Origin of the sequence: Streptomyces sp. NPDC001549, from assembly GCF_042894025.1 — a bacterium.
GTDB classification, from domain to species: domain Bacteria; phylum Actinomycetota; class Actinomycetes; order Streptomycetales; family Streptomycetaceae; genus Streptomyces; species Streptomyces kutzneri.
The window spans coordinates 106,174-163,844 of sequence record NZ_JBIAVJ010000008.1 but is presented as its reverse complement, the minus strand read 5'-3'; the positions used below and the strand labels follow the sequence as shown (position 1 = coordinate 163,844).

Genomic DNA, 57,671 nt, shown 5'->3' with positions numbered 1-57,671 from the left:
CGGGCTGCCATCGCGCCTGCCGTGTACGGCCATGATGCCGGTGGCGGCCTGCACCGTGGCCTCGTCGACGAGCCCGCTCAGGGGATCCGCCCAGGTGGCCGTCGCGTGCGCCGGGTCGAAACCGCCGCCCACGAGGGTGGTGCCGCCGGTGGTGGTGGCGGTGCCGCCGGTGGTGGTGCCGGTGGACGCGTCCCCCTGTGCGGGGCGGTCCGTCCGTGCGCCGAGCAGCCGCAGGTGGTCGGCGATGACGCTCGTGATCTGCGGGGGCCCCGAGGTGTCGAAGCGCAGTGTGTCGAGCGGCCGGACCGTCTGCGTGGTTGCTGGTGACGCCATGCCTCTCCTCTCCTGGCGCGGCGGTGGCCGGCGCCCGGGTCTTACCGAATCTGGGGAACCCGGGAGCGTCCGCACCCGACCAGTTCCACGGACAGGGAGTCGGTCGGCCGTTCCCGCGAGTTCCCGGGAATGAGGAGGAAAAGAAGTGACGGATCCAGGCACGGACCACACCTCGGACGCGCAACAGGCGGCGGGGGCGGATGAGTTGATGGGGCGGATCGACCGGTTCGTCCGCACCCGGGTGATCCCCCGGGAGCCGGTGCTGGAGGGGGGCGGGCCCGCGGCGGCCGGAGAACTGGCCGAACTGCGCGCCCAGGCACAGGAGGAGGGCCTGTGGGCGCTGCCGCTCCCGGTGGAACTGGGCGGCGGCGGGCTGGGGTTCGGGGCGTACGCCGCCGTGGCCGAGGCGGAGGGGGCCAGCGACCACGGTCCGGCCGCGCTGGGATCCGCCCCGCTGCTCGACGTGACGATGCTGGCGCGGCACGGGGGGACCGCGGTCCGCGAGGCGTACCTGAAGCCGCTGGTCGCCGGGGAGATGCGGGCCTGTTACGCCATGACCGAGCCGGACGTCCCCGGCACCGACCCCTCGCGGACCGGCACCCGGGCCGAGCGCGGGCCGGACGGCAGCTGGCTGGTCACCGGCCGCAAGTGGTTCACCTCCGGCGCCGCCGGCGCCGACCTGGTGACGGTCATGGCCCGCACCGGCGGGAGCGCCGGTGACCGCGAGGGGCTGTCGTTGCTGCTCGTGCCCACCGGGTCGGCCGGCTTCCGCGTCGTACGCGAACTCCCCGTCCTCGGTGCGGGCGGCCAGTACGAGATCGAGCTCGACCGGGTCCGGGTCCCGGCCGACCACCTCCTCGGCGAGCCCGGGGACGCGCTCGCCATCGCCGGTGAGCGGCTGCAGCTCGGCCGTACGCTGCGCTGCCTGCGCTGGCTCGGCCAGGCCCGGCGCGCCTTCGACCTCATGTGTGAGCGGGCCGCCACCCGCAGCGGGTCCCGTGGGCCCCTCGCCGACCAGCAGCTGATCCAGAGTCATGTCTTCGACGCCCTGCTCGCCCTGCGCACCACCCGCCCCCTGGTGCACGAGGCGGTGGCGCTGATCGCCGCCGGGCGGGACGCGCGTACGGAGGTGGGGCTCGCCAAGGTCGCCGCCGCGCGCATGCTGCAGCAGGTCGCGGACTCCGCCATCCAGGTCCACGGCGCCGCCGGGCTCGGTCCGGACACCCCTCTGCCCGGACTCCTGCGCACCGGCCGGGCCGCCCGCATCCTCGACGGACCGGACGAGCTCCACATCACCTCCGTGGCCCGCCGGGTCCTGCGCGGCTACGCACGGGACGGCGGCCCGGAGCCTGGGCCGTCTCTTTCGGATCCTGTCGGATGAGCCCGGGTCGTCCGGTGCGGTGCCTCGCAAGGCGGAGGGGCGCTCGTGTACGGGACGTACGTGCGCGGTCCGGCAACGCGGCGAGGTGCCGTGCCGGGCGTCGTGACCCGGTGAACCCTGCCGGTCACAGCACTAGACGCGGGTGATGTCGACGAGCCCGTGCAGGGCGGCGAGGCCGAGTGCCAGGAAGAAGTCGCCCCAGACGAGCTCGTGCCGGACGGCCAGCTCCTTCCCGGCGTCGTAGCAGCCGTCCAGCAGCATCCCGGGCGGGCGCCCGGAGTCCGGCCCGGTGAGGTGGCTCTCCGCGAGGCGGTGGAGGATCGCCTCGGCCCGGTACGCGTACGCGTCCGCCCGGGGGCCGGGCACCCGGGCGAGTTTCAGCAGGGCGACCGCGGTGATCGCGGCGGCCGAGGTGTCGAGCGGGCCGTCCGGCCGGGCGGCGTCGGCCGCCGGGACGAGCCCTCCGGCCGGGGATTCGCCCTCTGCCGAGAGGAGTTCGGCCGCCTCGGCGAGCCGGGCGGCCGGGCCGGGCGCCGCCGGGTCCGGGCGCAGCAGGGCGTCGGCCACCGCCAGCAGCAGCCAGGCCCGGCCCCGGCTCCAGCCCGGCGGCGGGTTCGCGCAGGGCTGCCAGCCCGCAGCCGCGTCGAAGCGCAGGGCGGGCCGCAGCGAGAGGCCCCGGCCCGCGCCGAGGCAGAGATCGAGGTGGCGGTGGAGGTGGGCCGCCGCCGCGGCGGCGCCCTGCGGTCCGGCTCCGGCCAGCAGGGGTACGGTCCCCGGCACCCCGTCCACGCGGGCGAGCAGGCGGGGCCCGCCGAGCGCGTCCCCCCAGGGCACGAGCCCGAGTTCGCGGTCGTAGGCCGACAGCACGGCGTGCGCGGCGCGGCCCCGGAGCTCGGCGGCCCCGGCGTCGTCCCCGGCCGGAGCGGTCCCGTACCAGAGGATCAGGCCGCGGGTGGCGGTGTCGGCCCGTACCCACGGTTCGAGCCGGGCCGTGCACGCGGCGGCGGCACGCCGGTCGGCCGCGTCGCCGGTGTACCGTGCCCACAGCCAGAGCAGCCCGGCCCAGAACCCGCCGGTCCACGAGCCGCGGCCGGTGGTCGTCCACCGCCCGTCGTCCGGCTCGGCGTAGAGCGGGAAGCGGGAGCCGACCGCCTCGGCGGTCACCGCCACCCGCGCCATGACGGCCGCGAGGACCGGGGCCGGCCAGGCTTCGCCGCCCGCGCTCATGCCGCGCCCTCCCGCCGGTCGCGTACGGCCCACAGGAACGCGACGGCCGCCGCCACCGCGAACTCCGCAGCGACCAGCAGCCAGCCCGGCCCGTACCGTCCGCTCTGCGCGAGCAGCCCGAACAGGGGCGGGCCCACGGCGAATCCGCCGAAGAACCCGGCCGCGACCAGCGCCGAGTCCTGCCCGGCCCGGCCGGGGGCGGCCCGCTGCATCACCAGCACCATCGAGACGGCGTTGCCGGAGACGGCGAAGACGCCGACGGCGATCGCCCCGACCCACACCAGCGGGCCCGCCACCAGGGCGGCCGCCAGCAGGGCCGCCGCGCTCAGCGCCCCGCAGGCCAGCCACCCCGGGAGCCACTCGGCCCGTCCGGGCCGGGCCGCCTTCGACCATCCGACCCGGCCCGCGATCCCCGCCACGCCCAGTACGGCGACCAGGGCGGCCGCCGCCGTCGGGCCCATGTCCAGGCGCTGCGCGCCGAAGAGCGCGAGGTAGGTGTTGACCGAGGCGATCCCGGCGCCGAGGAACAGCGAGAAGACCGCCAGCCAGGCCACCATCCCCCGCGGCACGAGAGCCGTACGGGGCCCCGCGGGCGGCGCGGCGGGGTCGGCGGGCAGGACGCGCAGGGCCCACAGCCCGGCGAGCAGGGCGGCGCCGGCGCCGGTCCAGACCGCGCCCCGCCAGCCGATGCCGCCCGCGAGCAGGGCGAGCGGCAGTCCGGCCGCGAAGGCGCCGAGCTGGACCCCGGACTGCTTGAGCCCCGTCACGGCGCCCCGCCGGGCGGGCGGAACGGCGCGCAGCACGGCCTTGTTGGTGGCCGGGTTGGCCAGCGCCTGGGGTACGCCGCCCAGTGCGACGGCGCCGAGCAGCAGCCCGGCGCCGGGCGCGGCGCCGATCAGGGCGAGTGCCGCCGCGGAGACCAGCAGCAGGACCACCAGTGAGCGCCGCGGACCGATCCGGTCCACGATCCGGCCGCCCGCCGGGGACAGGACGGCGGCGGTCCCGAAGCCGATCGTGGTCGTGAGCCCCAGCACGGCCGGGGATACGCCGAGTTCGGTCACCAGGCGCGGGCCCAGCGCCCCGAGGAGGAACAGCTGCAGCATCGAGAACGCCATGGCGCAGGTGAGCAGCGCGGTCAACTGCCGCCCCGCCGCACCCTCCTTCTCCGCCGGCGATGCGGTCGCCGTCCCCTCCGCCGTCACGAAGTCTCCCTTCCCAGGACGTTGAACTCTTCGACCGAGCGGGTAGGCAGTCGGATGGAGTGGCGGGCAGGTTCCCTCCCTCCGCTGTGCCCTGCACCACACGAGGCGGGCGGCCCGGCCATGACAAGCCGGGGCGTGGGAACTTGTCCGGAAGTGCGCACCCTGATGTGCGGCTCGGGAGGCCGGTGCAAGGATGAGCCCTCGATGAACCCGGTCCGTTGTTTCCGCGCCCTCCGGGCTGCGATGTTCGCAGCCCTCTGTGTGCTGCTCGCGGCTACCGGGCACCTGCTCATGTCGGGTGCGGCAGTGCCCTGGTGGGCCCTGTCCGTCGCCTTCCCCGGCACGGCGGCGACGGCCTGGGCGCTCGCAGGACGTGAACGCGGGCTGCTCGCCGTGACGACGGCGGCCGTCGCCGTCCAGGCGGTGCTCCACGCCGGTTTCTCCCTCTCCCAGTCCCTCGTCGGGCCGGCCGCTGCCACCGGATCCGGGCAGATGTCGTCGATGTCGTCGATGTCGCAGCCGCCCGGCGCCGGAATGCCGCAAGCGCCTGCCCACTTGCACCACGCCATGCACGGAACGGCGGACGCCGCGTCCGCCATGACCGCCGTGACTGCTGCGTCCGGTGCGACCGGCGGGCCGCTGCCGGGCGGTGTGCATGAGGCGGCCGCCATGTCTCCGGCCGGCATGCTGGCCGCGCACCTGCTGGCCGCCGTGCTGTGCGGGCTGTGGCTCGCCCACGGCGAGCGTGCCGTCTTCCGCGTGGTGCGCGCCGTCGCCGGACGCCTCTGGACTCCGCTGCGCCTGCTGCTCCGTACGGCGGTGCCCGCGCACCGGCCGCCCGTCCGGATCCGCCGCCGGCGCCGCCACCGCGCGCCGCGCCGGCTCTTCCTCGTCCACGCCATCACCTCTCGGGGTCCGCCGGCGGGAACCGCTGTCCTCTGACAGCTGGTTCCCCGAGCCGCGTCCGCGACCGCTCTCGCACCCGCACACCGCGCCTCGGGCCTCGGCCATGCCTTCCGGCCTGCCGAACTCCTCACCGGCCCCGCCGCTCGCGGCGCCGGACTCCCCTTGCCCGTAAGGACCTTGTGGCGATGACTGCTGCCCTGACGACCCCCTCCTGTACCGCCGGCGACCGGCCGGCCCGGCGCACCCCCGACTCCGATGCGGCGGTGACCCGGCTGGCGCTGGACGCCCGTGACGGCGATCCCGTGAAGACCGACCGGTTCGTGCGTGCGCTCCACCGCGACGTCTGGCGCTACGTGGCCTACCTCAGTGCCGACACCCAGGCGGCCGACGACCTCACCCAGGACGTCTTCCTCCGTGCGCTGGCGAGCCTGCACCGGTTCGAGGGCCGTTCCTCCGCGCGGACGTGGCTGCTGTCCATAGCCCGCCGCACGGTCGTGGACAGCCTGCGCCACGCGGCCGCGCGGCCCAGACTCTCGGACCGCTGCGACTGGCAGACCGCCGCCGAACAGACCCAGCCGTACGACGTGCCGGGCTTCGAGGACGGCATCGCCCTGGCGGAACTGCTCGCCGTGATCCCGTCCGAGCGCCGGGAGGCCCTGGTCCTGACCCAGTTGCTGGGCCTGTCCTACGCCGAGGCGGCCACGGCCGTCGGCTGCCCGATCGGCACCGTGCGCTCCCGCGTCGCCCGCGCCCGTACCTCCCTGATCGCACTCCTGACGGACACCCGTACGGCCGAGCCGGCGCCGGAGTCCCCGGCGCCGCGGCACGACCGGGCCTCGGAGCGGATGCTGACGGCGGCCGCGGCGCTCGCCTGATCCTGCGGCCTGGCCGACCGGGCCGGGGTGGATCCCGGACGGCCGGGCCCGGGCACGCGGGGGCGTCACCCCGGCCGTCTCCGGTCGTGGGGTGCTGCTCGGCATGCTCGACTCCGGCATCGACATCCACCGCCCCTCCTTCTCATGAGGAGCGCCGGACCCTGGACGACTTCCGCAACGCCCGGACCCCGCCCTGGCGGTCCTCACGGCGCCCGAGTACCCGGGCGGTGAACTGGAGTGGCACGCCTTCTTCGTGGACCGTGGCGGGCCGCTGGGCGGGACTGTGTTCCCGGCGCCGGACCGCTCATCCGGGCTGCCGATGCCGTGCGGCCTGTCGGCCGGGACCCTGGCGTGGGCGCACGCGCTGAGCCCGACGGACGTGTTCGGCGAGCAGCGGTGGATCGAGCCGGCCGGCCCTGCTGCTGCCGCCGGGCGCGTCGGAGATCGCCGACGGTCCGGTGCCGGCTCCGCGCGCGGCGGTCGCGTACGAGGCGACGAACTCCGCGCCCGGGAACCGAATCCCCTTCAACGCGGTCTACACAGGAGAGCAGGGGCGGTCGGTGCGGTTGCGGCGCGCCGCCATGCCGCATCCTGTCGACGGCCGGGCGGTGGAGCCCCGGACGGAGCTGTTGCGGCCGGGCCCGGGCTCAGCGCGCGCCGTGGCGCGGGGCGCGAGGCGGTGCGCGGGGCGGCCTTCGACCGCCTCGTGGACACCTCTGACGCCTGGTCCGGTCCCGTACCCGGGCCGGTGGCACGCGGGCACGGCCGGACGGCACCCGGGCATGACAGGGCACGGCGGCGTCACCCGGGCGAACGTCCGGGCGCGCCGCAAGATATCAGCCTTCCGCGGAGTCGCCAGGATGTTTATCCGATGGTGATGTCCTCCGGCCTCAACGCCGCACCCGGCACTAGCGTCCCGTCACACCCCGGGAATGCGGGTGCGCTCCGCACTGCATGTGCGGCCCCTCCTGCCCCGCCACCCCCTCCCGGCCCTTGGAGCGAGGAGGCACAGTGCCGTCAATGCGGCGGAGATCCATCAGCAGCTTGTCGTTGGCCACGCGATACACGATCGGAAGCGGCCTGGTCATCACCGCCCTTGCGCTCACCCTGATCGCACTTCTCATACCCGTGGACAGTTTCGGTAGCCGACCCGCGGCCGCCGTGGCGGCGGGTCCGGCGGGCGCCGACGACGACGGCGGCGGAACAGTGAGCACGGCCTTCGGGCCACTGACCGCCGCGGACCGTGACTTCATCCGCAAGGTCCGGCTCGCCGGGCTCTGGGAGCTACCCGCGGGCCGCCAGGCCCAGCAGCGCGGCTCCCGGCCCGCGATCAAGACGGCCGGGCAGCACCTCATCGACGGCCACACCGAACTGGACCGGCAGGTCATCCAGGTCGGCCAGGCCCTCGGTGTCGATCTGCCCAACCAGCCCTCCGCACAGCAGCAGGACTGGCTGGGCCAGATGAACCGTGCACGCGGCGAGGAATACGAACGACTGTTCACTCAACTGCTGCGCGCAGCCCACGGAAAGGTGTTCGCCCTGGTGGCCCAGATCCGGGGACAGACCAAGAACACAATGGTCCGGGCCCTCGCCACATCCGCCAACACCACGGTTCTGGACCACATCACGGTCCTCGAAGACACCGGACTCGTCGACTTCGACGCCCTTTCCAACAATGTCCAACCGACGAAGTGAAGTGATCGCATGAGTAAAAAGGGCCACAAACGCGCACGCTTGTCGAACAAGGTCCTTGGCGTGATATCCGCGCTCGTACTCGGCGGTGGCGGAGTCGCCGTCGTCGCCGGGAACGCATCCGCCGGCCAGGACAAGGCGGGGGGGATGACGTCCACCATCGACTGCCCCGACGTGGGAGACAAACTCACCGCGGTCCCCGAAAAGGCCAAGCCCGAGGTCGACGCGAACCTCGCCAAGCTGGACGACCAGGTCGCCGAGGCCTACAAGCAGCTCGCCGCCGGAAAGGCGAAGGGCGATGCCGCCCTCCTCGGTGACCTGAAGCAGAAGCGGGACAAGACCATCGCGGGCGTGGCCGACGCGATCGGCCGAGCCGGCGAACGTCCCAAGGAGATCCAGTCCTTGGCCGCGTGCACGATGAAGCAGGCGGCCGCCGCGGATGACGGCGCGGCAGCAGCCGCGAGCAAGGGCGAACAGGGCGCGGCCGCCGTGGCCGCCGCGCAGAAGGGCGGTCCGGCGAAGAACGACTTCGTCAACATCACCAAGATCAAGCCGAACGTGAAGAATCCCGCACAGGCAGGAAACGCCTCGAAGGGTTCCTTCACCTCGCAGTGCGGCCGCAACGAGAACGGCCACTTCAACCCCGACAACGTCATCGTCGCCCCCGGCGTCTCCAACGGCGCCCACCACATGCACGACTACGTGGGCAACCTGACCACCGATGCCTTCTCCACGAACAACAGCCTCGCCGCGTCCGGCACCACCTGCGGCAACGGGGACCAGTCCGCGTACTACTGGCCCGTGCTGCGCTTGCGCGACGGCAAGGTGGAGAAGGACGCCAAGGCGCCCGGCGGAGGCCAGGACGGCAACGTCGGCACCATCCTCAAGCCGAAGCAGGTGACGATCACCTTCAAGGGCAGTCCGACCGACAAGGTCACGGCGATGCCCCGCTTCATGCGCATCATCACCGGTGACGCCAAGGCCCTCACCAACGGCAACGGCAACGCCAACGCCTCCTGGAGCTGCACCGGGTTCGAGAACCGTCAGCTGAAGGACAAGTACCCGGTCTGCCCGAAGGGCAGTGACGTGGTGCGCACCTTCAACTTCCAGAGCTGCTGGGACGGCAAGAACGTCGACAGCGCCAACCACCGGACGCACGTGGCCTTCGCGGACAAGAACGGCAAGTGCCAGAACGGCTTCAAGGCCATTCCGCAGCTGGTGATGCGCCTCACCTACGGGGTGGCGCCGGGTGCCCGGTTCGCCGTGGACAGCTTCCCCGAGCAGCTCCACAAGCCGGCGACCGACCACGACGACTTCATCAACGTGATGTCCACCGGCCTGATGAACAAGGCCGTGAACTGCATCAACAACGGGCAGAACTGCCGCTGACCCCCGCAGCGGGGGCTCCCCCCTCCGCTCCCGGGCCGGACACCCCTCCTCTCCCCCAACCCCGGTGTCCGGCCCGGGACAGGTGTTGGTCCGAAGCCGACTTCGGGCCAACACCGCTCGTATGTGTACGCCGCTGCCGGATCCCGGTGGCGGCGTACTGCGTGAGACTGGCGGGCCCGGTGGCCCGGCCGGCCCGGCGGCGCACCGCACGGCACGAGCCCGGCCCACGCGGTGGCGCACCGCAGGACACAAGCCCGACCCGACCCCGCCGCCCGGGCGCACCGCACGGCACACGCGCGGGCACACCGCACGGCACACGCCCGGCCCGCCCGGGCGGCGTACCGCGCGACACGGCCCGGCCCGGTGCTGCACCGCAGGACCCCGCCCCGCCGAACGGCGCCGCCCGACAGCCCCGCGCGACACCCCCGCCCGGCGGCGCACGCACGAAACAGCCCGGCCCGGCCCCGTACATACGGGGCCGGGCCGGGCTGTTTCCGGGGGGGCTCAGAGGCCGTTGACGCGGGCCATCCGTCCGACGACCAAGGGGGTGAAGTCGGCCTGGATCACGCGGGCGGCCCTGCGGCCGACCCGGGAGTGCTGGCGCCGGACCTGCGCCATCAGCCGGCGGCTGCGCAGGGCCATCTCGAGTTCGAAGCGGGTACGGGGGTCCCGCAGGCCGGTCCCGAAGAGCTTCTCCAGCTGACGCATGCGGTACCGCACGGTCTGCGGGTGCACACTCAGAGCCTTGGCGGCCTCGGGGGCGCCGCCACCCTCCAGCCAGGCAAGCAGCGTCACCTCCAGCCGCTCGCTCTGGCGGGGGGTCAGGTCGGCCAGCGGACGCAGCCACCGGGCGGCCAGCGCGTGGGCCAGGGGCTCGTCCTGAAGGAGCAACAAGGTCGAGAGGTGGTCGTCGACGAAGACGGGCCGGACCTCCGCGCCGGGGCGGGCGGGTGTCAGCGCGGCCAGGCGCAGCGCCCAGCGCAGTGAGGAGGCCGTGTCACGGAGCGGGACGGCGTGGCCCACGGCCGCGAACCGGCCGCGCAGCAGGTTCTCCAGCGGGGCGCGGGTGTCCGGGTCGGGGCTGGGAACGAGCAGGCACGGACGGCCCGCGAACATACCGACGAGGCAGTGGTCCAGTACGGCGGCAAGTTGCTGGGTCTCGCCGGGCGTGGCGGGCACGATGGCCCGTACGGCGAGCGGGAGGGGCCAGCCAGCCGCCTCCGCGAGCTCGCTGAGGGACATCTCGGATGCGTCCCTGTCATCGGTGAGGGTCCTGAACAGGTCGTGCCGCGCCCGGTCCATCTCACGGACGCCTTCGTGCCGGGACTCGTGCCGGCCCCCGTGCCGGGCCTCGCGCAGGCCTTCGTTGCGGACCTCGCGCAGGCCCTGGCGGCGCCCCTCGTTGCGTACTTCGTTGCGTACTTCGCTACGGACTTCGCGGAGGCCTTCGCGACGGCCTTCGTGCGTGACCTCGCACTCGGCCCTGGCCGCGATCCCGACCTCGATCTCGATCTCGTGCTCGACCTTGCTGTCGAACTGGCTCTGAACCTCGATCTGGTTCTCGATCTCGTCCTCACTCTCCGCCTGTTCATCGTGCTCCTCCGGTGCTTGTTCCCGGGGCTGTTCCCGGTAGCCGAGGACGGCGAGGAGAGCCTCTTCCACCCGCTGCCGGAACAACTCGTCATCAATGGCATCGTTGTCATCGATAAGTGCGGAAAATTCCGGAATTCCATGCAGAAGCTCCTCCACTATCTCGGCGGCCAGCGCGGGCAGTTCCTTGCGCAGGACGCGGGTCCACTCGCCACGGGGGCGGGACCAGATGCGGTTCAGAAGTTCACACATCGTTTTCCTCGTTCGTGCCGGGGTGAGGCTTGTCCAGGGAAGAGCGACAAGCCCGCCGAGGTTGCTCCCCACGTCAACATCATTGTCTGACGCGAGAGTTGCGGCCCTCGTACTCCCTCCTGGAGAGGTCCGACCACTTACGGTCCCGTTACTTTGCCTTGATTTTGCCGTCCGGGACGCGTAGGTGGCGGGCGGCGCGGTGGCCTGTCGCAACCCCCGCTGGAGGGGAATCTTCCGGTGTTGTTCGAAGCGCCGGAGGGGCGGTGCGAGAAATTATCACGTTTCGATAAAACCTGTGGAGCTGCTGTGTAGCTCCACGATGCTGCTGCACTCCGGCCCCAAGTTCCCTCGGCCGGCGCGGAGTTTCACAGCGCTGCCGGGTACGACGACAACGACCCCCGGGTACCGAGCGCCAGGTGGAGTGCTCGGATGCCTAGGCGCACAGGAGACCTGGATGCCCCTGCCCCAGCCTCAAATGCCCAGCTCACACAGGGCCCGCCGCAAGAGCCGCCATGCCTCGGCTGCGGCTGCGGCTGCCGGACGGAGGGCCGTCCGGCGGCCCTCCCTCCTTCCCAAGGACGGCAGGCTGAGCCCCGGCGTGCTCTGCGCCGTCGGCGCGGCCATCGTGCTCGTCACCGTGGCTGCCCGAGCGGGCGCCTTCACCCAACTATGGGCCTTCCTCGATTTCGGAGCGGGCGTGCTCTCGCTCGTCTCGCTCACCGCTACCGTCCTTTGGGGACTGGCCGCGACCGACCGGGTCATCCTCGGTTCGGGGCACCGGCTGCTCGCCCAGGGCGCGCACCGCGGCCTCGCCGTGTCAGGGCTCCTTTTCCTCGCCCTGCACATCTGGATCAAGGTCGCGGGACAGCGGACGACCGCGACTTCCGCGGCCGTGCCGTTCACGGACGCCACCCGGCCCGTCCTGGTCGGGCTCGGCAGCCTGGCCGGATACCTCTTCATTGCGGTGGCCATCTCCGGCGCGGTGCGCAGCGTGTTCAACACCAGGAGCGGCTCGGCGTGGTGGCGGGTCCTGCACTTCGGCGCCTATCCGGCCTGGGGCGCCTCACTGGTGCACGGCCTGAAGTCGGGCCGCGCGGCCGCCCCCTGGGTCACGTCCGCGTACGCGCTGGCCCTGCTCGGCATCGTGGGTGTGCTCGTGTTCCGGGTCAGGAGCCGGATGCGCGAAGCGGCCGTCTTCGTGCCGCCCGTCCCCCAGCCCGTGGCGCAGGAGCCCGTCAAGGGCGGCGTGCCCCGACAGAGGCGCGGCTCGCGTCCTGCAGCGGCAGCCGTGACCGCGAACCAGGCCCAGCCCCCCCGGCCCGACCGACCGCCCCTGAGCAACGAACCTCCGCGCACCGCCGTCTACGCGCCGAGCCGCGCCGGCACAGCAGCTGACGCCGAGACGCTCATCAGCCGGGATCAGTGGCTGTGAGCGGTGAGACGCGCCCCAGCCTCGGCTGCGTGGGCGCTCCCCGGCTGCTGGCCGGGCTCGACCAGGCCGCGCGGCTCGACCGCGTGGCCCATCTGACGACACACGGCCAAATGCCCCGCTACCGGCCGGAGGAACTCGTCGACCTCGCCGAGAACATCGACCTCCGCGGGCGCGGCGGCGCGGGTTTCCCGTTCGCCAAGAAACTGCGCTCCGTGATGCGGTCGGCCCGCGCCGGGGACGGACAGACCGCCGTCGTCGTCAACGGCAGTGAGGGCGAGCCGAGTTGCCTCAAGGACACCGCGCTGCTGCTGCACACCCCCCATCTGGTGCTCGACGGGGCCCTGCTGGCCGCCGCCGCGCTGAACTCCGAGGACGTCGTGGTGGGCGTCACCCGGAGGGACGTGGAGCAGTCACTGCGGGAGGCCGTCGCGGAACGCGGCCCGGCAGGGCGCCGGGTGCAGATCAAGCTGCTCCCCGAGCGCTTCGTGACCGGCGAGAGCACGGCGCACGTGAACGGTCTGAACGGCGGGCCGACGCTGCCCTCCGGCCAGAAGGTGCGCACCAGTGACCGGGGCCTGAACGGCGTGCCCACCCTGTTCTCCAACACCGAGACCTTCGCCCAGATGGCCGTCGCCGCCCGTCTCGGCGCGCTGGACTTCCGTGCGACCGGCCTGCCCAGCGAGCCGGGCACCATCATGCTGACGGTCGCGGGCAACACGGTCGTCGAGACGCCGAGCGGAGCCGCGCTCTCCTACATCCTGGAACTGTGCGGCACCGATCCGGGCCAGGGCGTCCTGGTCGGCGGGTATCACGGCAAATGGCTCACTCCGGCAAACGCACGTGCGGCCGAGATATCACGCGAGTCCCTCGACCGGCTCGGCGCACGGCTGGGGGCGGGGGCGGTGCTGCCGCTGCCCATGGACACCTGCCCGGCCGGCGAAGTGGCACGCGTGACCCGTTGGTTGGCCAAGGAGTCGGCCGGCCAGTGCGGCCCCTGCGTACGCGGGCTGCCCGCCATCGCCGACGTACTGGACGACGCCATCCGGGGCGGGGGCAAACCCGCCCTGGAGATGCTGGAGCTCCGGATGAAGGCGGTGCTGAAACGCGGCGCGTGCAGCCATCCGGACGGCACCTCGAACTTCGTCGCCTCGGCGCTCAGGACCTTCCCGGACGAGTTCCGCGACCACGCGCTCGGCAGCGGCTGCGGCAGACGGGTGCTGGGCGCCCTTCCGCTGCTCGAGGACGACGAGAGTCCGGAGCGGCTGCTGGTCGACTGGACCCTCTGCAGGGGCCACGGGCTGTGCGTGGACGTCCTGCCCGATGTGGTCCGCCTCGACCTGGACGGCTTCCCGGCGGAGGCGTCCATGGTCGTCCCCCGCGCGCAGCGGCAGAAGGCGCTGCGCGCGGTGCGGCGCTGCCCTGCCCTCGCGCTGCGCATCCAGGACTGAACCAATGCCCGGGGTTCAATGTTGGCGCGATCTGACAAATTCCCGGGGATATACGCTTCCGCCGCTCCCGGCCCCGTATCAATTACCGGGGGCAAGGAAACGCGGAAACCGAACCTGAAGGAGAGATCGTGAAGATTAAGCGTCGTGAGATATTCGCCGGGTCAGCGGTCGCGGTACTGATGATGACAACCGCCGCATGCGGAAGCTCCGACAATTACGGGGGAAAGGCGCCTGCAGTTCAGCCGGTGGGTGACAGCAAACAGGCCGGATCCGGCTACGGCGACCCCTACGGAAGCGGTTCGGGAGCCGCCCCGGCGGGCGCCGCCGGCAAGAGCGGCCCGGCCGGACAGCTGAAGGTGAGCGAGGTCCAGGGCCTGGGACCCGGGGTCACCGACAGCGAGGGCTTCACGCTCTACCGGTTCGACAAGGACACGCCGAAGCCGCCCAAGTCCAACTGCGAGGGGGACTGCGCCGCGGCCTGGCCCGCGGTGTCCGCGGACGACGCCTCGGTCAGCGAGGGAATCGACGCGGCGCTCCTCGGCTCCGTCGTACGGGCCGACGGCACCAAGCAGCTCACGCTCGCCGGGTGGCCCGTGTACCGCTACTCCAAGGACGCCAAGGCGGGCGACGCGCTCGGCGAGGGCGTCGGCGGCACCTGGCACGTACTGGGCCCGGGCGGGAAGCCGGCCGGGGCGAGCAAGGGCGCGGGAGCCGGGGCGGAGAAGGAAGAGAAGAAGGAAGAGAAGGCGGACGCGGCGGCGAAGGGCGGCGAACTCACCGCCGTGCAGAACCCCCAGCTCGGAACCCTCGTCGAGGACGGGGAGGGCAAGACGCTCTACCGGTTCGACAAGGACAGCGCCTGGCCGATGAAGATTGGCTGCGTGGACGCCTGCACGGACACCTGGAAGCCGGCCAAGCCGGTCGACAAGGATAAGGTAAACGGAATCGCCCCTGAATTGATTGGAAAGGTGAAGCGGCCCGACGGAAGCGAGCAACTGACGATCGACTGCTGGCCGGTTTACACCTTCACCGGTGACAAGGAACCCGGCGACACCACCGGGCACAACAACAAGGGCCTCTGGTTCGCCATCACCGACAAGGGCAAGAAAGCGAAGGTCGTCGGCTAGCACCTGTCCGCGGCCCGCCGATCCGCCCCTGAAGCGCGTGGTGCCCGGGTACCTCCCCGCCCGGGCGCCACGGCCCCTCCCCGATCAGCCAGAGAGGTCACCATGCCGTCCACCGACCGCAGCACCCGGCGGATCCGCCCGTCGATCCCGGCCGTCGCGGCGGTGTGCCTCACCGCGCTGCTGTGCGGGGGCTGTTCCTCGAAGGCGGCGGCACAGCACACCTCGGCCGCGGCCCCCTCGCCCTCGGCGACCGCGGCGGCGGTGCCCGGGACCTCCCTCGAACAGATCGCCACGGCTATCGGCTGTACCGCCGAAGTGAACGTGGAGGCCGAGGAGTTGCGCCAGGGCGGGTGCCAGGCCGGGCAGGTCGTCTACCGCATGGTCACCTTCACCGCCGAGCAGGGACTGCGCTCCTGGCTGACCGAGGCCCGGATGTACGGCGGCCTCTATCTGGTCGGCGACCGATGGGTCGTCACCGCGCCGACGGAGGAAGCCCTGACCACACTGCGAGGACGTCTCGGCGGCTCCCTGGAGACCGGCGACACGCACGGTGACGCACACGGCGGGACGCCCAGCGGGACGCCGGGAGCAACACCCGGCGATACGCCCGGCGCGACGCCCGGCGAGACACACGGTGGCAGCCACGAGGGCGGGCACGACGGCGGCCAGGGTGACGGCCACTGAGGCCGCTCCTGAAACCGCGCACACGTCGGCCCCCGGCGCACGACCGGGGGCCGACTGCGGCGTGTCGGCCATCTGTCCTGTTGTCGGCTCGTTCGTGAGGAGCACAGGGCACGGACCTTCGGGATGATTCGGCTGGCCGCCGGGTGCAACAAGGTGGACGCGTAAGCGACTTCTCCGAAAGGAACGGCTCAGTGCGCCTGAAACGCCTCGCACCGCTGCTCGCCGCCGCCGGACTCATCGCGACCACCGTGCCCCTGCTGTCCGCGACCCAGGCCTCCGCCGCCCCGGCCGCGGACCACCTTCGGCAGAAACCCGCCTGGCACCGCTGCAGCCCCGAGCTGCCGGCCTCGTACGAGTGCGCGACGCTCAAGGTCCCGCTCGACTACCGGCGCCCCGACGGGCGCACGATCGACCTCGCCATATCCCGGCTCAAGAGCGAGAACCCGGCCAAGCGGCACGGCGCCATGCTGCTGAACCCCGGCGGCCCGGGCGGTTCCGGTCTCGACCTGCCGCTGCTGATGAGCGAGGCGATGCCGAAGGACGTACGGGAGAGCTACGACCTCATCGGCTTCGACCCGCGCGGGGTGGGCGCCAGCAGCCCGATCACCTGCGGACTGACCGACACCGAGCAGAACTTCAACCGCGCCTACCGTCCGGAGACCTTCGGCTCCGACGTGACCTGGGCGCGCACCGTCGCCGACAAGTGCCGCGAGAAGGCCGGTTCGGTCCTTCCGTACATCACCACCCGCAACACGGCCCGGGACATGGACACGATCCGTGCGGTCCTCGGCGAGCGCAAGCTCTCCTACCTGGGCTACTCGTACGGGACCTACCTCGGCGCGGTCTACTCGCAGATGTTCCCGGACCGCACGGACCGCTTCGTGCTCGACAGCGGCGTGGACCCGCAGCGGATCTGGCGCGGCATGATCCAGGTCTGGGCCACCGAGGCCGAGCCCGCCTTCGCGCGGTGGACGCAGTGGGCGGCGCAGCGCTCGGCGGAGTACAAGCTGGGCGACACCCCGAAGGCCGTGTCGGAGACGTTCTGGGAACTGGTGGCGCGCGCCGACAAGGAGCCCTTCGAGTTCGAGGGCATGAAGGTCGACGGGGACATGATCCGCTCCACGCGCGGGGTGTTCTTCTACCCGGCGCAGGCCACCCCGATGGTCGTGGCCCTGAAGGCCGCGGCCGAGGGCAGGCCGCTGCCCGCGGGTACGACCGCGACGGAGCTCAAGGAACTGCTGACGGGCGGTGCGGCGGCCGAGCCCGCCTCGGACAACGGCACCGCCGTGTTCTGGGCCGTGGCGTGCGGGGACACCGGCAGCTGGCCGCGCTACAGCGAGCAGTACGAGCGGGACGCGGTGAAGGACAAGGCCGAGTACCCGCTGTACGGGGACTTCGCGTCCAACATCAAGCCGTGCGCCTTCTGGGACCGGCCGGTCGAGGCGGCCACGCCGATGCACAAGAAGGCGAACGTGCTGACGGTGCAGAACGAGTGGGACTCCCAGACCCCGCTGGTGAGCGGACAGGGCCTGCACAAGGCCCTCAAGGGCTCGCGGATGGTGCTGGCGGCGGGCGGTGAGGGCCACGGCGTGTACCTCTTCGACCCCACCTCCTGCGCCAACGCCCCGGTGAGCGCGTACCTGGCCACGGGCAAGCTGCCCGCCCAGGACGTGACCTGCCAGAACCCGCCGGCCGCTGCCGAGCGGCGCGAATCGGCGGCGCCCGCGAAGCCGCTGCCGTTCCCGTCCTCCCCCGGCCGGTTCTGACACCGCCCGGGCCCGTGCTGCGGGGCGTGTCCCGCACGTAGCACCGCGCGTTGACCTGCGGAACCTGCCCGAGCCCTCGGCCCGGGCAGGTTCCGCAGCCGGTTTCGCAGCCGGTTTCGCCGGCTCGGCGGCCTCGGGGCGGAGCCGGAGGAGACGAGGCAACTCGTCAGGGGGTTGGGGCTGGAGAGCCCTCAAGGAGCGATGGATGCCTCGGCGGCCGCCTTGATGCGGCGGCCGAAGTCGGGGGCGTCCTTGCGGGCCGCGCCGACCGCGAGACCGACGAGCAGCTTGCCGAGGCCGTGGCCTTCGAGGGTGTTGAAGATGCGGACGCGGGTACGGCCGCCGGGGAGGGATTCGAGGTCGTAGCCGCCCTCCGCCGTGACGAGGTTGCGGCTCTGCTCCGTCCAGCGGATCAGGTGCGGCGGTTCCAGTCCGACGATGCGGAACTCACGGCCGGTCTTCATCCCGGCGTCCTTGACCGTGCTCCGGAAGACCGTGCCGAGGGCCGTGGGGCCGTCCGGGGTCTTGGTGATCTCCTGGACGCGCGGGCTGAACTCCGGGTCGTGCCGCCCGTCCGCGAGGTAGGCGAACACCGCCTCCACCGGTCGGTCGATCTCGACACTGGCCTCGAACTGTCCGGACATATGGGCTCCTCGGTGCGGCTACCTGTGATCCACGATCCCAGACGGGCACCCTACGCGCGCGCCGACGGCCCCGCAGCCGGCTCCTGGTCCGGGGCGGCGGACCCGGCCGCCGCCGCGCCCGCGCGGCTGCCGCGCAGCGGGGTCAGCAGCCCGCCGCCGAGGATCAGCAGGCACAGCGCCCCGCCCGCCAGGCTGACCGCCGGGACCCCATGACGGGCGGCCAGCAGCGTGAGCACGGCCGCGCCCACCGGGCCCGAGGCGTTGTGCACGGTCCAGAAGGCGGACGTGACCCGGCCGAGCAGGTGGTCCGGGGTCACCTCCTGGCGCAGGGTCATGGTGCAGATCCCGCCCAGGGTGATCCCGAACATGAAGACGGCGGCCAGTACGGCGATCACCGGCACGCTGCGGCTGACGCCCGTCACCGTCACCCCGACGGCGATCATCGCGATCGACGCGAGCCAGCAGGTGCCGAAGCCGAGGATCCGGCGCAGCCGCCCCGCGCTCAGGGCCGCGGCGACGGATCCGGCCCCGCTGACGGCGATCACGTAGCCGAGGGTGGCCGCGTCCCGGCCGAGGTCGTGCTGGATCCGGTAGATCAGCAGGTCGGTGGCGCCCATGGTGACGAAGGTCAGCAGGGTGAGCTGGATGGTGAGCGGGCGCAGCAGCGGGTGGCTCCACAGGAAACGGAAGCCGACCACGAACATCTCCCGGAACACCCCGGCCCCCGCCTTGTCCGCCGCCTGGTCCGGGGCCTTGTCCCCCGCCATGTCCGCGCCTGCCCCGGCCGGGCGTGCGGTGAACCTCACCCATCCCAGGCTCGCGGCGGAGACCAGGAAGGTGGCCCCGTCCAGGGCCAGCGCCCAGTCCGCGCCCACTCCGGCCGTGAGGAAGCCGGCCACCACCGGCCCGAGCAGGCTCCCGAGGGCGAAGGTGCCCATCAGCCGTCCGTTGGCGGCCGTGAGGTCCTGCGTACGCACCAGATGGGGGATGGCCGTCACGTACGCGACGTCGAACAGCGTCTTCAGTACGGCGGCGAGCGCGGTCAGCACGTACAGGAGCCAGATCTGCGGCCCGGCGACCCACCACACGAGCGGGACCGCGCCGAACAGCACGGCCCGCACCAGATCGCAGACGATCATGAGCCTGCGGCGGTCCACCCGGTCCACCACGTACCCGGCGAAGACCCCCGTACCGATGGCGGTGGCGCCGGAGACGACCGTGACCAGGCCCATCTGGACGATGGATCCGGTGGCGTCGAGGACGAGCAGAGGTAGCGCGAGCATCGAGACGGACCCGCCGAGCACGGACAGCGCCTGGCCGAGCCAGAAGACGGTGAAGTCCCTGTTCCGCCGCAGCGGCCGTGCCGAATCGTAGGTCCTGGATTCCGCCGAGATGGTCCCGCTCCCCCGTGCCCGCCGGCCGCCTTCGTGGTCGGCCCGATGGCGCGAGCGTAGGCGAGCCGGTCCGCCGCCCGCCAACGCGTTTTCCCCCGGCTCCCCTGGTCCCGGAGGCGCACGGGCAGGACTGGGCGAAGCCCCACCGGCACGCGGCCGGCGGGGGCGGCTGACTAGCCGAGCAGGGCGTACACCGTGGAGGCCGTGGCCGCCGGGTCCTCGGCGCCCTCGGGGGTCAGGGTGATGTCGGCGAAGGCCATCCGCTTGCCGAGCTTGGTCACCCGTACGTGGATCAGTACGTCGGCCCCGACCACCGGCCGCTGGAAGCTGGTGGACTGCTGGACGGTGGTCATCGGCCCGTAGGTGCCGCGGGCGGCGGAGATCGCGATGACGGTGGCCGTGTCGGCGGCCGCCATCATGGCCTGGCCCGAGAGGCCGCCGCCGTCCCGGGCCAGTTCCTCGGACCAGGGCAGCCGCAGTACGGCGTGCCGCTCCCCGGTCTCCTGGACGGTCAGTCCGAGGGCGAGCACCCAGGGGGCGAAGTTGTCGGTAAGGATCTTGTCTGCGTCTGCCGGTGAGATCGTCACCGGGAGATTGTGGCGGTCCGGCCGGACCGCCACAATCCCCTTCCGGTCAGAGGCCGGCGGCCAGTTCCGTGCCCTGCCGGATGGCCCGCTTGGCGTCGAGCTCGGCCGCCACGTCGGCGCCGCCGATCAGGTGGGCCTCGACGCCCGCCGCGCGCAGGGCCTCGTACAGGTCGCGGCGCGGCTCCTGGCCCGTGCACAGGACCACCGTGTCGGCGGGCACGAGGTGCTGTTCGCCGCCGACGGTGATGTGCAGGCCCTGGTCGTCGATGCGGTCGTACGTGGCCCCCGCGACCGAGACGACGCCCCGGTGCTTGAGCTCCGCGCGGTGGATCCACCCGGTGGTGGTGCCGAGACCCGCGCCGACCTTGGTGGCCTTGCGCTGGAGGAGGTGGACCTGGCGCGGCGGCGCGGGGCGCTCGGGGGCGGTGAGCCCGCCGGGGCCGGCGTACGTGGTGTCCACGCCCCAGTGGCGGAAGTAGACGTCGGGGTCCTGGGAGGCGCCCTCGCCGCTGTCGGTGAGGAACTCGGCGACGTCGAAGCCGATGCCGCCGGCGCCGACGACGGCGACGCGCTCGCCGACGGGGGCTCCGTCGCGCAGCACGTCGAGGTAGCTGACGACGTTGGCGTGGTCGACGCCCTCGATGTCGGGGGTACGGGGGGTGACGCCGGTGGCGATGACGACCTCCTCGTAGCCCTGGAGGGTCTCCACGTCGGCGCGGGTGTTCAGCCGGACCTCTACGCCGGCCTCCACGAGCTGGGTGCCGAAGTAGCGGATGGTCTCCTCGAACTCCTCCTTGCCGGGGATGCGGCGGGCGACGTCGAGCTGGCCGCCGATGTGGCCGGAGGCCTCGAAGAGGGTGACGGCGTGGCCGCGGCCGGCGGCGGAGACCGAGCAGGCGAGACCGGCGGGACCGGCGCCGACCACGGCGACGCGCTTCCTGGTCCGCGTCGGCGACAGGACGAGCTCGGTCTCGTGGCAGGCGCGCGGGTTGACCAGGCAGCTGGTGATCTTGCCGCTGAAGGTGTGGTCGAGGCAGGCCTGGTTGCAGCCGATGCAGGTGTTGATGGTCTCGGAGCGGCCGGCCGCGGCCTTGGCGACGAAGTCGGCGTCGGCCAGGAAGGGGCGGGCCAGGGAGACCAGGTCGGCGCGGCCGTCGGCGAGCAGTTCCTCGGCGATCTCCGGGGTGTTGATGCGGTTGCTGGTGACGAGGGGAACGGACACCGCGCCCATCAGCCGCTTGGTGACCCAGGTGTAGGCGCCGCGGGGGACGGAGGTGGCGATGGTGGGGATGCGGGCCTCGTGCCAGCCGATGCCGGTGTTGATGATGGTGGCGCCGGCCGCCTCGATCTCCTTGGCGAGGTGGACGACCTCGTCGAGGGTGGAGCCGCCGGGGATGAGGTCGAGCATGGAGAGGCGGTAGATGAGGATGAAGTCCTCGCCGACGGCCGCGCGGGTGCGCCGGACGATCTCCTGCGGGAAGCGGACGCGGTTCTCGTACGCGCCGCCCCAGCGGTCGGTGCGCTTGTTCGTCGCGGCGGCGATGAACTCGTTGACCAGGTAGCCCTCGGAGCCCATGATCTCGACGCCGTCGTAGCCCGCGAGCTTGGCGAGGCGGGCGGCGCGGACGAAGTCCTCGACGGTGCGCTCGACCTCGGTGTCGGTGAGCTCGTTCGGGACGAAGGGGCTGATGGGGGCCTGGATGGCGCTGGGGGCCACCAGGTCCTTGTGGTAGGCGTAGCGGCCGAAGTGGAGGATCTGCATCGCGATCTTCCCGCCCTCGGCGTGCACGGCCTCGGTGATCACCCGGTGCTCGGCGGCCTCGTCCTCGGTGGTGAGGCGGGAGCCTCCCTCGAAGGGGCGGCCGGCGTCGTTCGGGGAGATGCCGCCGGTGACGATCAGGCCGGCGCCGCCACGGGCGCGCTCGGCGTAGAAGGCGGCGAGCCGCTCGAAGCCGCCCTGGTGCTCTTCGAGGCCGGTGTGCATCGAGCCCATGATCACGCGGTTCGGCAGGGTGGTGAAGCCGAGGTCCAGGGGGCTCAACAGGTGCGGGTACCGGCTCTGGGAACTCATGAGGGGCGCCTCCTCGCGCGGGGGTGATGACCCTGTTCTAGCGAGGCGAGGCAGGTTTTGCAACTAAGTGCATAACCAGTGAGGGGCCGCTCTCCCCCGCTTTCCCGGGGAGTGCGGCCCCGCCTGTGGCACAGTTCACTCCCATGACCGCGCCGAGGACGGACGTCTCAGGATCCGACTACCACTGGCCGGTGAGGGGCACGTCACCCGGGTTGCCGAAGCGGGCGCCGTAGATCACCGTGTCGGAGTCCTTGGCCGCGCCGAAGAAGTCGGACTCGGCGGGACGGTAGACACCCACCTTGTCGGTGCCGTCACCGTTCCAGTCACCCTTGACCGGCACGTCCCCCGGGTTCCCGAACTTCACCTGGTGATCGACGTCCGCCGACGTGTTGGAGTCACTCAGGTAGAACGTCGCGCCCGAAGCGCGGTAGACACCGACGGTGTCCCTGCCGTCACCGTTCCAGTCACCCACCACCGGCACGTCACCCGCGTTCCGTCTCCCGCGACCACGCGACCGCATGCGTGTCCGAATAGGTATGGCTGATTTAAGTTAACCGCGGGTAAGGTGATCACCGCGTCGATGCCAGCCCTGACCAGGCTGCACATGGCGCGCGTCATAGGCGGCCGGGGGAACGGTGCCGCTTCGGGGGATGAACGCTCGCTTCGCCGCGACACCGGCCGCACCAAATTGTCCGGTGCTGTCTGGTGTGCCTTCGGGTCCGCAAACTGACCGGAGTGCTGCGTCCTCGAGCTCGATCCGCTCCTCGGTTGCCTTCATCTGCCGTGAAGGACAGCATTCGTGCGCTCAAGACCAGGCATGCTCTACCGGAGATCGCTTAGATCCCGGCTTCTCACTCCCGCCGTCACATCCATAGGCACGCTGGCCGTTCTGGCCGGTCTGGCCGTCCATCCCGCAGTGCTCGACCGCGCCAACGCACTACGCGCTGCCGCGGCCGGCAGCTCCGAGGACTGGCTCGACGACACCGCCGCCGAGCAGTGGCGGCAGGACCAGTGCCTGATGGCCGACGTCCTGCGCCTGGGCGGGCCGGCCATGGCGCAGGTCGCCCAGGACGGCCTCAGCCAGCCGCAGGACAAGCTCCATGTCCTGGCCGACCGCAAGCACTGGGAGCAGACCCCGCTCGCGGCCGCGTACCAGAAGGACAAGGACGCGGCGAGCAGCGCCATGACGGCGATCAGTTCCCTCCGGGACGCGTGGAAGAAGCCCCTGGAGGGGCTGACCACTCCAGGCGGCATCAACAACGCCGACTTCCACTGGCCCCCGGGCTCGCCCGGTGACGGCAAGCAGGACTTCTACGCCCAGACCGGGCTGAGCAAGTGGACCGCCGACCGGTTCTGGACCTCCGAGAGCGACTTCTACAAGGACCCCACGCCCCAGGCCTCGCCAGCCGCCGTCACGGCCGTCAAGAACCTCGGCGCGCCCCTCTACGGCAAGGACCCCGACCCCCAGCAGGTCACGGGCGACGCCTGGATCCGCGCGATCGCGGAGCGCGACGCGTACAAACACCTCACCGACTGGTCGCTGGAGCCCACGGGCGCGGACAACGCCCGGATGTTCCTCACTTCCGGCGGGTTCGCGCGTACGGCGCCGAAGGCGGGGACGGCGGAGTACCGGATCGCGGTCGAGGACCTGAAGACCCGCTTCGCCTCCTGTGCCTGGCGTGACCCGATGGATCCGGGCAAGGTGTTGGGCGGGATCACCGAGACGGCCACCGCCGAGTGGCAGCAGGAGATCGCCTCCCAGCAGGCGCAGCGGAACCAGATCCTGGCAGCGAACAAGAACGCCACCCAGTCCCTGACCGCGGGTGCCAAGGCCCTGGGCGAGCTGCTGGGCCACTCGTGGGTGGCCGACCACGCCGCCCGCTTCCAGGACTACTGGTCTCCCGGCGGCGTCGGAGCCGTCGGCGAGAGCCCGGCGACGATCCAGGTGCACGCCGCGAGCGGCAAGTGCCTCGACGTGCAGGGCGGCGGTACGGCCGACGGCACGCCCGTGCAGGTGTACACGTGCACGGGCTCCGGGGCCCAGTCGTGGCAGCTCTTCGGCGACGATCACGGACTGCACCTGCGGAACACCAAGTCCTTCAAGTGCCTCGAAGTGGCGTCGAACAAGAACGCCAACGGCACCAAGATCCAGATCGCGACGTGCAACAGCTCGCCGGCACAGACCTGGGACTTCAACCTGCGCGCCACCACCGGCCTGAAGAGCGTCGGCACCGGCAAGTGCGTGGACCTGCCGGCGTACGACAACAGCGTCGACGCGCGGCTGTGGGACTGCAACACGTCGGGCTCGCAGCAGTTCGACGTGAAGCCGTCCGCCAACACCGGCTCCGTTCCGCCCAAGGCTGAGTTCGACAAGGCGAAGAAGGCCGTCACGGACGCCCAGACGGGCGCCAAGAAGCAGCTCGAAGTCCTGAAGGCCCAGGCCGCGGCCGCGAAGAAGGCCGCCGCCACCAGCGACACCGCCGAGCAGGCCGCCTACGCGGTCGCGGACTCCGCTGGTGCGCCGCGAGGGCGTGGTCTGCTGGTCGGTCAGCAGAAGGCCCAGGTCACCAAGGGCGCGGTGGCTGCGCTCGACGCGATGGTGAAGGCGGGGGAGACCGCCGAGGCCGCCACCCGTGCCTCCGGCGCGGACAGCGACACCATCGCGCAGCGCGCTCTGGCCCAGGCCGCACAGTCGAAGGCGGAGTTCCGCAGGGGGGCCGCGCAGACGGCCGAGCTGCAGGCGAAGGCCGCCGCGGAGTCGGCCAAGTCGCACCGGGACAACGCCAAGAAGGAAGCGGAGACCGCGAAGGCGAAGCTCGGCGAGGCGCTGAAGGCGGAGGCCGACGCGAAGGCGGCGGCCGCCAACGCCCACGCCAAGCGGCTCGCCGCCGAGGCGGAAGAGGCCACGGCGAAGAAGGAGAAGGAGACCGCGGCCGCCAAGCAGGCCGAGGCCGCGCAGCACAAGAAGAACGCCGAAGCGGAGGCGACCAAGGCCAAGAACGCCAAGGAGCAGGCCGAAGCCTCCGAGGCAACCGCGGTCGAGCGGAAGAACGGCGCCGTCAAGGCCCGTGACAACGCCAAGGCCAAGCGCGACGACGCCTGGCAAGCGGAACTGAAGGCCGACGCCGCGCGCGCCAAGGCCGACGCCCAGGCCGCCTACGCCGCTTCGCTCCACGCGGGCCCGGAGGCCACCGCCGCACGCGCAGCCTCCGACCAGGCGGACAAGCACGCCACCGAGGCGGAGACCGCAGCCGGCAAGGCCCGCGGCGAGGCCAACGCGGCGACACAGGCCGCCTCCGAGGCCGACGCGGCCGCGACCCGCGCCGAGGCCGCGGCCAAGCGCTCGCGCGCGGACGCCGACGCCGCCCAGGCCGCGAAGCTGAAGGCGGACGCCGCCGTGCGCACCGCGACGAGCGCGGCCGCCGAAGCGATCGACGCCTCCGAACGCGCCGCGTTCGACGCGCGGGCAGCCGTCTCCCAGGCCAACGAGGCGGACACGCAGGCCAAGACGGCCAAGACCAACGCGGACAAGGCGAACGTGGAGGCCGGCAAGGCCCGGGCCGCCGCGGCGAAGGCGGCGGGTTACGCCCACGTGACCGCCCAGGCCGCTGTGGACGCGGGCAAGGCGGCCGCACAGGTCGCCAAGCCCGCGAACGACGCGATCCAGCTCGGCTCGCCGTACGTCGCCACCGACTCGGCGGCCGGCCTGGTCGTGCTCACCGGGCAGGCGTCGAAGAGCATCGCGGAACAGCAGAAGGCCATCGCCGACGCGCACGCCAAGAACGCGCAGGAGGAGGCCGCCTCGGCCAAGGCCATCGCCGATCAGGCGCAGGGCGACGCGAAGGCCGCGTACGAGCACGCGGCGAACGCGGCCAAGTACGCCTCGGACGCCCGTACCTACGCCAAGGAGGCCCTCGGCTACTCGGCCGACGCCGCGAAGTCGGCGTCCCTGGCCTCCGCTTCACTGGTCCGCAGTACCGAATTCGCCGGGCAGGCTGCGGCGGACGCCGTGGCCGCGGACCAGGCCGCAGGACGCTCCGAGGGCCACGCCAAGGCGGCCCGCGACTCCGCCGACCAGGCGGCCCTCGACGCGGCCGCTGCCCGCGCGGCGGCGACCCGGGCCGAACAGGACGCGAAGATCGCCCGGGAGGCCGCCGACCGCGCCGCGATCGCCGCGACCGAGGCCGAACAGGCCGCGAAGGACGCCGACAAGTACGCCAAGGAAGCCCAGGAAGCCGCTGACAGGGCCGAGAAGGCCGCCAAGGCGAAGCAGATCAACGCCGGAACCGTCCCCGACGGGTCCGGCGGGTCGATCGGCAGCATGTTCTACGTCATCGACCACACCGAAAACATCGGCAAGCCCGAAACCCTGAAGAAGACGGACGGCTGCGACGGCATCCTCGACGCGCTCTTCTACAAGGGCGACTGCACGCTGACGGTGAAGATCCGGTACAGGGCGTTCCTCGACGTGTACCTGTGCAACGCGCTGGTCATGGACCCGTCGAAGTCCACGTGTCCTTCGGGCGAGACGAAGTACATGGGGCAGTACCCGACGGATGAGCTCTCGCAGGAAGTCACGCACACCATCACGATCGCCGAGTACCAGGCGGGGATCGATCCGGTAGACATCCTCTTCGGGCACTGGATCAAGTGCGGCGAGAAGTTCTCCTCCGGCTTCGAGCGCGGAAGCTGGGGCGGCTGCGCATGGGCGGCCCTGGACGTCGGGCTCCTCTTCGCGGGGAAGATCCTCAAGCCCATCGCGGACGCCGTCCGGGCGGCCGACGCCGCCGTCATGACTGGTATCGGATTCGCCGATGCCTACAAGGCCCTGCGGACTCTTGGCGTACCCGAAACGGCCATCGCAGGTATCACCAACAAGGCCTTCCAGAAGCTGCGCGAAGCCTGCACGAGGAGCAAGATCCCTGCTGGAAAGAGCGCGTCCCGGGCCACTGCGGCGTCCAGTCAGACCAACACATCCCCCTGCCTTGAATGGGGGGACGACTACGGCAGCGGAAGCCATGGGATAGCGGGCTCCATCGACAAGCAAGGAGTCCTGCATCTCGTCGTTCTCGCCGAGGAGGGAAAGACTCCAGTCGGCAGTGTAATGATCGACGACGTGATGGAACACATAGGCGGAAACGCGAAGGGAATGGCGGGAACCTGGCTGGGCGGCGGTGACATGAAAGACAACCTGGACAGCTTCAACGCCGGCATACAGAGCCTCATGTTGAGCGAGGAGGAGGCGGCGCGGCTGACATTCACCGGTAAGATGGCCACGAAGTACGGCTTTACCGGTCGGGTTGAATTCCTGAAGCGGGAAGGAACTCCGGGTAACTACACCAAGGTTGAGGTCATATTTTGGAAATGAAGAATCCAAAGCTGATCGGCTCCGGAATTCGCGAGCGCGCGATCCGCGGTGACGACGCGGTGGACATTGCGCTATGGGTGAAAGGAGAGCTGGGAAGCGAAGCGACCTTCTTCGCTTTCATTTACTGCTTCTACCATGGATTGGGAGTTCCGGTCCACGCGATCAGGCACTTGGAGGGGTGGAATGGCGTAGGAGGCAATCGAGAAGTTTCGGATTCGGACCTGAGGGCGAGCCTGGATCCCTATATCGCGCCGCTGAGGCACCAGACGTAACTTCAAGCAGCGGCAACTGACCATCTGACAGGCGGACGGCCGACCGGGGAACTCGCCCCGGCCGGACGTCCGCCTTTGGCAGTCTCGGGGGGAGGCGCTGTCCGACGGCATGCGAAGAGGAGCGGCCCCGCGAGAAGGGCGAGGCGGCGAGCGGGGAGCGGCGCCCCGCAGGGCGAGCAGGGTGACCTGCAGAAGGAACCACCGGGCGGTGTCTTCGACGAGCCCGATGATCACGGGCTGGGGCGTTCGCGAGGCGGGTTCACGACCAAGCTGCACTTGGCTGTCGAGCAGGGTCAGAAGCCCAGGTCGATCGTGGTGACGGCAGGGCAGCGGGGGGGACTCGCCGCAGTTCGAACCGGAGCTGGAGAAGGTCCGTGTGCCCGGCATAGGGCCGGGTCGGCCGCGCGTCCGCCCCGACCGCGTGCGGGCTGACAAGGCGTACGCCTCCCGGAAGAACCGCGCCTACCTGCACCGCCGGGGAATCCGCTGCACCATCCCGGACAAAGCCGACCAGGCCCGCAACCGCAAGAAGCTCGGCTCACGCGGCGGTCGTCCGCCGAAGTTCGACCCCGAAGACTACAAGGCAAGGCACGCGGTCGAATGCGGCATCAATCGCCTCAAGAGACACCGCGCTGTAGCCACCCGGTACGACAAACTCACGGTCCGCTACGAGGCTACCGTCCTCGTTGCCGCCATCAACGAGTGGTTGTGACGTACTGGTCCGACGACAACTCGAACACCCTTACTCGCCGACCGCAGGTGGGATTGACGGTCTCACGGACCGGATGCATCCCCAGTTTGGTCATGATCCGTTCGGAGGCGTCGTTGCCCACTTGCGTGATGCTGACGATCCGCCCCAGCCCTCGCTCTTCGAACCCGAACCGTACAGCGGCCGCAGCAGCCTCCGTGGCCAAGCCCTGCCCCCAGTGTGAGTGCCCCAGCCGCCAGCCGACCTCAACCGCCGGGAGTACCTCCGGCAAGAAGTCGGGCACCGAAAGGCCGGTGAACCCGGCCAGCTCGCCAGTGGACCGGATCTCCACGGCGAACAGGCCGAAGCCCTGTGACTCCCACTCGCTCTCCCATGCCTGGACCCGGTTGCGTGTCTGCTGTTCGTCAAGGACGCTGCCGTCGCGGATCCACCGCATGACCTCGGGGTCGGCGTTGACGGCAGCCATGGGCGCAACGTCTTCCTCGCGCCAACGACGCAGGATCAAACGGGGAGTCTCAAGCGTGACCATCCAATCATTCTGGATCACAAATGGGCTCTCCACCAGGCACTTTCGATACACGCCCTAGCTTGATCTTTAACCTGTGCGGCGTGGGCGAGGGGTCGTGGACTTCTTCGGTTTCGCCTTCGGGGTGTCTGTTTTGCGGACTGTGTGCACGTCGTGGCGGGGTGTGGGCCGGGTGTTCTTTCGGCCTGGTGGTCGTCCGGGGCCTGGGCGGGAGGGTTTCGGTGCTCGGGCGGGGCAGGCGGTAGTTGGGCGGATGTGCCGGAAGTCGCGGCGGACTCGGGCAGGGGTGAGACGGTCGGCTGGTGCGGGTTTCTCCCAGGGCCGGCGGAGGTCGGCTGCGAGTGGGCGGGCGAGACGGAGCTGGGTGTAGGCGGCGAGGATCAGCCACGTCCATCGGTCCGCTGCCTCGGGGGTGCGGATCTTCGGTCAGGTCCAGCCCAGGGTTTGCTTGAACAGGCGGAATGTGTGCTCGATGTCGAAGCGCCGCAGGTAGGCCTGCCACAGACAGTCGGCATCGGCAGGGCCGGCGTCCGTGCCGGACCACCAGAGCCAGACCGGCTTTGGAGTCGCTCCGCTGGGCAGGCGGTCGATCTCCAGACGGATGACGGTTCCCTCGATGATGGGAAGGGAACCGTCATCCGCAGCCCAGGACGAGCGGTGGGTGAGTTTGGGGTGGAGACGGTTCCAGGAGCGGGCGGTGGCGGTGCCGTAGAGACGCGTGGCGGTGACAGTCTCGGTGTCCGGGGTGCCCCAGGTGTCGGCCTGGCCGAAGACGAACTCGCCACCGTGCCGCGGCGGGCGGCCCATCGTGTGGGGCTGCCGAGGCGGGACAGCTCGACGTAGTACTCGGTCCGGACGCATCCGCGCCAGGACCTGGACCGGCAGATCCCGCAGCAGGTGGGCCAGGCGGGGCGCGTCGTATCCGGCGTCCGCGACGATCAGAATGTCCGGGTCGCCCGCCCGCCACTGCCCCATCGTGATCAATCGCCCGACCAGTTCGCGCAGCTGCCGGGCGGTGGTGGTCGCCGTGTCGTCCCCGGGTGCCAGGCGGAGCACGTCCAGGGTGCGGTCCACGAGCTGCGGCCGGGCTCGAGCTCGCAGATGATCGAGTAGGGCCAGCCGGGGACAGGAATGTGCTGGTCCTTGCCCCGTCCGTAGGTGTGGCACAGGATCCGCTCGGGTGAGGTGTGGGCGTCGGGCCGTAGCCAGCACGTGACGTCGACGGCCAGGACCAGCCGGCCGTCGGCAGCCCGGGGCAGCGGCACCGCCGCCAGTGCCTGCCGCAGCCGGGCGCTGTCGACCCGGCCGCGAGCCACCGCAGCATAGAGCCCGCCATGGCCGCGGCGGTGTTCGCCCACCAGCGACAGTTCGGCCAGCGACCTCACCGGCCCGTCGCCGCACAGAACGGCATCAGCCAGCTCGAACAACGCGTCCGAACGAGCGGTCAGGCAGGAGTAGAACTCGCCCCGGAAGCGTGACAGTTCCGCCAGCGGCTCTCGCCGGGCATCACGATGCAGCAGACTCATCCTCACGGCCTTCGCGCTGGACGTGTGTGTTCCCTGGTCGGAGCACATGATCCAGACGAAGGCCGCTTCCGTGTACGGCGGTTACCGAACCGAGTGATCAAGTTCGACGCACCATTCGACGCCGAACGTTAAAGATCAAGCTAGGGAACTCCGCCGTCCCGCTGGGCGCCGACCGCTCCAAGGACGCCCGGAGCGGTCTCACCGCCTCCGAGCAGGAACTGCTCAGGCTCCTCGCGTCCGGCCTCACCGGCGAGGTCGCAGGACGGCGGCTCGGCATCTCCGCCCGCAGCGTACGCCGACAGATGGCCGCCCTCATGGAACGCCTCGACGCATCGAGCCGCTTCGAGGCCGGATTGAAGGCGGCCCAACACGGCTGGCTGCGCTGAAGGGTGCTACGGAGGATCCGCCTCCCGGGGCGGCCGGCCCCCGGCCCTGACGGGCCGGCCGGGGCCCGCTCGGGCGCCGGTCAGGCGCGGTGCAGGCGGACCGTGACGATCTGGAACGGGCGCAGGGTGAGCGGGACCCGGCCCTCCGGGGTGACGACCCCCACGGCGGGGCCCGCCAGGGGCCGTTCGAGCAGATCGCTCTCCACCGCCGCCGCCACGGGGAAGTACGCGGTGAGGGTGGCCCGGGCGCGGCCGCCGCGGGACTCGTAGAGGCGGACGATCACATCGCCGCTGCGGTCCTCGGCCAGCTTGACCGCCTCGACCACCACCGCGTCCTCGTCGACGGCGACCAGCGGGACGACCGGGCCCGCGCCGCGGACCACCCGCTCGGGCAGGTTCAGCGCGTGGCCCTCGCGGACCGCGTCCCCGATCCCGGCGCCGGGCGCGAGCGAGAAGCGCAGGGTGTGGGAGCCCTGGTCGGTCTCCGGATCGGGGTAGCGCGGGGCGCGCAGCAGGGAGAGCCGGACCGTGGTGGTCTGGCCGCCGTCGGCCCGTACGTCCCGGGTCACGTCGTGCCCGTACGTGGAGTCGTTGAGCAGCGCCACCCCCCAGCCGGGCTCCTCCGCGTGGATCCAGCGGTGGGCGCAGATCTCGAACTTGGCCGCCTCCCACGAGGTGTTGGTGTGGGTGGCCCGGTAGACGTGCCCGAACTGGGTCTCGGAGGCCGTCCGTTCGGCCTTCACGTCCAGCGGGAAGGCGGCCTTGAGGAACTTCTCCGTCTCGTGCCAGTCCACCTCCGTCACGATGTCGACCGTCTTGGCCCCGGCCCGCAGGGTGATCTGCTGGACCGCCTCCGACCGGCCGAAGGAGCGGGTCACGCGTACGGTCGCCGACCGCGGGCCGCTCCCGGTGACCTCCAGCCGGTCCAGTTCCACGAGGTCGGTGACCCGGTTGCGGTAGAACGCGTCGATGTCCCAGGCGTCCCACATGTTCGGGAAGTCGGGGTGGATCTGGAGCAGGTTCGCCGCGGTGCCCGGGGCGACCGTCTCGCGGCGCGCCTCCAGGTCGTAGACGGAGACGATCAGGCCGCGGCGGTCGATCTCCACCAGCAGCCGGCCGTTGGCCAGGATGTGCCCGCCGCCGTGCCGCTCCTCCACCGTGACCGGCTCCCCCGCCGCGGCCGGGCGGCCGGCCCCGCCGGCCGGTACGCCGCGGCGGGCGTGCGGGGCGCAGTTGAAGACGAGCTCCTCCTCGCCCTGGCCCGCCAGCGCCTGCTGCGCGGCGAGGGTGATCCCCTGGAGCTCCTCACGGACCGCCGCGTACGTCTCGCGCGCCTCGCGGTGCACCCAGGCGATGGACGAGCCCGGCAGGATGTCGTGGAACTGGTGGAGCAGCACCGTCTTCCAGATCCGCTCCAGGTCCTCGTACGGGTACGCGTACCCCGCGACCCGCACCGCGGCCGTCGCCGCCCACAGCTCGGCCTCGCGCAGCAGGGACTCGCTGCGCCGGTTGCCCTGCTTGGTCTTGGCCTGGGAGGTGTAGGTGCCCCGGTGCAGCTCCAGGTAGAGCTCACCGGCCCAGACGGGCGCGTCCGCGTACTCGGCGTGGGCCTTCTCGAAGAAGGCGTCCGGACGCTCGATCCGGACCCTCGGGGAGCCTTCGAGATCCCTCTGGCGGCGGGCGCGGGCGAGGTGTTCGCGGGTGGGGCCACCGCCGCCGTCACCCCAGCCGAAGGGGACGAGCGAGCGCGAACCGTGGCCCTTCTCACGGTAGTTGCGGGCGGCGTGAGCCAGTTGGGCGCCGCCGAGGTCGGAGTTGTAGGTGTCGACGGGCGGGAAGTGGGTGAAGACACGGGTGCCGTCGATGCCCTCCCACCAGAAGGTGTGGTGCGGGAACCTGTTGATCTGGGACCAGGAGATCTTCTGGGTCAGGAACCACTTGGAGCCGGAGAGCTTGACGATCTGCGGCATCGCGGCGGTGTAGCCGAAGGAGTCGGGGAGCCAGACGTTCTGTGTCTCGATGCCGAACTCGTCGAGGAAGAACTTCTTGCCGTAGAGGAACTGGCGGGCCATGGCCTCGCCGCCGACCATGTTGGTGTCGGACTCCACCCACATGCCGCCGACCGGCACGAACTGCCCGTCCGCGATCTTCTTCTTGACCCGCTCGAAGAGCTCGGGCCGGTACGTCTTGATCCAGTCGAGCTGCTGCGCCTGCGACATCGCGAAGACGAACTCGGGGTGCTGGTCCATCAGGTTGACCATGTTGGAGGCCGTGCGCGAGACCTTGCGGACCGTCTCGCGCAGCGGCCACAGCCACGCGGAGTCGATGTGGGCGTGGCCGACCGCGCTGATCCGGTGCGCGGAGGCGTTGGCCGGGGCGGCGAGCACCCGGGCCAGACACCCGCGGGCGGCGGCCGCCGTGCCGGGCACGTCGGCGAGGTCGAGGGCGTCCAGCGCCGCGCCGAGGGCCCGCAGGATCCCGGGCCGGCGGGCGTCGGCGGTGTCGAGCTGGGTCATCAGGTCGTAGAGCACCTCCAGGTCCTGGACCAGCTCCCAGACCTCCGTCTCGAAGACGGTGAGCTCCATCCGGGCGAGCCGGTACAGGGGCTGGTCGCCACTGGTCGGCAGATCCCCCTCGTACGTGGCCGTGTGGTCGACCAGGACCGGATTGGAGGCGGCCTCGACGTACCACTCGACCTGCTCGCCGCCCTCGGCGCGGTCGGCCACGCGCACCCAGTCGTTGTACGGGTTGAGGGCCTTGACCTCGCCGCCGTCGGCCCGGTGGACCAGGCCCTCGCACTGGAACCCGGGCATCATCCGGTCGAAGCCGAGGTCGAGGACGGCTTCCACCGTACGGCCGGCCCAGTCCGCGGGGACCGTACCGGTGACCCTGAACCACGTGGTGCCCCAGGCCGGGCCCCACGGGTCGCCGATCGCGCAGGGCTCGTAGCCCGCCGCGAGTCCTTCGGCGACGGGGACGGGCTCGCCGGGAGCCTCCCAGCGCTCGACGGTCAGCGGGACCGCACGGGAGTGGACGGCTGGCTTGACGCGCTCCTTGAGGACCCGGCGGAGGCGGTGTTCGGTGATGCTGCGGTCGTCATGCATGACTGCTGCTCCAGGGAGGGTGGTCGGTACGGACGTATCGGTACGGACGTGTCTCGGTACGGATGGCGGGCGGGCCGGCTCAGGTCTTGACGGCTCCCTCGCCCACGCCCTTGAAGAAGAAACGCTGGAGGGCGAAGAAGAGCAGCATCATCGGGAGGAGCGCGGCCATCGCGCCGGCGGCGACGAGCCGCTGGTCGTTGACGGTGGTGGCGCCGGCCAGGGTCTTCAGGCCGAGCTGGAGGGTGTAGTGGTCGCTGTTCGTGAGGACCAGCAGGGGCCACAGGAAGTCGTCCCAGGCGCCCATGAAGCTGGTGATGCAGACGACGGCGAGGGCGCCCTTGGCGGCGGGGAGGAAGACCCGGGTGAAGCGGGTCCATTCGCCCGCCCCGTCCAGGACCGCGGCCTCCTCGACCTCCCGGGGCACGGCGAGGAAGGCCGCCCGCATGATCATGACGTTGAGCACGGAGACCGCGCCGGGCAGCCAGACGCCGATGAGGGTGTCGACCAGGCCCATCTCGCGGACGGTGAGGAACATCGAGATCATCACGGACTCGAAGGGGAACATCAGGGTCGCCACCAGCACGGTGAAGACGACCTGGCGGCCCTTCCAGGCGGCCCGGGAGAGCGCGTAGCCGCCCATCGCCGCGAAGAGCATGTTCGAGGTGATCGCGAGGGCGGCGACGGTGAGGGTGTTGCCGGCGTACTGCAGCAGCGGGAAGGACTCGGCGACCCGCACGTAGTTGTCGAGGGTGGGCTGCGCGGGCAGCACGCCGTCGTACACGTTCTCGGTACGGCCGCGCATCGAGGTCAGGAACTGCCAGACGATGGGGCCCAGCATGACCACGAGCATCAGCACCAGCGTGGCGTACCGCCCGGCCAGGCCGATCCGGTGGCGTCTGCGGGCGGCGGCGGTGCGCCGGGGCGGCCGTCCGCTCCCGGAGGAGGACGGTGCGCTCAACTCTCGTCTCCCTTCGACAGGCGGCGGCCCAGCAGGCTGAAGACCAGGGTCAGGAAGAACAGCAGGATGGAGATGGCGGAGGCGTAGCCGGTCTCGCCGGAGAAGCCGAGGCCGACCTGCCGGATCAGGAAGGGCAGGGTGCGGGCGCCGCCGCCGGGGCCGCCGCTCTCGCCGCCGAGTATGTAGATCTCGGTGAACACGCGCAGCGCCGAGATGGCGGAGAGGGTGCCGACCAGCAGCATCATCGGCTTCACCTGGGGCACGGTGATGCTGAAGAAGCGGCGGACGGGGCCGGCGCCGTCGATCGCGGCCGCCTCGTGGAGGGTGGCGGAGACGTTCCCGAGGGCCGCCAGGTAGAAGACCATGTAGTAGCCGAGGCCCTTCCACACGGTCACGATCATCGCGGAGACCAGCAGCATCGCCGAGTCCGTCAGGAACGGGACCGGCTCGGAGACCAGGTGCAGCCGCTGGAAGACGGTGTTGACGAGGCCGTCGCTGCGCAGCACCCACTGCCAGATCAGCCCGACGACCACGGCGGAGGCGATCACCGGGGTGTAGAAGGCGGAACGGAAGAAGCCGATACCGGGGATCTTCGCCTGCACGAGGACCGCGAGGGCCAGCGGCAGGAGGACCAGGCAGGGGACGACGACCACGAGGTACAGGACGCTGTTGCCGGTCGCGACCCAGAAGTCGGGGTCGGCGAAGGCGCGACGGTAGTTGTCGAGGCCGACGAAGCTGCCGCCGCGCAGGATCTGGGCGTCGGTGAGGGAGAGGATGACGGTGTTGACGAACGGCCAGAGGCTGAACAGGGTCACCATCGCCAGGCCGGGCGCGAGGAACAGGTAGGGGGTCCACCACCTGCGGTGGGGCAGCCCGGTCTCGGTCTCCATGGCCCGCAGGGCGCGCCGCCTGCGCGCCGCTCCGCGACGCCGTTCGTGTGCCGTACCGCCGCCCCGCGGCCCGTCGGCGGCGCCGCCGGTCACTTCTCGGCCGCGGCGGCGAGGAGCTTGTTCGCCGCTTCCTGCGCCTTCTGCACGGCTGTCCGCGGGTCCTGTTCGCCCTTGATGGCCTTCTGCATCTCTCGTACGACGGCGTCACCGACCTGGTTGGTCCACTGGACGGGGGTGTTGGCGTCGAGCGCGGCGGTCCTCAGCTGGTCGGCGCCGACCGCGCGGGCGAGGGTCTCCGCGTCCTTGCCGTCGCCCTTTTCGGAGAAGAACGGATCGGCGAGGCCCTGGGCGTTGGACGGGTAGATGGTCGCCTTCCTGGAGAACTCCACCTGGTTGGGGCCGTTGGTGACCCACTTGGCGAACTCGGCCGCCGCGTCCACGTGCTTGGTGTCCTTCCTGATGCCGAGCGACTGGGCGTAGATGCCGATGTGGCCGAGCTCGCCCGTGACGGCTCCGGCGACCTGGGTCCTGGCGTAGATCTGCGGGGCGTTCTGCTTGATGTCCTTGACGAAGCCCGGGGATCCCGGACCGAAGACGAGCTTGCCGCTGCCGTAGAGCTGGTTGATGTCGTCGGACTTGAGGAGGGACTCCTTGGGCATGGCGCCCTTGGCGTAGAGGTCCTTCATCCGCTCCACCCACCGGACGGCCTTGTCCGTGTCGAAGGTGAAGCGGTCGCGCTTCTCGCTGAGGATCGGGATGCCCATCTTCTGCCAGTCCCCGGGCAGCCGGCCCTTGGGGTCGGCCATGAAGGCGGAGTACTGGCCGCCGGACGAGGCGGCGATCCGCTCGGCGTAGTCGAAGAACTGCTCCACGCCGGTCGGCGGCGCGGCCGGGTCCAGACCGGCCTTCTCGAAGAGCTCTCTGTTGTAGGTGAGGATCTCCGGGGTCACGTACCAGGGGTACGCGTACACGCTGTCGCCCTTGCCGGGCAGTTTGAACTGCTCCCAGGCGCCCGGCACGTACTCCTTGGCCGACGCGCCGTCGAGGGCGGCCACATCGGCGAGCATGCCCCGGTCGCCGAGGAGCTGGAAGGAGTCGGTGGAGAGGTTGACCACGTCGGGGAGGGCTCCGGCCTGGGCGTCCGCGACGAGTTTCTCGTTGTAGCCGTCGCCGGGGACGTCCTCCCATGTGACCTTGACGTCGGGGTACCGCTGCTCGAAGGCGTCGATGACCCCCTGTACGTAGGCCGTGAAGGTGGGCTTCAGCTGGAGGGTCCGGAAGGTGATCTCGCCGGCCACCCTGCCCGTCCGCTGCGCCTCCTTCGCGTCGGCGGCTCCGCCGTCCAGACCGCACGCGGCGGTCGAGAGGAGGGTTCCCGTCGCCAGCAGGGCAACAGCGATACGGGTCGGGTTCGAACGGGTCATCGTCGCCGCCTTTGCAGGAGTCCGGCCTCATCGCCGGAGGCGGTGCCCACGGTCGTCCGAAAGCAAGACCTCGTCAATGAGGCAGGATGACGGCTGGCCGGTGACGCATTGGTGCCGAATGGCACGCCCGGCCCGAACATGTCGCACAATCCTCGATCACCACCACCCCGAGCTGGACTGATGCGCTTTAGTGCAAAGGCGGTTGGGGAGGGTGTCGATTCGATGACGAAGCCGCTTGCGCGTCAAAGTTTGACTTCTTATCGATGGTTCATGACAGGTCTCCACTAATGCGCTTTACCCGCACCTCGCGAAACCGCTTTAGCCGGTGCCCGCGGCGACGCGCACGGAGCCGGGTTGTGCGAGTGAGGGACGCCCGTCTAGATTCCCCTCGAACGGCGTGTAGCTCAGTAGCCAGAGCACCGACCTGCACAGTCGGAGGGCGCAGGGGCAGGACCTGCCACGCCGGCCATGGACAGGAACACCGGAAATCAGCTCCCGGCCTTCGGACTCCCCGCCTCGGGGCTCTCCACCGCCGGACTCTTCGACCACTGCCTCACCGACGAGGGCCTCGCCCGGCTCTGGTCGCTGCTCGACAGCGGGCGCTACGAGGTGCGCGCGCCGGAGGAGGCCGCGCTGCTCTGCGTGGCGTGGCTGGTGCGTGCCGGGGAGACCGGAGCGGCGGCCGCCCTCGTCGAGGAGATACGGCCCTTCGCCGGCGAGGTGCGGTTCGCGCCGCACCCCGCGGACCGGCCCGTACCCGGCGCGGACGCCGTGCACGTGCGCACCGTCGGCGAGGTCGCCGGGACGCTCGCGCGCCGCGCGCCCCGTCCCGGCATCGAGGCGCAGCACGAGGCGCTGACCGTCTGGCGGCCCTTCGAGGACGAGCTGCTCGACCACTGGCTGCGCGTCGGCGCGGACGCCGAGCAGCGCGCCGGGGCGGGCGCGGGGCAGAACGCCGGGGCGGGCGCGGGGCAGAACGCCGGGGCGGTCGCGGGGCAGGACGCCGGGGCGGTCGCGGGGCAGGACGCCAGGGCGGGCGCCGGTGAGGGTGCCGCCCTGCTCGCGCGGTACCGGCGGCTCGCGGCCGCGCACACCCGCTGCACCAAGCACCTCGACCCCAAGTCCAATCCGGCCGTCCTGCGCCGCGCGCTGGAGGAGAGGGCCGCCGGGCGCGAGCTGTCGCCCCGCCTCGCCGGACTGCTGCGCCGTGCCGTCGCCTCGATGGTCGCCAAACGGGGCCGGCCCGGCTCCGCCGAACACACCCGGCTGCGCCGGGCCCAGGCCCGGCAGACGGACCGGACCGCGCACCACGACCTGGCCGCTCTCGTGCTGCGCCGGCTCGCCCCGCTCGATGTGAGCCGGGGGCTGGAGGACGTCGGACCGCTGATCGGCCCGGTGACCGCCGAGGAGGCCGGGACGTCCGGGCTGCCCGCCGGAACCGCCGTCCCGGCATCGGTACGGGCCGCGGTCACCGCGGCGCGCAGCGCGCCCCTGGACACGCTGCTGGAGCACGGACTGATCCCCTCCGCCGAGGTACTGGGCGAGGTGGCGGAACAGTTGATCACCACGCACACCGCCCGGGGATACGCCGACGCGTCGCTGCGCACACTGATCGCGGCGACCTACCGGGCCCGGCGCGGTCGCCGGTACCCGTTGTGGTGGACCCCGGAGCACCATGCCCGGATCACCGGGCTGCCCTGGGTCCGCGCGGTCGCCCCCTGGGCCTCGGACCCGGTGGAGCAGGCCCGTTCGACCCTGCGGATGCTCGGCGAGGCCTGCGTGCGGGCCTTCCCGGGCACCGGGCTGCCCAACCTGCACGTACGGGTGCTGTCCCAGCTCGCGCAGCTCGCCGGGCTGCCCGTGCCGTTCGCCGCGGAGCCACTGGCCGACGCGTACAGCGGGATGGCCGACCCCGCCGTCCTCGCGGCCGCGCGGACCGCCGCCGGGCTGCTGCGCGGCACGGTGTACGAGCGCTACCACGGCATCGACTACGCGGCGGTGCGGGAGCTGGCGGACGCCCAGGACCGGTACGGCTTCGCCCAGTTGTGCGCCGAGCGTGCCGGGCGCCCGGGGCAGCCGCTGGCGAGCGACCCGGCGGTCATCGGACAGGCCCGGATCCTCACCACTTCGAACCTCGCCACCCTGGTCGTGCACGCGGGTGTCACCCCGCGGGGCGGCTGGGAGGGCGCGGCCCGGGGCGCGTTCGCCGCCGCGACCGGCCCCGCGGCCACCGCGAAGAGCACCGCGTGCGCCTGGCGGCAGCTGCTGTTCCACCTCGCGCTGTGCGACGCGGACGAGCAGGCCCGCGTACTCACCTGGATCGACGTGCGGGCCGCCCGGCTCCCGGCACGCGCCGCCGCGCGGATCGCGCTGCCCCTGGCCGGCCTCCGCCTCGCCGCCGCCGGGCGGTAGTCACTTGGGCTTGTTGCGGTAGATGCGGCGGCCGGCCAGGTGCGTGGCCACCGTCTCGCCCCGCCAGAGTTTCCGGTCGCCGTCCATCTCGTCCGGGGCGGGCCACCGTCCGCGGCTGATGTCCGACCGGATGCTGTCGGGCTGCAGGCCGGACGCCTCGGCGATCTCGACGACGGTGTAACGGCGGGACGGTTCGAGCGCGGTGGCTTCCCGGGTGTGGTGCTCGCCGAAGAAGCGGGCGATGGCCTCCGGGTCGAACTCGATGGTCCTGCCGCGCTTGCCGATGGCGGCGGGCCACCCGGGGTGCCGTCCCCATCGGGGATTCTCCGACAGGTAGCGGGCGCTCATGCCGTAGTGCTCGGCTATCTCGGTGTAGGTGACGCCCGTGCGGCCCTCGGGAGGTACGGGGCCGCCGTTCGACGTGCGGGAGACGGCGCCGGCCGACCGGGTCCGCTCACCGGTGTGCGGCTCCGGCGGGAGCCGGCCCGAGCGGGCCTCGCCGACGGTGAGGACGACCGTACGGCCGTCCGGGTCGGTCAGCGTGTGCCGGCCCGGCGGCAGGAACCCGGCGCCGTTCGGCGGGGCGGTGAGGCCGAGGCGCAGGTACCCGGTCTCGGGGCGGCCCGTGGCCGGGTAGAGCTCCAGAACGCCGCCGTCGGCGAGCGTCGCCGCGTAGTGCTCCGGCCCCTTCCCGTGCCGCTCGCGCACGAGGTCGAGGCCGATGCCCCCGTAGAAGTCGCGGCAGGCACCGAGCCGGGTCGTGTAGATGACAGCAAGTTCGAGGATCACGCTGGCGCTCCTGGTGTGTGATGACTGCGGGCCGGCGGCCGTCCCCCTCGATCCGCTCCTCGCAACGGAGTGACCGCCTCGGGCACTTGACCGCCGCGTTGTCGCGCGGCATCCCGAACACCTCGCCCTGGGCGCTCACTTGGGCCTCCTCCCACACGGCGCGACACGCGCCGACAGGGAAGGTCATCTTAAATTCCTACCACGCCTGCGTACGCTGTCCCCATGACCGACACCATCCCTTCCGACCAGCACGTGCACGATGACCTGCGCATCTTGACCGTCGAGTACCTGAGCGCGGTCCGGGCGCGCCTGGCCGGCATCGAGACCCCCGTCGCGCGGGAACGGGCCGCACGGCTGTTCACCGATCAGCTGCTGCCCGATGTGGCGAAGACGGTCAAGAACATCCGCACCGCCGCCGTGGGCGAGCTGCGTCAGGGGCGCACCCTCAGGGAAGTGTCGGAACTGATAGGGCTGTCCGTGCCCAGGGTCGACCAACTGCTCAAGGGGAAGTGAGGAGTTGGCGTACACCCTCTGATGAGGCTCGCCGCGATCACCTCGACTGTGCCGATCCCCGGGCGCCGGCCGCCTTCTGCGCGCGGGCCACCGGGTTCGATCCGCACCCCGGGGCGGACACCGATTTCGCCGGACTCACGCGGTCTTCGGGGCGGCGCGCGTGCCCACGTACCCGCACGGGGGTGCCGAGTCAGCCGGCGTCCGCCCTGGGTGCGCAGCGCATGCCGATGTAGCAGCAGGGGGTGCCGTCCACGAGGGTGGCGAAGACGACGGGCATCCAGTCCCCGCTGAAGGAGGGGCCCGCGCCGGAGGCGGCGAAGACCGTGGCGCTGAGCGGCGTGAGGTCCATCTCCAGCGGCGGCGAGAAGTCCCGCATCCCGTCGGCGAACTCGTACAGCAGGTGGGGGGCGCCGTCGGGCCGCACGCTGACGGTGATGACCACCCCTTCCCTGCGGTAGGTGCCGACCAGCGGGACCATGTCGACGACCGGGGGCCGCGCGGGCGGAGCGAAGGCGGGCGGCATGTGGACCCCGCCGAGGTCGCGGAGCAGTTCCCGCATCAGGTCGGCGTAGAGGAAGCGGGAGGCGCCCCCGTTGGTGAGCAGGACGACGATGAGATCGGCGCCGGGGACCACGCGCACATAGCCGTACTGGCCGATCGAGGCGCCGTCGTGGCCGTAGCCTGGGACCCCGTTCCAGTCGTAGAGCGACCAGCCCAGCCCCCAGCCGTCCGCGCTCACCGTCCACTTGTCGGGTACGTCGACCGCCCACCGCTGCATCTCCGCGACGGCCCGGGCGCCGAGGATCTGGGTGCCGTCCGGGGCGGAGCCGCCGTCGAGGTGCAGCTTGGCCAGCCGGAGCACGTCCGCGGCGGTGGCCAGGACGCGTCCGTACGGCCCCGCCGAACGGGGCATCATGTCCCAGGCCGGCGCCGGCTCCGGGTCCGGCCCCTCGCCCGGAAGGTGACCCATCGCGGTACGGAAGGCCAGCGCCTCCTCGGGCAGGGTCATGGTATGGGTCAGGCTCAGGGGTGCGACGAGCCGCTCCTTGAGGGCCTGGTCCCAGGTGCGTCCGGTGAGGAACTCGACGATGCGGCCGAGGATGTTGTAGCCGACGCTGCTGTAGGAGACCGCGGTGCCGGGCGGACAGTCCAGTGCGACGGTCCGGGCGGCCGCCACGTACTTGGCCAGACAGTCGTCCCCGCGGCCGCTGTCGTAGGTGAAGTCGCAGGTCAGGCCGCTGGTGTGACTGAGGAGCTGGCGGGTGGTGATCGTCTTGGTGGCCTCCGGGTCGGCCACGGAGAACTCCGGGAGCACCTCGATCACGGGCGCGTCGAGGTCCAGTTCGCCCGCGGCGGCGAGCTGCATGACCAGGGTCGCCGTGTAGAGCTTCGCTATCGATCCGAGCTGGAACACCGAGTCGGTGGTCGCCTCCACCCCGGTGCCACGGTGCAGGACGCCGCTGGCCAGCTCATGGATCTTCCCGTCGGCGAACACGGCGAGGGTGGCGCCGGGAACGTGATGGGCGGCGCGCAGTGCGTCGAGGCGGCTCTGCCAGTGGGCCGGGGAGAACGTCACATCGGTTCCTTCGACTCGGTGGTCCCGTACGGATCGCCGCACGCTCCTTGATCCACATACCGGGATCCACGCCAACGTAGGCCGGTCCCCAAGGCGTTGATAAGGACCCGCACGCGCCAACGAGGGGACCCTCGGCGCCACCGGCGAACACCGCGCGCCGGGAGGGAAACGTTCGCGCCACCAGGGGACCTGGCCCGCCAAAGCGGGGACCTGACACGCCAGTTCGAGTGACCGGCTGGTAGCGTCGACCGTCCTATGCGCTCTCCCGGCACCGACGGCACCGTCTCCGTCCACCTCGCGCGGTTCGTCGTCGACGCCTTGCACCGGTCAGGTGTGGGCCTGGGCAGGGTCGCCCGGTTACCGGACCTCGGACCCGAGGTGCTCGGCAACGATCTGGCCCGGGTCTCGACCGCGTCGGCACTGGCCGTGTGGGAGCAGCTGACGCTCGCGGAGCCGGGTACGGCCATCGGCGCGCTGATCACCGCCGAGGCGCCGATCGGTACGTTCGGCCTGTGGGACTACCTGGTGAGCACCGGGCCCAGCCTTCGGGAGACCCTGAAGCAGGCGGTGGAGTACAACGCCGTCGTCGGCGACGCGGCCCAGGAGAAGCTCCTCGTCGAGGAGGACGGACGGTCCTTCACCATCCGTCACGCGACGGGCAGCTGGGGTCCCGATGTGGTGGAGGCGATCGACTTCTTCGCCCTGGGCATGTTCCTGACCCGGGCCCGGGCCGCCACCGGGCGGCCCGTCGTCCCGCTGCGCGTCTCCGTGACGCACGGCGCGTCCGGCCGCTTCCGGCAGCTGGCGGAGTTCTTCGGGACCACCCGCATCGACTTCGGCGCCGCGTACAACTCGATCACCTTCCACGACAACGACGTGCGCGCACCGCTGCCCAAGGCGCAGCCGGGGCTGGACCGCATCCTGGCGCAGCACGCGGCGCTGACGATCGCGTCCGCGCAGCCGGCCCTGCTCTGGCAGGACCGCTTCCGGATGGTCCTCGACTCCGCCTTCCGGGAGGACACCGTGACCCTGGAGCATGTGGCGCAGCGGCTGGCGATGAGCCCGCGCACCCTCCAGCGACGCCTGGGCGAGCACGGCACGACCTGGCGCGAGGAGGTCGAGGCCGTGCGCCAGGAGCACACCATGGAGCTCCTGCGCGCCACCGACCTGCCGCTCCGCTCGGTCGCGGCCCGGGTCGGCTACAGCGACATGCGCGCGCTGCGCCGGGCGGTGCGCCGCTGGGAGGGGCGGGCGCCTCGCGACATCCGCAACGAAGCGGGCATCGCGGCAGCGCCGATGGCCGCCGACGCGGGCAACTGACCCGCGCCGACGGCCGGTCGGGTCACTTCATGGGGTACCGGGCCTTCTCCGCGAGCTTGCCGTCCTTGAAGCAGAAGCGGAGCACGGTCTCTTCGCCGTTCTCGGCCTCGCCGTTGGATATGTACCAGGAGCAGGCGCTGCCCTCGGGCTCGGCCGGTCCGCCCTCCTTGAGGGCGCTCTTGACGAAGCTGTCGCCGGACGGGAGCTTGCCGCGGACCTCGCTCTCCGCGTCCCCGGTCTTCACGGCCTCGTAGACCGCAGGGTCGACCAGGGTCTTGTCGGCCATCTCAAGGACCTTCCCCATGCCGAAGACCAGTGCCATGAGGAGGCCCACGCCGAGTACCAGCGCCACCCCGCACCCGATCAGACAACCCTTGCGCTGAGCCACGCCCGTTCCTCCATGCCGTTCGTGTCCGGCGGCGGTCGCCTGGACACTCACACCCTCGCAAGGGGCGTCGGCCGCGGGCTGTCCTCGAAAGTCGTCGGTCGTCGCAACGATCGTCGTTCGAGGTCGGAGCCACCGCTGCGTGTATACAGGGAGGAGATCGACCATCCGGACGAAGCGAGAGGAACCACCGTGAGCAAGCCCACCATCGAGCCCCTGATCGTCGTCGGCGTGGACGGGTCGAACCATTCCAAGGAGGCGCTGCGCTGGGCGGTCGCGCAGGCGGCGATGACCGGCGGCCGGGTACACGCCGTCATGGCCTGGGAGTGGAACCGCAATCCGTTCGCCATCAGCCCGATGGCCACCGAGACCGCCGACGCGGAGGCGGTGACGGCCGAGGAGGCCGCCCGCCGGAAGCTGGCGGACACGGTCGCCGCGGCCGTCGGCACCTCGCCCGGCGTACCGGTGTTCCGGCGCGTCGAGCAGGGGTCCCCGGCGCAGGTCCTGGTCGACGCCTCGAAGGAGGCGGACCTGACGGTGGTCGGCACCCGCGGGTACGGGGGCTTCAAGGGCGCGCTGCTGGGGTCGGTGAGCCAGCAGGTCGTGCAGTACTCCGCCGGCACGGTCGTGATCGTCCGCGAGGGCGCGGACGAGAACGACTGACGGCCCGCCGACCGCTCAAAGGGGCGGCGATGGTGGGGCGACCACTGCGAGCTCTGCCCCGGTGATCTGCTGGTCCAGCTGAACGGTGCTGCCGACCCTGTGAAGATCACCGCTCTGCTCAAGCGGTACAGGAGCTCTTGGAGCGAGAGCGAACGACTGAGCTGGAGGTCAGGGACTTGTGAATACCCGTACAGGACCATGGGGACCTTCGCGGCGCCCGCCTGCTGGTCAAGTGCCAGGGCCTTTTCACGGTGAGGCTTGCACGCTGCCTCTCGCCGGCGTTCCTCCCATGCCGACCAGCTACAAGAAGCCATACCGGCCAGCATCGCCAGCGTCACGGCGCCAAGCCCCATGATGGTCGCGAGGCCCTGCCGCCGCTCCTTCCGCTCCAACTGGGCACGCCTGTCTCGTGCAGCTTCGGCAGAGGCTTCGCGCTCGGCCTCTGTCAGGTGATGCCGACAGGCTGCGCCTCTCACCTGAGGAAGCCGACACGGCGTCCCCTTCTGGGTGAGGCGGCCACAGCGTGGCGCTTTGGCGCGTATCCGGGAGCGGATTCCTCTGCTGGGCACGCCTCGCATGGTGAACCATCAGCTCCACCCTCCACAGGGCCTCGACGGCGACCGTAGCCCTGCAGGGCCCTGTCCATATTCGTCACTGTGACGTGAATTTCCCTGAACCAGGCTGCTATTCAATCCGGCTCTGCGATGCTGGAAGCCGATCGAGAGGGGCCGCAGCGATGCAGTGGAAGATCCACGGGGAACGTCCGATCTACGAAAACAAGTGGGTGAACCTGTGGCTCACCGACGTGGAGACGCCGGACGGACACCGCTGGGAACACCACGTCGTCAGACTCCGCCACCTAGCCGTGGCTGCTGTCGTCAATGACCGCCAAGAGGTCTTGATGATGTGGCGTCACCGCTTCATCACGGACGCGTGGGCTTGGGAGCTGCCCATGGGCCTGGTGGAGGCGGACGAGACGCCCGGCGAGGCTGCCGCCCGTGAAGTCCTCGAAGAGACCGGCTGGCGTCCGGGCCCGATGAATCCGCTGATCTACGCCGAACCGGCGAACGGCATCACGGACTCCCAGCACCACCTGTTCCGCGCGGACGGCGCCACGTACGACGGGCCGCCGACTGAGAAGAACGAGTCGGACCGGGTCGAGTGGATCCCGCTGGCGAACATCCGAGGCATGATCGACCGCCGCGAGATCGTCAGCAGCGGCTCCCTCGTCGGACTCCTCTACGTCCTGATGGATGAAGGGGTTCGCTGACCCTGGGAGGGAAGCATCGCTCGTAGACGTGCCTCGAAGACAACCGCGGCCGGCACCTCGCGATGGGGCGCAAGCTGCTCGTAGAACTCGCGAAGGTGCCCGGCCACCCGCGCGGACGACACCGCAGAGGCAGGCACCAGGGCCTCTATCGCCGTGTGGCACGCCTGGTCGAGCTTGCCCCGTTGGAGCTGCGTGCGGGCCAGCCACAAGGCATGGAACGCCCTGCCTCGCTGGTTCGCGGGGTCTTCCCGCGCCAGCGCATCCGCGATCAGCGGTTCGGCGATCGCCCCCTCGCCGAGACGACCGTGCGCGATGCCCGTGTCCACGATGAGCTTCGGCTCATCGAAGTACGTCACCCATGCCGGGTCCGGGTCGTCCTCGTGGATGCGCTCGAACTGACTGTGAGCCTCGGAGATCGCGTGATGCGTCGCCTTCCGGTCCCCCAGGGTCGCATGGGCGAAGGCTTCGCGCAGGGCCAGCATCGCCCGCACTCTCGGCGTCGCCCCGCTGGCGGCTCGGGCCTGGTCCTGGGCAGCCGACACCAGTGCAAGTGCGTCCGCCGGCTTGTCCTGGTAGGTCGCTTGCAGGCTTATGCAGGCCAGCACGTTGGCCATGAACGGATGGTCGTCAATCTCTCTGGCCAGTTGCAGGGCCTCCGAGAAGTACGCGCGGGCCTGCTGGTACTGCCGGGCGTCGAAGTACGTCCAACCCGTCAGCCGCGCCAGCTCTGCCGCGATGCCGTACAAGCCGTGCTGTATCGGCGTGGGCCGCTGGTCCTTCAACAGCCCCTCGACGTATCGCAGCTGGCCGACAACGGCCGGTCGAAGGGTCTCTCCTCCGTGCTCGTCGTCGCGTCGCCAGTAGTCCTCAATCGAGGACCGGAGCGCCTGGAGAGTGGAAGGGCTCGGTTTCGTCCCAGCAGCCAAGGCCAGGATGCTGTCGACCTCCACCCCGGGTAAGGCCGCAAGCGGCCTGAGCCCGGAGGGCGGGTGCACCGAGTCCGGTGGCTCTCGCTCTGCCACGGCAAGCACCACCGGCGTTTCCCACTCCCGTCGGGCAAGCCCGAGCATGTGCCCCGGGATGCGCAACCCGTCGGCAATCCGCTCGATCACGTCCATGTGGAGAAGCTGCCGCTGGCCCGCGATCACTTCCCCCACCCGGCTCGGAGTCAGCTCACACTGGCGTGCGATCACCGACGGGTAGATGCCTGCACGACCCTTGACCAGGCGAAAGACCCTCGCGAAGTCGCGCACGCGGCACGCGCCGATCATCTCGGCATCGGTGAGCAGACTTGCCGGTAGTTCCTTCGTGCGACGTGACTCGGGCATCGGGCACGCTCCGGAGGAAGACTACGGATCGTTTCAAGGGCTCAACGGATTGTGATGTTACCCAAGTTGGGTATTCCGCTGGGCCTTTCTGGCGCGTCGTCCCGATCGCGATCCTTCTGGACATGGCGAAGCGACCGAGGACGACCGCCTTGAACGATTCGGCGGGCACTCCTGATACAGAGCGAACGGCCCTCGGGAGATCCCCTGGCCTGGGCATAGAACCCCGCGTCCTCATGAACATCCGGGTATCTCGGGACTCGGGCCGGACGTGGTCGCCAGGCACGCGGGGCCTGGAAGGCGACCCGTTCGACATCCTCTCCAACCCCGGCCGCTACCCCCCGTGCGAGTGCCCCCGCTGTGGCGGTACGTCGGCGTCCGCCGGTGCCCTTCGGCCGGCATCCACCACGCCGGGGGCGGCGTAGTGACCACTTCCCGACAGTGAATGCCCCTTTGGAGCGGGATTCCCGGATACGTGGTCGAGCTCGGTCGGCCTGGCGCCAACGACTCGCCGTGCTCCTCTACGCCGCTGCCGTCATCGTCCTGGTGGTCACCCTGGCCATCGCTGGTGATCCCGGCCACTGACCTGTATCAGGCTTCCGGCTCAAATCCCGAGTTCGCTCGATCCGTGGCCTCGCGCCACCCCTGTCTCCTCACCGGACCGGCAACAACAGGGCTGGTGAGGCACGCCCCATCGGGGCTGGGCCAGCATCCGTCGGTCCTGGACTTCCAGGAAACGGAGACACACATGGCAGCGCAGAAGGAAGACCTCCTGATCGGCGTCGAGAGCCTGATCAGGGTCCAGGACCGCTTCACAGCCGCGGCGGCGGAGTCCGACTCCACCGGCACCTCCGCGGGCGACGACGGCGAGAACCGCGACGGCCTGAACCTCCCGCAGGAGTAACGCCACCAGCACGCCACAGCACCAACCGGGGGCTCGTCATCCACGGCGGGTCCCCGGCCCTCACTCCCATGACGCAGACCGGAGGAACACGTGGACCACCACTTCGTCACCGCGATCGAGAAGGCCCTCGGCTGGGACGGCCCCAGGGAACTCGGAGCCGCTTTCGCCCGGGGAACGATCGAGGATCTCGATCTGCTCGATCGCCTGCTCAACCCCAAGAAGTTGCTGGACTTGGTGATGCGCCGCAGCGTCACCACCCCCCAGTTCCGTATCTTCCAGGACGGCGCCGAACTGCACCCCGGCCGCTACATCCACCCCTCCGTCACCCGGCGGGGGCAGGCCATCCCCATGGCCGACATGTACAAGGTCGGCGCGCTGATGCGTGAGGGCTGCACCATGGTTCTGGACGAGGTCGACTTCTTCGACCCGGCCATGGAAGCCACCTGCCGCGCGCTCCAGTGGTGGGCCCGTGAGCTGGTGCAGGTCAACGCCTACCTGACCACCCAGGACGCCAGCGGCTTCAAGCTCCACTGGGACGATCACGACGTCGTGATCGTCCAGCTCGCCGGCCGCAAGAGCTGGGAAGTCCGCGGTACCTCGCGCAAGGCTCCGATGTACCGCGACTCCGCCCCCAACTCCGAGCCCAGCGACGAGATCGTGTGGCAGGGCGTCATGGAGCCCGGCGACGTGATGCACATCCCCCGCGGCTACTGGCACCAGGCCACCCGGGATAACCAGGGCGACGGCTACAGCCTGCACGCCACCTTCGGGATCGTGAAGCGCGTCGGAGTGAACTGGCTGGCCTGGCTCGCCGACCAAGCCCGCACGCAGGAGCTGTTCCGGTACGACCTGGACCGATGGAACTCCCCCGACCAGTGGGAGGGACAGCAGCGGCTCCTGGCCGACGCCGTCGCCGAGATGACTACGAAGCTGACCCCGCAGGACTTCTTCGATGCCCGGGAGCGGGAACGCCTGGCCGCCCGGCATGTCCCGGCCACCGGCCTGTTCGGCAAACCCGCGGCCGTCGTGTGCGTCACCGACTTCGAGCCCGTGATCGAGCAGCACACCGACACCGTGGACGTGCTCGCGGCAGGCAAGAGGCTCTCCTTCTCCGGCAAGGCGTACCCCGCGCTCGTCCTGCTGCTGAGCGGCCACCCCGTCAACATCGCCGACGCCGCCGAGAAGACCGGCCTGGACGTGGAACAGCTCGCCGAGATCCTGCTGAAGGAGGAACTGTGCACAGAGCTGACCCCCGCCTTGTCCTCGGCTTACACCGGTCTCGTCACCACCGCGACATCCTGACGGCCGCACTCGACCTCGGCGTCACGGCCCTGGACACCGCGGCTGCCTACCTCGGCTTCCGCTCGCACGCGGTTCTGGCCGAGACGGCTGCTGATCTGCTGCCGAAGTTCACCCTCTCCACGAAGGTGGGCTTCTTCCCGGGCGCCGGAAGCGCTCAACACTCCCTCGATCCGAGCCGGCTGCGCCCTGCCATCGAGAAGGCGGCCCGGGAATTCGGCAGGGAACCTGACACCGTGCTCCTCCACAACCCCGAACGGAGCCTCACGAGCCTGTCCCCGGCCGATGGCCACGCCCTCCTCGGCAGCGCTTGCACCGCCATGGTCGACGCGGCCCGCGACGGCCTGTGCCACACCTGGGGCGTGTCTTCCTGGGACACCCGGCCGCTCGGCATGGCCAGGGTGAATGACCTGCCGTCTCCGGACGTCCTCATGATCCGGGCCGGGTTCCTCGTGGGCATCGACCTCCTCGACGCCACCACCGTCCTGCGCACCGCCTGGAAGGTAGGGGAGACCTGGGGCATGAGCCCCTTCGGTGGCGACCACAGCAACTTGTGGGAGGAGTTCGACCCTCGGCCGTTCCTGCAACCGCCTCACAGGGATCTATCCCACACACAGGCGGCGTTCCGGACCGCGTTCCACCTGCCCAGCGCCTCCGCCATGGCGGTCGGCACCGACGACCCCGGACACCTGGCCCAGTTGGTCCAGGCCCTGGGCGCCAAGGTGGACACCTTCGCCGTCAGCCAATATCTCCGCAGCCTCCACTTACACCGTCAGAGCTGAAGCTCGGCCACCAGACGCCGGGCCGCCTTCCGGGCCGGAACCAGCAGCGGATCATCCTCGTACGCGTGGGGGCCGACGATCTTCGACAAGAAGAACAGCGACATCAGCTTGCCGTCCCGGCTCTCCAAGTCCGCACGCCGCTCCTGCTGGATGCGGTCCGCGAGCGCCGGGACGGCCAGCGCGTTGCCCCATAGGGTTGCGGCGTCCAGGCCCCGGGGCGCCATGCCCCAGTCCTCCCAATCGATGATGGAGAACTCCGGTCCCATCACGTTGGCCCAGGTCAGATCCGCATGAGCCGGCGCCCACCGCTCGATCCGCGTATCGACAATGCCGGGGAAGACCGCCCCGAGGGCCTGGGTCACCTGCTCCTGAGTGATCGTCACCGTGTCCGGTGTCGCGATCCGCGGCGTCTGCTGTGAGGCAAGCGCGTCCAGCGAAGTGTTCAGCGCCTCCCACCACACGTCCGGCAGGCCCGGGTCTTCGAGCAGCAGGGCGCCCTTGCCGACAGACGGCGACGCAATCAGCTCCAGCTCATCCGCGCGCCACATCACCGGCTCGCCGGGCTCGCGCCACGCCAGTCCCTGGTACCACTCGGGCATCGCGACGCCTTGCAGGACGGCGGCGGCCTCGGTCCCGTTCCATCCCTGCGGGCCGATCCGCTCGAATCCCCGCCGCTCGATCCGCACCCAGGTCCCCCGCTCCGTACGCCCCCCCAAGGAACGGCGCTTGCGAACCAGCGCCTCCCGAACCAACCGCACGTGGAGGGCCTCTTCCACGCGCTTCAGCACGACTTCCACCGGCTGACGCCGTAGATCCACCTGGGCAGCCACGGGCAGGGATCCATTCATCACGACCTCCTCGGCGAGCGGATGACCGTAGCAGGAAGAGGCTCACCGACACGATTCCTCCGTCAACATGGGACACGTCAACTTGCGCTTTGTCGTTGGCCGTTGCGAGAACGACCCCGCCTCGCCCACGCCGGTGGCCGGAGCGGCTTTGGCCGGTGTCCTGTTCGGGTTGGGGCCGGGCATGTTCATGGAGAGTCCGTGGACATCTCGGCTCTGAACACCCCGACGGTCATGCAGTGCGCCTTGGACGCGCTTGCCAGCAAGATGGATGGTTCGGCTGCGGCGGACAACACGGTGAACCGCAGGGTGCCAGTGTTCAGCAACTGCCTGCGCTACGCCGTCGAGCTGGACCGGCTGCCCTCGCTGCCCCTGGCCAAGGCGGACTGGACGCCGCCCGAGACGGACGACGAGATCGACTTCCGATACGTCCCCGGCCCGGCTGGTCCGTCTGATCGGCGACCACATCGAGGACTTCGGCACCGCCAAGGAAGGCCGTCTCCTTGATGCGGCTCGTGGCGGCGGCCTGCTGAGCAAGGAGTACGGCCACGTAGGGGCCGCCACAGCGTCGTCACCCTGCTCCGCATTCGGAGGCTTCCCTTCTGTTTCCGGAAGCGAGACCCGTCCAGGGCTGCTTGCCTGCATTCTGCGTTCATGGACGAAGGACTTGTAGCACTCATCACCGCAGGTGTGGGGCTCCTGGGTGGGATCAGCGGTGCCGCCATCGGTGGCAGGGCTGCCGTAAGGGGCGCACGCCTCGGGGCAGAGACGACGGCACGGGCCACCGCCAGGCAAGTACATGATCAAGCAACGATCAACCATGAGCATTGGCTCCGCGGGCAACGCCTGGATTCCTGCCGTGCCTTACTCGCCGCGTACGACAGGTACGCGATAGCTGCGTCAGCCATCACCCGGGCGTTGGAGGGCGAGACCCGGGCGTCAGGTGAGATGAGAGTAGCGATCGGGCAAGCTGTCTCCGACATCAGGAACAGCTACTTCCAAGTCCGGCTGCTGGTCTCCGAGGACATCCTTCAGCCCGCCCGCGCTCTCCGGCTCCAGGTGGAGGACCACAATGAGTGCTTGGACCGCTGGCTGGACGCATTCCTGGCCATGGACGGCCAGCGGATGGCCGCTGAGCAAGCTGAAGAGGACCGACTCTGCACGCAGCTTGGCCACCTCCATGGCGAACTGGTGGAGGCTGCGCGACGCGCGATTGCCGAGCGACCGACAACAAGATGATCACCACGTCCGACAAGCCCCAGAGTATTCCCATCTCCGCATCAGTGCAGGTCAGAGCCCTGCAGTCTGGTGGACCACGGTCCACGCCTGGTCCACAAACAATGTTCCAAGGGGGTACAGGGGCGATTCAAGGTGAGACAGGGCCCATGACGAAGGGATGTCCCTCACTTGGGACACCTGTTCCGATCAGCTCGTTGTCTGACCTGCGGCGGTGGGTGGGATTTGAACCCACGATGACTCGCGCTACGGCTGAGCCCACCCATCGAGATTCCACAGGCCGCGCGCAGTTACCGGTCAGCCTAGGGCGGAGAACGGCGCAGACGATGGACGCCAAGGCGAACCGCATGACCCTCCCGGGGCACGATTTCACTGGCCAGGGGCCAAATGACGACCGTGAGACCGGTGATTCCCAGGCCCAGAGCGCAGAGCCACCTTCACTTCTGCGGAGGTCTTCTCGCATGCGGAGGCGCAGCGCGGCGAGGGCATCGTCGTAGCTGCGGCGCCCCGCCAAGTAGGCCGGCTCGGTGACCAATACACCCTCCATCACGAGGTCGCGGAGGTCGCGCAGCTGACGGAACGCGTCTTCGGAGGCATCTACCACCCGGGTAGGTGCCGTGATGGTCATCTGGTACCGCAACCCGATACATGGTCCGAACGCTGCTCGGGCGGTGGTGCGTCGTGCAGGAATCGGCATGTCCGGATCCCGGGCCACGTTGCCAGAGGTGTGACGGGCCTCGGAGAGACATGCCAGGTACTCCCCGTACAAGGTGCGCCGCGTCTGCGTTTCACGGTCCAGACGCTCTCGCTGCCATCGGTGCCTGTCGAGCAGCATGGCGGATCCGGTGGCGATCACAGCGCCAACCATGGTGCTGATCAGGGTGACCCACTGCATGGTCCGACGGTATCCACGGCAGGGCGCACCCGACCAGGGTTTCTCACGGCAGATCGGTCGCCCAAGGGGAGCCCTGCCCACGGCGGCCGATTCGTGATCTGTGGCGACCACGGCACAATCAAATCCCTGACCTCGCAGAACGGGTGAGACGCACGGGGCCTCCGGAGCCGCGTGTGGGAAGCGGCATGATGTCCGGCATGACCTTCGAACCCAGCGGCGCACCCATCGAGAGCACTCACGTCACGGTCCTGACCGACGGTGCGGCACAGGTCTTCACGTGGGAGGAGGATGCGCGGATCGAGGTACGGAACCTTGGCAGAGAGATCGTCATCGAGGCGAATGCTGCTGGGCTCAGGACACTGGCCGGCCATCTGCTCGTGCTGGCCGGGGAAGGCGTTCCCGATGGAAGCCATCTCCACCTTGAGGACGGCAACGGCCTGGAGGACGGGTCCGTCGGATTGGTTCTGGAGCGCAGCGACGCCGAGTGATGCGGGGCGCCTCCACCAGCGGCGGACCTCACGCCCCTGCCGGAGCGGCGGGAACGGCAGTCCGGCTACCGCGAACCGTGGTGCGTCTCATGCTGTTCAGCCTGTTCCACCAGGTCCCGGGGGTCCGTGTTGGCACCGCAGAGGATGACGGCGACCCGGTCGCCCAGCGGCTGCGGCGCCGTGCGCAGTGCCGCCGCGGCGGTGGCCGCGCCCGCCTCGACCACGATCCGGTGCTCCTCCCAGAGCGCGCGCCGGGCGGCCGTGATCTCGGTGTCGGACACGAGGACCGACGTCACGTTCTTCTCCTGCGCCGCGGCCAGCGCGTCCGCCGAGACCCGGGTGGCCCCCAGGGAATCGGCGGCGACGGATTCCACGGCCACGTCCACGACCCGGCCCGCCGCCAGGGCCGCGTTCAGGGCCCGGCAGTTCTCCGGCTCGACCGCGACCACCCGTACGCCGTGTTCGCGCGCGGCCGTGGCGACCCCGGCGAACAGTCCGCCGCCGCCGACCGCGACGACCACCGTGTCCAGCCCGGGCAGGGCGGCCCGGATCTCCTCCAGCAGGGTTCCGGCGCCCGCGGCGATGAGCGGGTGGTCGTAGGCGTGGCTGCTCAGCGCCCCGCTCTCGGCGGCGAACTCCTCGCAGGCGGCCAGTGCCTGGGCGTACCGGTCGCCGACGAGCCGCACCTCGGACCCGTACCCGCGCAGCCGTTCCACCTTCACCCGCGGGGCGTTGGCGGGCAGGAACACGGTCGCGGGCACGGACAGCGCGCGGGCCGCCCAGGCGCAGGCGAGCCCGGCGTTGCCGCCGGAGGCGATGGTGACTCCGGCGGCCGGGAGGGCGCCGGCCTCGTGGTGGGCGGCGAGGAAGTTGCGGGCGCCGCGTGCCTTGAAGGAGCCGGTGTGCTGGAGGTACTCCAGCGCGTACCAGACCCCCGCTTCGGCCGCGGGCGCCACCGTGACGGGGCGTATCGCGCCCGCGATCCGGGCGGCGGCGGCGCGGACGGACGCGTGGTCGAGCTGCTGGGCCGGTGCTGCGTGCATGGACGGTCTCCCCATCAGGTGCGGGTGGTGGACCGGGCGGGCCGGGTGGGCCGGGCCGGCCGGGCGGCTTCGATCAGCTGGCGCAGGGCCACGTAGTAGACCTCGTGGTCCGTCAGGGCGGGCAGTACGTCGGGCAGTCCGCCCGCGAGCACGGGGAACTCCCCGGGATCCAGCGCGGCCAGGGCCGCCCGCGAGGCGGCGGTGGCCGCGGCCGGATCCCGGTGGTCGACGAAGGCCGCGCTGCCCAGGGTGAGCAGGTACATGCGGCGGTAGACGGTCATCGCCTCGGCGGCGGTCATCCCGGCGGCCATGCTGTCGGCGAGGGCGGGCTCGACGAGCCGGGCCAGCAGCTGCCGCCCGAGCCAGGGCCGGCTGCCGCGCAGCACCAGCAGTCCGGGGTGGGCGGTGAGCAGCAGGTACAGGGCGCGGAACCGCTGTTCGGTGGCCTGCGCCCAGTCCGTGCCGGCGGGGATCTCCGGGAGCTGCCCGGCGAGGTGCTCGGTGCACAGGTCGAGCAGGCCGGCGAGGTCGGTGCAGCGGCGCTGGACGGTGGCGTGGGAGACCTCCAGCCGGTCGGCGAGGGTGCGGAAGCTCAGGTGGCCGGGCCCTTGCTCGTCGAGGATCCGCAGGGCGGCGACGGCGATGGCCTCCGGGGTCGCACGGTCCAGGGCTGCTGATCTTCGCGGCATGAGATACACCGTAACATACGATGTATCTGCACTTTCGTGTGACACCGATTGCAGCCATATTGCTGGTCATCGGCCGACAATCAGCGACTTGTGTTGACAGTGGGTAATCGCCTCGCTGCACTGGGCGCACGACTGACCCCACGTCAAGGAGACTCCGTGCCGCCTCGCCTGCGTGCAACGCTCCCCTGCCTGACCGCGGCCGCCCTGTTCGCCCTCGCGCTCTCCCCCGCCCCGGTGGCGGCCGAGCCCCGGGCGACCTCGGACACCCCGCTCGCGCTCACCCCTCCCATGGGCTGGAACAACTGGGCGCACTACATGTGCGACATCAACGAGGCCAAGGTGGTGGCCAACGCCGACGCGCTCGTGTCCACCGGGCTCGCCGCCAAGGGCTACGACACGGTGACCGTCGACGACTGCTGGATGACCAAGAGCCGCGACGCGCAGGGCAGTCTGGTCGTCGACACGGCGAAGTTCCCGCACGGCATGGCCTGGCTCGGCGAGTATCTGCACGCCAAGGGCCTGAAGTTCGGCATCTACCAGGACGCGGGCTCCCTCACCTGCGAGAAGTACCCGGGCAGCGGCGCCCCCCAGGGCGGCGGCGCGGACCACTACGCGCAGGACGCCCGGCAGTTCGCCTCCTGGGAGGTGGACTACGTCAAGATGGACGGCTGCAACCTCTGGGTCCCGGAGGGCGCGACCAAGGAGGAGGCGTACCGCGACGCCTACAACGCCGTCGCGAAGGCCCTGCGGGAGAGCGGCCGGGACATGGTCCTGTCGGCCTCCGCGCCCGCCTACTTCCAGCAGGGCGAGTGGGGCGGCTCCGACTGGCACAAGGTCCTCGGCTGGGTCGGCGAGACCGGCCAGCTGTGGCGCGAGGGCAAGGACATCAAGGTCTACAACCCGGCCGCACCCGCCACGTCGCGGTGGAGCGCGGTGCTGGGCAACTACGGCTACAACCGCTGGCTCGGCCGGTACGCGGGCCCCGGCAACTGGAACGACCCCGACTTCCTGATCGCGGGCGCCCCCGGGCTCACGGCCACCGAGAGCCGCAGCCAGGTCGCCCTGTGGGCCATGATGGCGTCCCCCTTCATCCTGTCGTCCGACGTCTCGAAGCTGACCCCGGCGGGCCTCGCGGCCCTCGGCAACACGCGGATGATCGAACTGGACCAGGACCCGATGGGCCGTCAGGGCTCCGTGGTCTCCTCCAACGCCACCTTCGAGATCCTGGTACGGCCGCTCGCGAACGGCGACCGCGCGGTGGCCGTGCTCAACCGCTCCGCCGCCACCCGGGACATCAACGTGCCGCTCGACGAGATCGGCCTGACCGACTGCACCGCCGGCGCCCGGGACCTGTGGACCGGCACGAGCCGCGACGTCACCGAGACGCTGACCGGCAAGGTGGCCGGGCACGACACCGGGGTCTGGCGGCTCAGCCCGCGCGGCTGCGCCGAGGCCGTGCCGACCGGGCAGATCGTCGGTGACGGCGCCCGTTGCGCCGACGGCGCCAACACCACCGGCGTCGGCGCCGTGGTGATGGCCGCCTGCACCGGAGCCCCCGACCAGCGGTGGACCGTGGGCAAGGACGCGACCCTGCGGCTGGCCGGCGAGTGCCTGTCGGCGGGTGAGGACCGCATCGTGGAACTGGCCGACTGCTCGAACCGTCCGGAGGAGCAGCCCGGCCAGAGCTGGTCGCAGCGCCGCGGCGGATCCCTCGTCGAGGAGGTCAGCGGGATGTGCCTGACGGCTCCCGCGGCCGCCGCCCCGGCCGAGCGGCTGCGGCTGACCGACTGCGGCGACCACCGGGTCGACCAGGCCTGGGCCCTGCCGGTCTGACGGCCGGGCGAACGGATGAGGAACCCGACGCATCACAGCGGGCGCAGGCACAGGACCCGGCGCCCGCTCGCCCTCGCCGCTCTTCCCGCGGCGCTGCTGGCGCTGATCTGCGCGGGCCCCGCGCCCCGGGGCCCCCCCCCCCGCGGGGGGCCCCCCGCACGGGCCGACGGGACGACGGACCCCCACCCCGGTGCCACCCGGGGTCCGGTCCGGGCCCCCCCCATCGCCACACCCCCCGCCG

47 protein-coding genes, 1 tRNA gene and 1 pseudogene (1 of these 49 running past the window's edge) are annotated in these 57,671 nt (G+C 71.1%); 27 read left to right on the top strand and 22 right to left on the bottom strand.

The window, feature by feature from the left end:
- A protein-coding gene (locus ACFY04_RS16365) for a CoA transferase (protein ID WP_389117180.1) crosses the window boundary here: on the bottom strand, positions 1-333 show its 5' end (the start). 1,503 nt of this gene lie to the left of the window's left edge; the window shows 333 of its 1,836 coding nt (coding positions 1-333); its start codon is at positions 331-333; the stop codon falls past the left edge of the window.
- A gap of 208 nt (positions 334-541) precedes the next feature.
- On the opposite strand from ACFY04_RS16365, the gene ACFY04_RS16360 reads away from it, so the two are divergent.
- Entirely contained in the window at positions 542-1,714 is a 1,173-nt protein-coding gene (locus ACFY04_RS16360; RefSeq protein WP_389117378.1) for an acyl-CoA dehydrogenase family protein, read from the top strand.
- Positions 1,715-1,846: 132 nt separating this feature from the next.
- Here the strand turns inward: ACFY04_RS16360 and ACFY04_RS16355 are convergent, their stop codons facing one another.
- Positions 1,847-2,941, bottom strand: coding sequence for a sugar ABC transporter permease (locus ACFY04_RS16355; protein WP_389117178.1), 1,095 nt, complete (start codon positions 2,939-2,941; stop codon positions 1,847-1,849).
- A complete protein-coding gene (locus ACFY04_RS16350) occupies positions 2,938-4,143 on the bottom strand; it encodes an MFS transporter (protein WP_389117176.1) in 1,206 nt (401 codons plus the stop codon). The genes ACFY04_RS16355 and ACFY04_RS16350 overlap by 4 nt, the downstream gene beginning before the upstream one ends.
- 204 nt (positions 4,144-4,347) lie before the next feature.
- Here ACFY04_RS16350 and ACFY04_RS16345 point away from each other — a divergent pair, with 204 nt between their 5' ends.
- From ACFY04_RS16345 to ACFY04_RS16330, 4 genes are all read left to right on the top strand, one after another.
- A complete protein-coding gene (locus ACFY04_RS16345; protein WP_389117175.1) occupies positions 4,348-5,085 on the top strand; it encodes a hypothetical protein in 738 nt (245 codons plus the stop codon).
- Between the two features lie 149 nt (positions 5,086-5,234).
- Positions 5,235-5,924 (top strand): sigma-70 family RNA polymerase sigma factor, encoded by a 690-nt coding sequence (locus tag ACFY04_RS16340; RefSeq protein WP_389117173.1) that lies wholly within the window; start codon positions 5,235-5,237, stop codon positions 5,922-5,924.
- 1,050 nt (positions 5,925-6,974) lie between these two features.
- The gene (locus tag ACFY04_RS16335) at positions 6,975-7,619 is read left to right on the top strand and encodes a DUF4142 domain-containing protein (protein ID WP_389117172.1); all 645 of its coding nucleotides are present in this window, start codon (positions 6,975-6,977) and stop codon (positions 7,617-7,619) included.
- Between the two features lie 9 nt (positions 7,620-7,628).
- Positions 7,629-9,005 carry a DUF1996 domain-containing protein gene (locus tag ACFY04_RS16330; RefSeq protein ID WP_389117170.1) on the top strand — a complete coding sequence of 459 codons (1,377 nt, stop codon included), beginning with the start codon at positions 7,629-7,631 and terminating at the stop codon, positions 9,003-9,005.
- A gap of 504 nt (positions 9,006-9,509) precedes the next feature.
- Here ACFY04_RS16330 and ACFY04_RS16325 read toward each other — a convergent pair.
- A complete protein-coding gene (locus ACFY04_RS16325) occupies positions 9,510-10,847 on the bottom strand; it encodes a PucR family transcriptional regulator (RefSeq protein WP_389117167.1) in 1,338 nt (445 codons plus the stop codon).
- 598 nt (positions 10,848-11,445) lie between these two features.
- On the opposite strand from ACFY04_RS16325, the gene ACFY04_RS16320 reads away from it, so the two are divergent.
- The 5 genes from ACFY04_RS16320 to ACFY04_RS16300 all read left to right on the top strand — a co-directional run bounded on the left by ACFY04_RS16320 (position 11,446) and on the right by ACFY04_RS16300 (position 17,304).
- Complete coding sequence (locus ACFY04_RS16320; protein WP_389117166.1) at positions 11,446-12,279, top strand: hypothetical protein; 834 nt, start codon at positions 11,446-11,448, stop codon at positions 12,277-12,279.
- The gene (locus ACFY04_RS16315) at positions 12,276-13,727 is read left to right on the top strand and encodes an NADH-ubiquinone oxidoreductase-F iron-sulfur binding region domain-containing protein (protein WP_389117163.1); all 1,452 of its coding nucleotides are present in this window, start codon (positions 12,276-12,278) and stop codon (positions 13,725-13,727) included. Before ACFY04_RS16320 ends, ACFY04_RS16315 begins: the two co-directional genes overlap by 4 nt.
- A gap of 128 nt (positions 13,728-13,855) precedes the next feature.
- The gene (locus tag ACFY04_RS16310) at positions 13,856-14,854 is read left to right on the top strand and encodes an SCO0930 family lipoprotein (protein WP_389117162.1); all 999 of its coding nucleotides are present in this window, start codon (positions 13,856-13,858) and stop codon (positions 14,852-14,854) included.
- 102 nt (positions 14,855-14,956) lie between these two features.
- The gene (locus ACFY04_RS16305; protein WP_389117159.1) at positions 14,957-15,538 is read left to right on the top strand and encodes a hypothetical protein; all 582 of its coding nucleotides are present in this window, start codon (positions 14,957-14,959) and stop codon (positions 15,536-15,538) included.
- 191 nt (positions 15,539-15,729) lie between these two features.
- On the top strand, positions 15,730-17,304 hold the full coding sequence (locus tag ACFY04_RS16300) for an alpha/beta hydrolase (protein WP_389117157.1): 1,575 nt from the start codon (positions 15,730-15,732) through the stop codon (positions 17,302-17,304).
- A gap of 191 nt (positions 17,305-17,495) precedes the next feature.
- Here the strand turns inward: ACFY04_RS16300 and ACFY04_RS16295 are convergent, their stop codons facing one another.
- The 5 genes from ACFY04_RS16295 to ACFY04_RS16275 all read right to left on the bottom strand — a co-directional run bounded on the left by ACFY04_RS16295 (position 17,496) and on the right by ACFY04_RS16275 (position 22,472).
- Positions 17,496-17,948, bottom strand: coding sequence for an SRPBCC family protein (locus tag ACFY04_RS16295; protein WP_301364686.1), 453 nt, complete (start codon positions 17,946-17,948; stop codon positions 17,496-17,498).
- A 50-nt stretch (positions 17,949-17,998) separates the two neighbouring features.
- Positions 17,999-19,426: an MFS transporter gene (locus tag ACFY04_RS16290; protein WP_389117155.1), complete on the bottom strand. Its 1,428-nt coding sequence runs from the start codon at positions 19,424-19,426 to the stop codon at positions 17,999-18,001.
- 89 nt (positions 19,427-19,515) lie between these two features.
- On the bottom strand, positions 19,516-19,929 hold the full coding sequence (locus ACFY04_RS16285) for a PaaI family thioesterase (RefSeq protein ID WP_373039483.1): 414 nt from the start codon (positions 19,927-19,929) through the stop codon (positions 19,516-19,518).
- A gap of 46 nt (positions 19,930-19,975) precedes the next feature.
- On the bottom strand, positions 19,976-22,000 hold the full coding sequence (locus tag ACFY04_RS16280) for an FAD-dependent oxidoreductase (protein WP_389117153.1): 2,025 nt from the start codon (positions 21,998-22,000) through the stop codon (positions 19,976-19,978).
- Between the two features lie 178 nt (positions 22,001-22,178).
- Complete coding sequence (locus ACFY04_RS16275; RefSeq protein ID WP_389117151.1) at positions 22,179-22,472, bottom strand: hypothetical protein; 294 nt, start codon at positions 22,470-22,472, stop codon at positions 22,179-22,181.
- A gap of 345 nt (positions 22,473-22,817) precedes the next feature.
- Between ACFY04_RS16275 and ACFY04_RS16270 the strand changes: the two genes are divergently transcribed.
- The 3 genes from ACFY04_RS16270 (at position 22,818) to ACFY04_RS16260 (ending at position 28,352) form a co-directional block, all read left to right on the top strand.
- The gene (locus ACFY04_RS16270) at positions 22,818-27,368 is read left to right on the top strand and encodes a ricin-type beta-trefoil lectin domain protein (protein WP_389117376.1); all 4,551 of its coding nucleotides are present in this window, start codon (positions 22,818-22,820) and stop codon (positions 27,366-27,368) included.
- The gene (locus ACFY04_RS16265; RefSeq protein WP_389117150.1) at positions 27,365-27,640 is read left to right on the top strand and encodes a hypothetical protein; all 276 of its coding nucleotides are present in this window, start codon (positions 27,365-27,367) and stop codon (positions 27,638-27,640) included. The genes ACFY04_RS16270 and ACFY04_RS16265 overlap by 4 nt, the downstream gene beginning before the upstream one ends.
- Positions 27,641-28,016: 376 nt before the next feature.
- Complete coding sequence (locus tag ACFY04_RS16260; protein ID WP_389117147.1) at positions 28,017-28,352, top strand: transposase; 336 nt, start codon at positions 28,017-28,019, stop codon at positions 28,350-28,352.
- Here the strand turns inward: ACFY04_RS16260 and ACFY04_RS16255 are convergent.
- Positions 28,336-28,878 (bottom strand): GNAT family N-acetyltransferase, encoded by a 543-nt coding sequence (locus tag ACFY04_RS16255; protein WP_389117144.1) that lies wholly within the window; start codon positions 28,876-28,878, stop codon positions 28,336-28,338. The two genes, ACFY04_RS16260 and ACFY04_RS16255, sit on opposite strands and share 17 nt — an antisense overlap.
- Positions 28,879-29,301: 423 nt before the next feature.
- Positions 29,302-30,401, bottom strand: a pseudogene (locus ACFY04_RS16250) (transposase).
- Positions 30,402-30,514: 113 nt separating this feature from the next.
- On the opposite strand from ACFY04_RS16250, the gene ACFY04_RS16245 reads away from it, so the two are divergent.
- Positions 30,515-30,787: a response regulator transcription factor gene (locus ACFY04_RS16245; protein WP_389117374.1), complete on the top strand. Its 273-nt coding sequence runs from the start codon at positions 30,515-30,517 to the stop codon at positions 30,785-30,787.
- Positions 30,788-30,867: 80 nt separating this feature from the next.
- On the opposite strand, the gene ACFY04_RS16240 is transcribed toward ACFY04_RS16245, so the two are convergent.
- The 4 genes from ACFY04_RS16240 to ACFY04_RS16225 form a co-directional block, all read right to left on the bottom strand.
- Complete coding sequence (locus ACFY04_RS16240) at positions 30,868-33,891, bottom strand: alpha-mannosidase (RefSeq protein WP_389117143.1); 3,024 nt, start codon at positions 33,889-33,891, stop codon at positions 30,868-30,870.
- Between the two features lie 79 nt (positions 33,892-33,970).
- Entirely contained in the window at positions 33,971-34,849 is an 879-nt protein-coding gene (locus tag ACFY04_RS16235; protein WP_389117141.1) for a carbohydrate ABC transporter permease, read from the bottom strand.
- The gene (locus ACFY04_RS16230) at positions 34,846-35,739 is read right to left on the bottom strand and encodes a carbohydrate ABC transporter permease (protein ID WP_389117139.1); all 894 of its coding nucleotides are present in this window, start codon (positions 35,737-35,739) and stop codon (positions 34,846-34,848) included. Before ACFY04_RS16230 ends, ACFY04_RS16235 begins: the two co-directional genes overlap by 4 nt.
- An 89-nt stretch (positions 35,740-35,828) precedes the next feature.
- Positions 35,829-37,163 (bottom strand): ABC transporter substrate-binding protein, encoded by a 1,335-nt coding sequence (locus ACFY04_RS16225; RefSeq protein ID WP_389117136.1) that lies wholly within the window; start codon positions 37,161-37,163, stop codon positions 35,829-35,831.
- 393 nt (positions 37,164-37,556) lie between these two features.
- Between ACFY04_RS16225 and ACFY04_RS16220 the strand changes: the two genes are divergently transcribed.
- Positions 37,557-37,632, top strand: a tRNA-Cys gene (locus ACFY04_RS16220).
- Positions 37,632-39,575 carry a hypothetical protein gene (locus ACFY04_RS16215; RefSeq protein WP_389117135.1) on the top strand — a complete coding sequence of 648 codons (1,944 nt, stop codon included), beginning with the start codon at positions 37,632-37,634 and terminating at the stop codon, positions 39,573-39,575. Before ACFY04_RS16220 ends, ACFY04_RS16215 begins: the two co-directional genes overlap by 1 nt.
- Here ACFY04_RS16215 and ACFY04_RS16210 read toward each other — a convergent pair whose 3' ends face one another.
- Entirely contained in the window at positions 39,576-40,364 is a 789-nt protein-coding gene (locus tag ACFY04_RS16210; protein WP_389117133.1) for a hypothetical protein, read from the bottom strand. It abuts the gene before it with no gap.
- A gap of 222 nt (positions 40,365-40,586) precedes the next feature.
- On the opposite strand from ACFY04_RS16210, the gene ACFY04_RS16205 reads away from it, so the two are divergent.
- Positions 40,587-40,877: a hypothetical protein gene (locus ACFY04_RS16205; RefSeq protein WP_389117132.1), complete on the top strand. Its 291-nt coding sequence runs from the start codon at positions 40,587-40,589 to the stop codon at positions 40,875-40,877.
- A gap of 190 nt (positions 40,878-41,067) precedes the next feature.
- Here the strand turns inward: ACFY04_RS16205 and ACFY04_RS16200 are convergent, their stop codons facing one another.
- A complete protein-coding gene (locus ACFY04_RS16200) occupies positions 41,068-42,453 on the bottom strand; it encodes a serine hydrolase domain-containing protein (protein ID WP_389117130.1) in 1,386 nt (461 codons plus the stop codon).
- A gap of 255 nt (positions 42,454-42,708) precedes the next feature.
- On the opposite strand from ACFY04_RS16200, the gene ACFY04_RS16195 reads away from it, so the two are divergent.
- Complete coding sequence (locus ACFY04_RS16195; protein ID WP_389117128.1) at positions 42,709-43,773, top strand: AraC family transcriptional regulator ligand-binding domain-containing protein; 1,065 nt, start codon at positions 42,709-42,711, stop codon at positions 43,771-43,773.
- 22 nt (positions 43,774-43,795) lie between these two features.
- Here ACFY04_RS16195 and ACFY04_RS16190 read toward each other — a convergent pair whose 3' ends face one another.
- Entirely contained in the window at positions 43,796-44,161 is a 366-nt protein-coding gene (locus ACFY04_RS16190; RefSeq protein ID WP_389117126.1) for a hypothetical protein, read from the bottom strand.
- A gap of 189 nt (positions 44,162-44,350) precedes the next feature.
- On the opposite strand from ACFY04_RS16190, the gene ACFY04_RS16185 reads away from it, so the two are divergent.
- Together ACFY04_RS16185 and ACFY04_RS16180 are read left to right on the top strand one after the other, a co-directional pair.
- A complete protein-coding gene (locus ACFY04_RS16185) occupies positions 44,351-44,821 on the top strand; it encodes a universal stress protein (protein WP_389117125.1) in 471 nt (156 codons plus the stop codon).
- Positions 44,822-45,557: 736 nt separating this feature from the next.
- The gene (locus ACFY04_RS16180; protein WP_389117124.1) at positions 45,558-46,091 is read left to right on the top strand and encodes an NUDIX hydrolase; all 534 of its coding nucleotides are present in this window, start codon (positions 45,558-45,560) and stop codon (positions 46,089-46,091) included.
- On the opposite strand, the gene ACFY04_RS16175 is transcribed toward ACFY04_RS16180, so the two are convergent.
- A complete protein-coding gene (locus tag ACFY04_RS16175; protein WP_389117122.1) occupies positions 46,061-47,419 on the bottom strand; it encodes a hypothetical protein in 1,359 nt (452 codons plus the stop codon). The two genes, ACFY04_RS16180 and ACFY04_RS16175, sit on opposite strands and share 31 nt — an antisense overlap.
- A 745-nt stretch (positions 47,420-48,164) precedes the next feature.
- Here ACFY04_RS16175 and ACFY04_RS16170 point away from each other — a divergent pair.
- The 3 genes from ACFY04_RS16170 (at position 48,165) to ACFY04_RS16160 (ending at position 50,401) form a co-directional block, all read left to right on the top strand.
- Positions 48,165-48,320 (top strand): hypothetical protein, encoded by a 156-nt coding sequence (locus ACFY04_RS16170; protein ID WP_188268456.1) that lies wholly within the window; start codon positions 48,165-48,167, stop codon positions 48,318-48,320.
- Positions 48,321-48,410: 90 nt separating this feature from the next.
- On the top strand, positions 48,411-49,622 hold the full coding sequence (locus ACFY04_RS16165) for a JmjC domain-containing protein (protein WP_389117120.1): 1,212 nt from the start codon (positions 48,411-48,413) through the stop codon (positions 49,620-49,622).
- Complete coding sequence (locus ACFY04_RS16160) at positions 49,556-50,401, top strand: aldo/keto reductase (RefSeq protein WP_389117119.1); 846 nt, start codon at positions 49,556-49,558, stop codon at positions 50,399-50,401. The genes ACFY04_RS16165 and ACFY04_RS16160 overlap by 67 nt, the downstream gene beginning before the upstream one ends.
- Here the strand turns inward: ACFY04_RS16160 and ACFY04_RS16155 are convergent.
- Positions 50,392-51,249, bottom strand: a complete 858-nt coding sequence (locus ACFY04_RS16155) for a hypothetical protein (protein WP_389117118.1) — start codon at positions 51,247-51,249, stop codon at positions 50,392-50,394. The two genes, ACFY04_RS16160 and ACFY04_RS16155, sit on opposite strands and share 10 nt — an antisense overlap.
- A gap of 198 nt (positions 51,250-51,447) precedes the next feature.
- On the opposite strand from ACFY04_RS16155, the gene ACFY04_RS16150 reads away from it, so the two are divergent.
- From ACFY04_RS16150 to ACFY04_RS16140, 3 genes are all read left to right on the top strand, one after another.
- Positions 51,448-51,753: a hypothetical protein gene (locus ACFY04_RS16150; RefSeq protein ID WP_389117117.1), complete on the top strand. Its 306-nt coding sequence runs from the start codon at positions 51,448-51,450 to the stop codon at positions 51,751-51,753.
- A gap of 147 nt (positions 51,754-51,900) precedes the next feature.
- Complete coding sequence (locus tag ACFY04_RS16145) at positions 51,901-52,485, top strand: hypothetical protein (protein ID WP_389117116.1); 585 nt, start codon at positions 51,901-51,903, stop codon at positions 52,483-52,485.
- 1,089 nt (positions 52,486-53,574) lie between these two features.
- Positions 53,575-53,865, top strand: a complete 291-nt coding sequence (locus tag ACFY04_RS16140) for a hypothetical protein (RefSeq protein ID WP_389117114.1) — start codon at positions 53,575-53,577, stop codon at positions 53,863-53,865.
- Positions 53,866-53,930: 65 nt separating this feature from the next.
- Here the strand turns inward: ACFY04_RS16140 and ACFY04_RS16135 are convergent, their stop codons facing one another.
- Both ACFY04_RS16135 and ACFY04_RS16130 read right to left on the bottom strand, forming a co-directional pair.
- Positions 53,931-54,908: a serine/threonine dehydratase gene (locus ACFY04_RS16135; protein ID WP_389117113.1), complete on the bottom strand. Its 978-nt coding sequence runs from the start codon at positions 54,906-54,908 to the stop codon at positions 53,931-53,933.
- A 14-nt stretch (positions 54,909-54,922) separates the two neighbouring features.
- Positions 54,923-55,597, bottom strand: coding sequence for a TetR/AcrR family transcriptional regulator (locus ACFY04_RS16130; RefSeq protein WP_389117111.1), 675 nt, complete (start codon positions 55,595-55,597; stop codon positions 54,923-54,925).
- A 156-nt stretch (positions 55,598-55,753) separates the two neighbouring features.
- Between ACFY04_RS16130 and ACFY04_RS16125 the strand changes: the two genes are divergently transcribed.
- Positions 55,754-57,430: a ricin-type beta-trefoil lectin domain protein gene (locus tag ACFY04_RS16125; RefSeq protein WP_389117110.1), complete on the top strand. Its 1,677-nt coding sequence runs from the start codon at positions 55,754-55,756 to the stop codon at positions 57,428-57,430.
- Positions 57,431-57,671: the final 241 nt, after the last annotated feature.

Bases quoted from the DNA above. Each gene is read 5' to 3' on its own strand.
- ACFY04_RS16360 (WP_389117378.1), top strand. From the start codon at position 542: ATGGGGCGGATCGACCGGTTCGTCCGCACCCGGGTGATCCCCCGGGAG.
- ACFY04_RS16355 (WP_389117178.1), bottom strand. From the start codon at position 2,941: ATGAGCGCGGGCGGCGAAGCCTGGCCGGCCCCGGTCCTCGCGGCCGTC.
- ACFY04_RS16345 (WP_389117175.1), top strand. From the start codon at position 4,348: ATGAACCCGGTCCGTTGTTTCCGCGCCCTCCGGGCTGCGATGTTCGCA.
- ACFY04_RS16340 (WP_389117173.1), top strand. From the start codon at position 5,235: ATGACTGCTGCCCTGACGACCCCCTCCTGTACCGCCGGCGACCGGCCG.
- ACFY04_RS16330 (WP_389117170.1), top strand. From the start codon at position 7,629: ATGAGTAAAAAGGGCCACAAACGCGCACGCTTGTCGAACAAGGTCCTT.
- ACFY04_RS16325 (WP_389117167.1), bottom strand. From the start codon at position 10,847: ATGTGTGAACTTCTGAACCGCATCTGGTCCCGCCCCCGTGGCGAGTGG.
- ACFY04_RS16305 (WP_389117159.1), top strand. From the start codon at position 14,957: ATGCCGTCCACCGACCGCAGCACCCGGCGGATCCGCCCGTCGATCCCG.
- ACFY04_RS16295 (WP_301364686.1), bottom strand. From the start codon at position 17,948: ATGTCCGGACAGTTCGAGGCCAGTGTCGAGATCGACCGACCGGTGGAG.
- ACFY04_RS16280 (WP_389117153.1), bottom strand. From the start codon at position 22,000: ATGAGTTCCCAGAGCCGGTACCCGCACCTGTTGAGCCCCCTGGACCTC.
- ACFY04_RS16270 (WP_389117376.1), top strand. From the start codon at position 22,818: ATGCTCTACCGGAGATCGCTTAGATCCCGGCTTCTCACTCCCGCCGTC.
- ACFY04_RS16265 (WP_389117150.1), top strand. From the start codon at position 27,365: ATGAAGAATCCAAAGCTGATCGGCTCCGGAATTCGCGAGCGCGCGATC.
- ACFY04_RS16255 (WP_389117144.1), bottom strand. From the start codon at position 28,878: ATGGTCACGCTTGAGACTCCCCGTTTGATCCTGCGTCGTTGGCGCGAG.
- ACFY04_RS16240 (WP_389117143.1), bottom strand. From the start codon at position 33,891: ATGCATGACGACCGCAGCATCACCGAACACCGCCTCCGCCGGGTCCTC.
- ACFY04_RS16230 (WP_389117139.1), bottom strand. From the start codon at position 35,739: ATGGAGACCGAGACCGGGCTGCCCCACCGCAGGTGGTGGACCCCCTAC.
- ACFY04_RS16225 (WP_389117136.1), bottom strand. From the start codon at position 37,163: ATGACCCGTTCGAACCCGACCCGTATCGCTGTTGCCCTGCTGGCGACG.
- ACFY04_RS16215 (WP_389117135.1), top strand. From the start codon at position 37,632: ATGGACAGGAACACCGGAAATCAGCTCCCGGCCTTCGGACTCCCCGCC.
- ACFY04_RS16205 (WP_389117132.1), top strand. From the start codon at position 40,587: ATGACCGACACCATCCCTTCCGACCAGCACGTGCACGATGACCTGCGC.
- ACFY04_RS16195 (WP_389117128.1), top strand. From the start codon at position 42,709: ATGCGCTCTCCCGGCACCGACGGCACCGTCTCCGTCCACCTCGCGCGG.
- ACFY04_RS16180 (WP_389117124.1), top strand. From the start codon at position 45,558: ATGCAGTGGAAGATCCACGGGGAACGTCCGATCTACGAAAACAAGTGG.
- ACFY04_RS16175 (WP_389117122.1), bottom strand. From the start codon at position 47,419: ATGCCCGAGTCACGTCGCACGAAGGAACTACCGGCAAGTCTGCTCACC.
- ACFY04_RS16170 (WP_188268456.1), top strand. From the start codon at position 48,165: ATGGCAGCGCAGAAGGAAGACCTCCTGATCGGCGTCGAGAGCCTGATC.
- ACFY04_RS16155 (WP_389117118.1), bottom strand. From the start codon at position 51,249: ATGAATGGATCCCTGCCCGTGGCTGCCCAGGTGGATCTACGGCGTCAG.
- ACFY04_RS16145 (WP_389117116.1), top strand. From the start codon at position 51,901: ATGGACGAAGGACTTGTAGCACTCATCACCGCAGGTGTGGGGCTCCTG.
- ACFY04_RS16140 (WP_389117114.1), top strand. From the start codon at position 53,575: ATGACCTTCGAACCCAGCGGCGCACCCATCGAGAGCACTCACGTCACG.
- ACFY04_RS16135 (WP_389117113.1), bottom strand. From the start codon at position 54,908: ATGCACGCAGCACCGGCCCAGCAGCTCGACCACGCGTCCGTCCGCGCC.
- ACFY04_RS16130 (WP_389117111.1), bottom strand. From the start codon at position 55,597: ATGCCGCGAAGATCAGCAGCCCTGGACCGTGCGACCCCGGAGGCCATC.